This is a genomic window from Embleya sp. NPDC020886, assembly GCF_044333915.1.
In the GTDB taxonomy this organism is placed as follows: domain Bacteria; phylum Actinomycetota; class Actinomycetes; order Streptomycetales; family Streptomycetaceae; genus Embleya.
In genome coordinates this window covers 111,554-169,224 of sequence record NZ_JBIRRX010000012.1, presented here as the reverse complement: position 1 = coordinate 169,224, position 57,671 = coordinate 111,554, and the positions used below count along the sequence as shown (strand labels likewise).

Below are 57,671 nucleotides of genomic sequence, written 5' to 3'. Positions count from 1 at the left end.
TGGTCGCGGGCGGCGTGACCGGCCTGATCCCGCTGACCGGCATGACGATGCCCTTCCTCGCGCAGGGTGGTTCGTCCGTGATCACCAACTGGGCCCTGGTCGCGATCCTGATCCGGATCAGCGACACGGCCCGGCGACCCGCGCCGCCGGCGGGCGCGTTCGACCCGAGCGAAGGCGTCGCGCCGCGGCGCGGCTCGCACGCCTCGGGCCGGAGCAACACCCCCGCCGCCGGCTCCACCCCACCGCCGCCGAGCTCGACGCCGGCCGAGGGCTCCGCCTCTCCCGAGGCGCTGACCGTGGCGGGCGGAGTGCCCGCCGCACCGGGTGGGCCGGCGCCCTCGGGCGGGTCCCCGACACCACCCAGACCATTCGTTCCCCCGCCGAACCCCGGCGGCGGAACGCCATACGGCCCACCGGGCCAGAGCGGCCCCGGCGGGCAGCAATCATGACGGCCGCCGCAACGCACGCCCAGGGGAGGGACATACCGTGAACAAGCCTTTGAGGCGGGTCTCCGTCTTCTGCCTGATCCTGGTCGCGGCGCTGATGCTGCGGGCCAACTGGGTCCAGGTCGTCAAGGCCGACGACTACTCGAACAACAAGCACAACAAGCGCGCCGCGTACGAGAAGTACTCCCATCCGCGCGGTGACTTCCTGGTCGAGGGCAAGCCGATCACCAGCTCGGTCAAGACCGACGACCGACAGTTCGAATACCTGCGCAAGTACGAATTCGGCCCGATGTACGCGCCGATCACCGGCTTCATCTCGCCCTTCGTCGGCAGCAACCTGCTGGAGAACCTCGAGGACGACATCCTCAGCGGCAAGGACAGCCGGCTGTTCGTGCGCAAGGTGCTCGACACCGTGACGAACAAGGGCACCCGGGGCGGCAACGTCGCACTGACCATCAACGCCAAGGCGCAGGAGGCCGCGTTCAACGGCCTCGACGGCAAGACCGGCGCCGCGGTCGCGATCGACCCCGACACCGGCAAGGTGCTCGCGATGGCCAGCACGCCGTCCTACGACCCCAACGCGCTGGCCTCGAACGACCGCAACGCGGCGTCGAAGGCGTACGACGAGTTGACTTACGACAAGAACAAGAAGGACGACAAGTTCGACCCGAAGAAGCCGATGGACAACCGGGCGATCCGGTACACCTACGCACCGGGCTCGACCTTCAAGTTGGTCACCGCCGCGGCGGCGCTGTCCTCGGGTCAGTTCAAGCCGGACACCGTGCCCAACGTCCCGCTCCAGGGCGGCAAGCTGTTCTACCCGAACTCGACCCAGTTCCTCCCGGACTCGCACCCGGAGGAATGCGCCGGCGCGACGATGCAGAAGGCTCTCGAGCTGTCCTGCAACACCGTGTTCGCCAGCGTCGGCCAGCAGTTGTCCCAGGAGAAGGTCAAGGCGCAGGCCGACGCGTTCGGCTTCAACAACTTCGGCAAGGGCACCACCCAGAACCCGCTCGACATCCCGAGCCGGGTCTCGCCCAGCGTATTCCCGGCCGGCCTGGACACAGGCCAGCTCATGCGCTCGTCGATCGGCCAGGACAGCGTTGCCTCGACCCCGATGCAGATGGCCATGGTCGTCGCCGGGATCGTGAACAACGGCAAGGTGATGAAGCCCTACCTCGTGGACGAGTTGCGCGCGCAGAACCTCTCGGTGCTGGAGAAGACCCAGCCGCAGGTGGCCAGTCAGGCGGTCACCCCCGAGGTCGCGCAGATGCTCCAGGACATGATGAAGGGCGTCGTCGAGAACGGCACCGGCAAGGCCGCCAAGATTCCCGGGGTCACCGTCGGTGGCAAGACCGGCACCGCGCAGCGCGGCGTCAAGAACAGCGAACCGCCCTACGCGTGGTTCGTCTCCTACGCCAAGGGCGCCGACGGCAAGAAGGTCGCCGTCGCGGTCGTGGTCGAGGACAGTGACGCCGAGCGCAACGAGGTCAGCGGCAGCAGCCTCGCCGCTCCGATCGCCAAGGCAATGATGGAAGCCGTGGTCAAGAAGTGAGCCATGGCCCGCGATCACACCGTTAGAGACTCCGACCACTACTGCAATCAGATACCGACGTGTCCTCGTGACTCGGGTGTGGCGACCCCCCGGGCCGTCACACCGGTACCGTGTCGGAGAACGTGCCGGACCGGTCGGGCAACCGCCCCGGTCTCGGCCGGCCGAAGACCGAAGGCCGTGGACCGGTAAGGGAAGGGCTGGAAGTTATGGAAGAGCCGCGTCGCCTCGGCGACCGGTACGAGATCGGCGCGGTCCTCGGCCGTGGTGGCATGGCCGAGGTATACATGGGCCGTGACATTCGTCTGGGACGCAGTGTGGCGGTCAAGACACTGCGCGCCGATCTCGCCCGTGACCCTACGTTCCAGGCCCGGTTCCGACGCGAGGCGCAATCCGCGGCCTCGCTGAACCATCCGGCGATCGTCGCGGTCTACGACACCGGTGAGGACTACATCGACGGGATCTCGATCCCGTACATCGTGATGGAGTACGTGGACGGCTCGACGCTGCGCGAGCTGTTGCACTCCGGCCGCCGTTTGTTGCCGGAACGGGCGCTGGAGATGACGGCCGGCGTGCTCCAGGCCCTGGAGTACAGCCACCGCAACGGCATCATCCACCGCGACATCAAGCCCGCCAACGTCATGCTGACGCGGCAGGGCACGGTCAAGGTGATGGACTTCGGCATCGCCCGGTCCATGGCCGACAACGGCATGACGATGACCCAGACCGCGGCCGTGATCGGCACCGCCCAGTACCTCTCCCCGGAGCAGGCCCGCGGCGAGACCGTGGACGCCCGCACCGACCTGTACTCCACCGGCTGCCTGCTCTACGAACTGCTCACCGAGCGCCCGCCGTTCATCGGCGACTCGCCGGTCGCGGTGGCCTATCAGCACGTCCGCGAGGACCCGCTGCCGCCGAGCACGTTCGATCCGGAGGTCTCGCCGACGATCGACTCGATCGTGCTCAAGTCGCTGGCGAAGAACCCGGACAACCGGTACCAGAGCGCCGACGAGATGCGGGCCGACATCGAGCGGGCCCTGCACGGGCTCCCGGTGGGCGCGCCGAGCGTGATGGCCGCGCCGATGGGGGCCGACCCGGCGACGCAGTACCTGCCGCCGACCGCGGGCGGGGCGACCCAGGTCATCCCGGCGCACGGTCGCGGACCGAACACCGGTCAGTACGAACTCGACGACAACGATCGCCGCCGGGACGAGCCCAGGAAGTCCCGGGGCGGCGCCTGGATCCTGCTCGCCCTGGCCTGTGTCGCCGTCCTGATCGCCGCGTTCTTCGTGGGCAAGACCCTGATGGGCGACGGCGAGGACAAGTCGGCGAGCGCGCCGAGCCTGATCGGCAAGAACCTCGAGGAAGCTCGCACGGCGGCCCAGAACGCCGACTTCAAGGTCAACATGAACGACGACCCGAGCAAGTGCCCGACCGGCGCCACCGGGACGAAGGGGAACATCTGCAAGCAGACCCCCGAGGCCGGGGCGAGTGCCAAGAAGGGCGACACGATCCAGGTCTGGGCCTTCGGCGGCCCGAAGAAGGCCACCGTGCCCACCGGTCTCAAGGGCTTGTCCGAGGAAGAGGCCACGGCCAAGCTCAAGGCCGCGAACCTGGTGGGTGTACCGCAGCGCAGCCAGACGCTGACCAACTGCCAGCGCGACACGGTGTGTTCGACCAGCCCCGATGCCGGCCAGGAGCTGAACGAGGGCGACCAGGTCACCCTGAACATCTTCAGCGGCAAGCCCCAGCACGACATGCCGAACGTGGTCGGCGCCTCGTACGAGGACGCGAAGGTCCAGCTCGAGAACCTGCAGCTCAAGGTCACCAAGTCCGACCAGTACAGCGCGGACAAGCCGGTGGGCACCGTGATCAAGCAGAGCCAGACCGCAGGCTCGAAGATCACCGAGGGCAACGGGGTCAACCTGACCGTCTCCAAGGGCCCGCAGCCGGTCAACACCTCGCCACCGCCGACCAACTCGACGGGCTCCCCCGGCGGCAACCCCGGCACCACCCCGCCCCCGTCCGGCGACAACCGCGGTGGCGGCAACCCGATCATGGGCGGCGACCTCCGCGGCGGCCACGGCGGCCTGCCCGACTGACCCGCAGCGCCGAGTCACCCACGCCGACGCCCGAGGCCCCGGAAGCAACCGCTCCCGGGGCCTTCGGCGTTGCCGACCCCATCCGTCGCACCGATCGCCGCGCGTGCCGTCGATCGGGGCCTGACCGGGGGTTTCGGTATTGGTCGGTGCCTCGGTGCACCTGTTATTGTCGAGCCCAACCCGACCGCGGCGCCCCAGGCGTGCGGACAGGTGCACGAACGTCACTCGCAGGACGGAGAGGCCACGCTGATGAAGAAGCTGATCCTGGTGGCTTTGGCTGCTGTAGGTGGCCTGTTGGTCTACCGCCAGATCCAGGCGGATCGGGCCGAGCAGGATCTGTGGACCGAGGCGACGGACGCGGTTCCGGCGGGCACTGCCACTCGCTGAGCAGATCCTGTGGGAGATCCCGCAGAGGCTTGAACCCGCCCGGGGAAACGCGCGTTTCACGTGAAACGTCCGTTTCCTCGGGTGAGGTGTCGTCCACGCCGAACCGGATTACCGGTAATCTGGTGCGGACACCGAGGGGCCTTAGCTCAGCTGGTAGAGCGCTGCCTTTGCAAGGCAGATGTCAGGGGTTCGACTCCCCTAGGCTCCACAACCGTTGGACCGCGACACGACGAAGGGCCCGGCGCACCATCCGGTGCGCCGGGCCCTTCGTCGTGCGGTGCGCCGGTCAGTCGGTCTTCGGCGCCGTCGAACGGAACTCGTCCTCGGCCGGCTTGACCTCGTTGTGCGTCGAACCGGCCGGCCGCCGGATGGTCGCCGTCTCCGGCGGCATGGTCTCCGGCTCGTCGGTCAGCCACTCCGGCTGCGCGTTGTGCCGACGCCACCACGTCAGGGCCACGAAGCCGCCGCCCACGACCACGGTGATCAGCAGCAGGCGCCGGCCGCGGCCGCGGCGTCGCTTCTTTCGGGCGACCTTCTCGATCTCCGCCGCGGTCACCTCGCCCTTGATCACCGAAAGCGCCGCGCCGGCCCGGGACCAGGCCTCGTCGCGGACCGGCTCGGCGGCGACCCGGGCCTGATCGACCGCCTGATACACGCGCGGCACCACGTCGTGGCGGACCCGGTGCCGGGCCACCTCCACGGCGTGCTCGACGCGTGGAGCGGCGTTGTCCTTGGCGTGGACCAGGGCGGGAACCACACGTTCGCGCGTGGTCTCGACCGCCCGATCACGTGCCGCGCCCGCGTAGTGGGCCGCCGCGTCCTTCGCGTTGGCGGCGTGTGGGGCGAGCCGCTCCCTGGTCCTACCGGTCGCCTCACGTACCGGATCCATGCGGGTCACGACATCCTCCTACTCGCCGGGTTCATCCGCTATCTGTTCCCGACGATCCCTGGATCATGCACCGCGCGACGGGCGGGGATCCGTACGGTGGAACGGTGCCCGGGGCCCTGTCGTGGCAGGAGCCGGCCGCGGCATGCGAGGATTTCGAGGATTCAAGAACACCGTCCGTGTAACCGTAGGGAAGGCGCAACAGTGGCCGAGGATCTTTTCGCCACCATCAAGACCAACCACGGGGACATCCGTATCCGCTTGTTCCCGAATCACGCGCCGAAGACGGTCGCGAACTTCGTGGAGCTCTCCCAGGGCCGGCGCGAGTGGGTGCACCCCGGCAAGGGTCAGAAGACCACCGATCGCTTGTACGACGGCACCGTCTTCCACCGCGTCATCTCCGGCTTCATGATCCAGGGCGGTGACCCGCTGGGCACCGGCACCGGCGGCCCGGGCTACCGCTTCGCCGACGAGTTCCACCCGGATCTGCAGTTCTCCAAGCCGTACCTCCTGGCGATGGCGAACGCGGGACCGGGCACCAACGGCTCCCAGTTCTTCGTCACCGTGGGTGCCACGCCGCACCTGAACCGCAAGCACACCATCTTCGGCGAGGTCGCCGACGCGGAGAGCCGCAAGGTCGTCGACGCGATCGCCGGTACCGAGACCGACATGCGCGACCGCCCGACCTCCGATGTCCTGATCAACACCGTCGAGGTCGAGACCGTCACGTCCTGAACCCCGAGCACGCGGGCCGGGGCCTTCGGGTCCCGGCCCGCGTCACGTGTTTGAAGGTGAGCATGAGCCCCGACGAACAACCACCGGCCGCGACCGGACCGGCCGGTCCGCCCGTGTGTTACCGGCATCCCGACCGTGAGTCGAACATTCGCTGCACCCGCTGCGAGCGGCCGGTGTGCGGCGATTGCATGGTGAGCGCGTCGGTCGGTTTCCAGTGCCCGGATTGTGTCCGCCAGGGCACCGGTCGAGTCCGTGAGGCGCGCACCGTGGCCGGCGGCCGGATCTCGTCCACGACCGCGAACGCGGTGGTGACCAAGACCCTGATCGGGCTCAACCTCGCGGTCTTCCTGCTGGTCCTGGTGATCGGCGACAAGTTCGTCGACAAGATGATCCTGGTCGGCCGGTTCTTCGACGGGGGCGAGTGGCAGGGGGTCGCCGAGGGCCAGTGGTACCGCCTGCTCACCGCGGCGTTCCTGCATCAGCAGGTGTGGCACATCGGGTTGAACATGGTCGGCCTGTGGATGCTGGGCCCTCCGCTGGAGGCCGCGCTCGGCCGGACCCGGTTCATCGCCCTCTACCTGGTCTCCGCGCTCGGCGGCACCGCGCTGTCGTATCTGATCGCCGACCCGCGGCAGGGCTCGCTGGGGGCCTCCGGGGCCCTGTTCGGGCTGTTCGGCGCGATGATCGTGCTCGGTCGCCGACTTCGGTACGACCTGCGGCCGCTGACCATCCTGCTCGTGCTCAACCTGATGATCACGTTTCTCAACATGGGCACGATCGACTGGCGTGCGCACATCGGCGGCCTGGTCGCCGGCACCCTGGCCGCGATCGGCCTGGTCTACGCACCGCAGCGAAATCGCACGGCGATCCAGGTGGGCAGCCTGCTCGCGGTGTCCGCAGTGATCGTGGCGATCGTGGCGATCCGGACCGCGCAGATCCTCTGATCGAGCGCCCGGCACGGTCGCGGGGTGGTCACGCGGCGATCACGCAGTGAATCATCCTAATGACCCATGGTGATGAATCCGGGATGCGAGCCGTTACCCGCATCCCGGTCACTCGTTGGACCGTGAAGGGTTATCCACAGGATCTGCCTGGTTATCCCCACTGTGGATAACTCTGTGGAGTCTTCCCCGGAAAGCTCGCTGAGCTGCGTCGATGCGCTATTTCCACTGGGTGGACACGCCGAAGCCGGCGGCGATGAAGCCGAAGCCGACCACGATGTTCCAGTTCTTCAGGGACTCGACCGGGAAGCGCATGTCGGTCACGTAGAAGACCACGATCCACAGCAGGCCGATCGCGAAGAGAGCCAGCATGAACGGCGCCACCCAGCGGCGCGAGTCCAGCTTTATGGTCGTCTTCTTGGGCGGCGGCGGGGTGAAGTCGTCCTTCTTACGGATCCGGGACTTCGGCACGAGAGTCTCTCCTGTCGATGTAGCCGGACGAGTGGGTGCGCAGCACACGCGACACGATCCGGTGATGTGTCGGTTAGCGTAGTCGCTGTCAGGTCCGGAAGGAGGGTACGGCGACGTGCGTATCTTCGCCATGCGGCCAACCGGAACGTCTTGGCGAGCGATCGTACCCCGGTTGTCCGCTCTTGTGGTGTTCGCCCTGGCCGGACTGCTGTTCTGGATCAGCGCGGACACCTCGCACGGCACCAATCTGCGCAGCGACGCGCAAATGCTTCGGCTGTCCGATGTGATCCGGGACCAGGGTCGGCGCAACGAGAGTGCCCAGCAGGATCTGTCCGAGTTGCAAAAGGACGTGGACTCGCTCGTCCAGGAACAGGCCAACGACCCGCAGGCCCGCGGTCGCATCGACGCGGTCGCGGATCCGGCCGGGGTCACCCCGGTGTCCGGGGAGGGGCTCACGGTGACCCTGACCGACGCCCCGCCGGACGCGAAGTCGCGGGTGCCCGGGGTGCGCGAGCCCACCGCGGACGACCTGGTGGTGCACCAGCAGGACATCCAGGGCGTGGTGAACGCGCTGTGGAGCGGCGGCGCCCGGGCGATCCAGATCATGGACCAGCGAATCGTGGCCACCTCCGCCGTGCGGTGTGTCGGCAACACGCTGATCCTGCACGGCCGGGTCTACTCGCCGCCGTACGTGATTTCGGCGGTGGGCGACACCAATGTCCTGCGACGCGCGTTGGACCAGAGCAAGAGCGTGTCCAACTACACCGACTACGTCGAGGCGTTCGGACTCGGCTGGAAGGTCGAGGACAAGAAGCGCCTGGATGCGCCGGGGTATACGGGGCCCCTTGGCCTGGAGTATGCGAAAGTCTCCGGGACGTGATCGGCAGCGGTGAACCGAGGGGAGTCTGACGACAGTGTTGCGGACCACGATGCGGGGCCTCGGGGAGGTCTTCATCACGCTGGGCGTCGTCATCCTGTTGTTCGTCGTCTATCAGCTCTACTGGACCGGCGTGCTGGCCGATCGGGCGCGGGCCGACGAGATGCACAAGCTGGACGAGGCGCGCAAGCGGATCGTGGCGACCAAGCCCAAGGACGTACCGGTCGCGCAGATGCCGGCGCAGGCTCCGTACCACGACGACGAGCCGTTCGGCACGATGTACGTGCCGCGCTTCGGGAGCAACTGGTACAAGACGATCCGTCCCGGGGTCACGCCCAAGGAGCTGCAGAAGGGCCTGGGCTGGTACAAGGGCAGCGCGCAGGCGGGCGAGGACGGCAACTTCGCGATCGCCGGGCACCGCAAGACCTACGGCGACCCGTTCCTGAACGTGCCCAAGTTGCAGGTGGGCGACAAGATCGTGATCGAGGGCATCTCCGAGTGGTTCGTCTACACGATCGACAAGCCGGTCAGCCTCAGCGGTGACAAGGCGGTCCTGAAGACCATCCCCGAGGACGTGCACGTGCTCGACGCGGTCCCGGAGAAGGCCTACAAGACTCCCGGGAAATACATCACCCTGACCACCTGCGAACCTGAGTTCGGCAGCACGCACCGGTTGATCGTCTGGGGTCACCTGGAGTCGCGTACACCGTTGGCGGCGGGCAAGCCGGCGGCGTTGCAGGGATGAGCGAGTCGAGCCGCGCGGGCGGCGAGCGAGAGAGGGCCTGGGCCTGATGTACGGCTGGATCTGGCGCACTCTGCCGGGTAACGCGTGGGTGAAGCTGTTGATCTCCCTGCTCCTGGTGTTGGCGACCGTGTACGCGCTGTTCACGTGGGTCTTCCCGTGGGCGGAACCCCTGCTCCCGTTCAGCGATGTGACGGTCGATCAGGAGAACGTCACGAGCACCACCGGCCCCGGCGGCGCACCGCGCCCCACCGGTGCGGGCGGGGCGACTTCCCCCGCGGCGTTGCCGGGAGGGCTGCCCGGATGAGCGCGCGCATTCTCGTCGTGGACAACTACGACAGCTTCGTCTTCAACCTCGTGCAGTACCTGTACCAGCTCGGCGCGACCTGCGAGGTGCGCCGCAACGACGCGGTGACCGTCGAAGAGGCCGAGGAGTTCGACGGCGTACTGCTCTCGCCCGGCCCGGGGACACCCGAGGATGCCGGGATCTGCATGGAGATGGTGCGCCGCGAGGGCGGCCGGGTGCCGGTCTTCGGCGTGTGCCTGGGGATGCAGTCCATCGCGGCGGCGCACGGCGCTACCGTTGGCCGGGCACCCGAGCTCCTGCACGGCAAGACCAGCCCTGTGGTGCATGAGGGGGCGGGCGTCTTCGCCGGCCTGCCGTCGCCGTTCACCGCGACGCGCTATCACTCACTCGCGGTGGATCCGGACACGATTCCGGCCGAACTGGAGGTGACCGCATGGACCGGGACCGGCGTGATCATGGGCCTGCGGCACCGCGCCCGACCGGTCGAAGGCGTGCAGTTCCACCCGGAGTCGGTGCTGACGGAGTACGGCCACCTGATGCTGGCGAACTGGCTGGTGAGGTGCGGGGACCCGACGGCGCCGGCCCGGTCGGCGGGTCTGGCTCCCGTCGTCGGGCGCACGCCGCTCCCGGCCTGACCGAGACGCCGATACCCGAGGTCGAGTACGGATCGGCCGAGATCGCCCCGTACGCGCCCGGAGCGTACTCGGGCGAGTTGGTCCAGCCCGGCTTCGCGGAACCGCCCGCAGCGGCCCTTCCCGCCGTTTCCGAGCCGAGTCCCGGTGGTCGCGCGGCGCGCCGGCGGGCCGCGCAGCTCCGGGCGGCCGAGGCCGAGGCGCAGACTCCGGCCCGGGAGCCGTTCACGGGGACACCACCGCTCGGGACGACGCAGCGGTTCTCGCTGCCGCCGGGAACGGTGGCGGGGCCGCCCGCCGTTCGACCGCCGGCGTCCGAGTCCGCGACCGGGCCGGACGCGTGGTTTCGCACCGACACGGAGACGCCGGTCGACGCACCGGGCGAGCGGGCGTTCGATCCGTCGCTCGCCCCGGCCGTGCGGTCGGGTACGACGACCGGGAGCGCCGGCCCGACCGCGCCCGCGGCCGGTGGGCGGGCGGCCCGGCGCAAGGCGCAGCGCGGGAAGCCCGGGCGCGGCGGCCGACCACCCGCGAGCCCGGCGGTGGCCGAGGGCGCCGGTCGGGCCGCCCGACGTCGGGCGGCCAAGCCGTCCACGGGTGCGCGGATCCTGACCGCGAGCGCCCGCCTGGTCGGCGAACTCGCCATGACGGTGGGCGTGCTGCTGGTCCTGTACGTGGTCTACCTGACCTGGTGGACGAACGTGGTGGCGGCGGAGAAGGCCCGCGACGAGGCGCACGACATACAACAGAGCTGGAACGACCCGACCGGGGTGGACCCGCGCAATCCCGGTCAGTTCGTGGCTCCGAACAAGGGGTTCGCGCTGTTGTACATCCCCAGGATCGGGATGGAGAAGCAGGCGATAGCGGAGGGCACCGATCGGGCCAAGGTGCTCAACAACGGCCTGGTGGGCCACTACACGGACCCGCAGACGGCGATGCCGTGGGATGCCCAGGGCAACTTCGCGGTGGCCGCACACCGCAACGGGCACGGTGAGCCGTTCCGTTACATCAACAAGCTCAAGCCCGGCGACAAGGTGGTCGTGGAGACCGCCACGACGTACTTCACGTACACCATCGACGCCGACCTGCCGCAGACCTCGCCGCAGCACATCGAGGTGATCGACCCGATCCCGGACCGCGGCCCGTACAAGAAGGCCGGCCGCTACATCACCCTCACCACGTGCACCCCCGACGGCGCGTCCACATACCGGCTGATCGTCTGGGGACATCTGGAGGAGGAACGACCCCGGACGCAGGGGAAGCCGGACGCGCTGCTCGCCGCCGCCAAGTGACGGCTCATCACATTCCGGTCTCCGGGGCCTGACCAAACTGCTTGTCTGTGCCAAGCTGTCGACCCATGGGCGTTGTACGCAAGACGATTCGCGTCGGAGCGGAACTCCTCCTGACGCTCGGCCTGATCGGTCTGCTGTTGTGTGTCCACCAGCTCTACTGGACCAACTTCGAGGCCCAGGCCGAGGCCCGGAGCGAAGTGGAGCAACTGCGCAAGGACTGGGCCAAGGCACCGGTGGCGGACGCCGAGCCGCCTGCGGCGCTACCGCCCAGCGACGTCCAGGACGGCCCCACCGACGTGAGCGTCGACGGCGGCCGGGACGGCCAGCGGGTGCCGGGTTCGTACAGCATCCGCGGCGAGACGCTGGCCATCCTGTGGATCCCCAGACTCGGCTCGGACTGGGCGCAACCGATCATCGAGGGATCCAGCCTGGCGTCCCTGTCCAAGGGCGTCGGCCACTACACCTACCCGCCCTACATCGGCCCCGGCGGCCCCGGCAACTTCGGGCTCGCGGGGCACCGCAACGGCCACGGCGAGCCGTTTCGCCACCTGAACCGGCTCAAGGCGGGCGACAAGGTGGTCGTCGAGACCAAGACCCAGTGGTTCACCTACACGATCGTCAAGGGCCCGTTCATCACCAAGCCCTCCAACGGCTCGGTGCTCACCGCGCAACCGCCGGACCTGGGCGGCCCGGCCGGCCGCCGCCTGATCACCCTGACCACCTGCGATCCGGAGTTCACCTCCCGGAACCGAATGATCTACTGGGGCGAACTCACCACCACCGACCCCAAACAGGGCAACACCAAGCCGGCCGCCCTCCGCAACTGACGGGCGGCTCGGCCCGCATCCCCCACGCCACTCCCGTCCGACCCCGGAAACGCTCAAGGGCCCTTCCCCGAACCACGGGGAAGGGCCCTTGAGCCATGTGCGCGAAGTGGGCCTAACAGGACTTGAACCTGTGGCCTCTTCCTTATCAGGGAAGCGCTCTAACCGTCTGAGCTATAGGCCCGCGTGCGTGCTCAGAGAGCGTACCGCACCGCTTGCCCGCCTCCAAAATCCTTAGTCCTCCTCGGCCAGCGTGACCTCGATGCCGCCCGTGAACGACGCGGTGAGGTTGTAGAGGAACGCTCCGAGTGTGGCCAACGCGGTCACCAGGATCACGTCGACGATGGCCACGACGCCGCTGAAGAAGAGGGTGTTCTTCAGCGACAGGAGGTGTTGGAGGTCGAAGCCGTTGTTGTTTTCCGACTGGGTCGCTTCCTTGACCGTGTCCCCGACCGAGGCGAACACGCCCAGGCCGTCCAGGACCAGCCACAGCACGGTCACCGCGACCAGCAGCACCACGCCCAGTGCCAGGGACAGCAGGAAACCGACCTTCATCACCGACCACGGGTCCACCCGCGCCGCCCGCAACCGGGCCCGGCGGGTGCGCGCGATCGGTCGGGGCTGTGGCTCCGGACCGGTCCGCCCCTGCTGCGCCATGGACTGCCCCACTCGGTGAGCGGTCGACGGGACGCCGCCGGCCGGGGTGCCCCGGGTCGGGCGCGGTGAGGTCATCGTGCCGCCGCCCGCCGGGCGGGCGGCCTTGCTGCCGTTGACCGCGGCCGGCGGCCGCTCCGTACCCTCGCCCGCCGCTGCCGCGGGCGGGAAGGGGGACGTGAACGGAGTGGGCGCGGGACGCGGCGGGCGAGCCGCCGCGTCCCCGGTGGGCCCGGCTCCGTGCACGGGGGGTGGGGCTGCCGGCTTCGGCGGCACCGGCCCCGTGGGGGGCGGTGTCGCAGCGCTGCGGCTCGTGCTGTCAGCGCGCCCGCCGGCCCGACCCCGGTCGGCGCGCTCGCCTCTCCCGCCGGCCGACTTCCGGTCTGTGCTCACGCGTCACCCTTCCTGCCCGCCGGGCGCGACCTCCCCTTCGACGGTGGAGGTCGGCTCGTGCGTGCCATCGGCCGCACCGGCTTCGGCCCCGTCGACCTCTGGGTCGATCTCGGCCTCGGGCTCAGGTTCGGCGTTACGTGCGATGCCGACAACGGCGTCGCCCTTACCCAGGTTGATCAGCTGCACACCCATCGTGTCACGTCCGGTGTGCCGGACACCCGCGGCGCGGGTGCGGATCACTCCACCGCCGAGCGTGATGGCGAGGATTTCATCCGTGTCGTCCACGACGAGTGCCCCGACGAGTGAACCTCGGTCCTCGACGATCTTGGCGGCCTTGATACCGAGGCCCCCACGTCCCTGGACGCGATACTCGTCCACACTGGTTCGCTTTGCGAAGCCCCCATCGGTGGCGGTGAACACGAACGTGCCCGCACGCACCACGTTCATCGACAACAGTTCGTCGCCTTCGCGGAAGCTCATCCCCTTCACCCCGGATGTCGCCCGACCCATCGGCCGCAACGTCTCGTCCGTGGCGGTGAACCGGATCGACTGCGCCTTGCGGCTCACGAGCAGCAGGTCGTCGTCCGCGGAGACCAGTTCGGCGCCGATCACCTCGTCGTCGTCACCGGCCTCGTCCGAGCGCAGGTTGATCGCGATCACGCCGGCCGCGCGGTTGGTGTCGTACTCCTTGAGCGCGGTCTTCTTCACCAGACCGGCCTTGGTCGCCAACACCAGGTACGGCGCGACCTCGTAGTCGCGCAGGTCGAGCACCTGGGCGATCTTCTCGTCCGGCTGGAACGCGAGCAGGTTCGCCACGTGTTGACCACGCGCGTCGCGACCGGTGTCCGGCAGCTCGTACGCCTTGGCCCGATAGACCCGGCCCTTGTTCGTGAAGAACAGGATCCAGTGGTGCGTGGTGGTCACGAAGAAGTGGTCGACGATGTCGTCCTGCTTCAGTTGCGCGCCGCGCACCCCCTTGCCGCCGCGCTTCTGCGAGCGGTACAGGTCGGTCCGGGTGCGCTTGACGTAGCCGCCGCGCGTGATGGTGATGACGATGTCCTCTTCGGCGATCAGGTCCTCGATGGACATGTCACCGTCGAAGGGCACCAGCGCGCTGCGCCGGTCGTCGCCGAACTTGTCGACGATCGCCGCCAGTTCCTCACTGATGATCTGCCGCTGCCGGTCCGGCGAGGCCAGGATCGCCTGGTAGTCGGTGATCTTCGCCATCAGCTCGTCGTGCTCGGCGGTGATCTTCCGGTGCTCCAGGGCGGCCAGCCGGCGAAGCTGCATCTCCAGGATCGCGTTGGCCTGGATCTCGTCGATCTCCAGGAGCCCGATCAGGCCGGTGCGCGCCTCGTCGACCGTGTTCGAGGCCCGGATCAGCGCGATGACCTCCTCGATCGCGTCCAGGGCCTTGAGCAGACCACGCAGGATGTGGGCGCGCTCCTCGGCCTTGCGCAGCCGGAAGCGGGTCCGCCGGACGATCACCTCGATCTGGTGCTCCACCCAGTTGCGGATGAAGAGGTCGATCGAGAGCGTGCGCGGGACGCCGTCCACCAGCGCGAGCATGTTCGCGCCGAAGGTGTCCTGCAGCTGGGTGTGCTTGTACAGGTTGTTCAGCACGACCTTGGCCACCGCGTCGCGCTTGAGCACGATCACCAGGCGCTGGCCGGTACGCGAGGAGGTCTCGTCGCGGACGTCGGCGATGCCGCCGATCTTGCCGTCCTTGACCAGGTCGGCGATCTTCTGCGCGAGGTTGTCCGGGTTGACCTGGTAGGGCAGTTCGGTGACCACCAGGCACTGCCGGTTCTGGATCTCCTCGACCTCGACCACCGCACGCATGGTGATCGAGCCGCGGCCGGTGCGGTACGCGTCCTCGATCCCGCGTCGGCCGACGACGAGCGCACCGCTGGGGAAGTCCGGGCCCTTGATCCGCTCGATCAGGGCGTCCTGGAGTTCCTCCGCCGACACGTCGGGGTTCTGCAGGAACCACTGCGCGCCGGAGGCGACCTCGCGCAGGTTGTGCGGCGGGATGTTGGTCGCCATGCCGACCGCGATGCCCGCGGACCCGTTGACGAGCAGGTTCGGGAAACGGGCCGGCAGGACCGTCGGCTCCTGGTTGCGGCCGTCGTAGTTGTCCTGGAGATCGACGGTGTCCTCGTCGATGTCCCGGAGCATCTCCATGGACAGCCACTTGAGCTTGCACTCGGTGTACCGCATGGCCGCGGCCGGGTCGTTGCCCGGCGAGCCGAAGTTGCCGTTGCTGTCCACCAGCGGCATCCGCATCGACCACGGCTGGGCCAACCGGACCAGCGCGTCGTAGATCGAGGTGTCGCCGTGCGGGTGATAGGTGCCCATCACGTCGCCGACGACGCGGGCGCACTTGTAGAAGCCCTTCTCGGGCCGGTAGCCGCCGTCGTACATCGCGTAGAGCACGCGGCGGTGCACCGGCTTGAGACCGTCGCGCACGTCGGGCAGGGCGCGCGAGACGATCACGCTCATCGCGTAGTCGAGGTAACTGCGCTGCATCTCGGTTTCGAGCCCGACGGGCTCGATCCGCAGACCGCCGGTGCTGTTCACCGCGTCCGCCGGGTCGCCTTCGGGCGCCGGGGTGTTCTCTTCGGCCATTGCTGGTCAAAGTCCTTTCGAGGTGTGGCGTGGGGCCGACTCGGATGTGGACATCCGCGCTGCGGCGGATCCCCCCGGCGGGTCAGATGTCCAGGAACCTGACGTCCTTGGCGTTTCGCTGGATGAAGGAACGGCGAGCCTCGACGTCCTCACCCATGAGCACCGAGAACAACTCGTCGGCCTGGGCCGCGTCGTCGAGCGTGACCTGGCCCAGGACCCGGTGGTCGATGTCCATGGTGGTCACCCGAAGCTCCTCGGCGTTCATCTCGCCGAGGCCCTTGAAGCGCTGGATCGAGTCGTCCTTCGCGCGCTTGCCGGCCTGCCGGCCGAGTTCGAGCAGCGCGTCGCGCTCGCGGTCGGAGTAGGCGTACTCGAAGTCGTCCCGGCTCCACTTGATCTTGTAGAGCGGCGGACGGGAGAGATACACGTGCCCGGCCTCGACCAGCGGCCGCATGAAGCGGAACAGGAAGGTCAGCAACAGCGTGTTGATGTGCTGGCCGTCGACGTCGGCGTCCGCCATCAGGATGATCTTGTGATAGCGGAGCTTCTCGATGTCGAAGTCCTCGTGCACACCGGTGCCGAACGCCGAGATGAGCGCCTGGACCTCGGTGTTCTGCAGGATCTTGTCGATCCTGGCCTTCTCGACGTTCAGGATCTTGCCGCGAATCGGCAGGATCGCCTGGTACATCGGGTCCCGGCCGGACTTGGCCGAGCCACCGGCCGAGTCGCCCTCGACGATGAAGATCTCGCACTTGGACGGGTCGTTGCTCTGGCAGTCGCTCAGCTTGCCCGGCAGCGACGCGGTCTCCAGCAGGCCCTTGCGTCGGGTCAGGTCGCGCGCCTTGCGGGCGGCCATCCGCGCGGTGGCGGCCTGGATCGACTTGCGGATGATGTCCGCGGCCTCGCTCGGGTTGCGGTCGAGCCAGTCGGTGAGGTGCTCGTGCACGACCCGCTGCACGAAGGTCTTGGCCTCGGTGTTGCCCAGCTTGTCCTTGGTCTGGCCCTCGAACTGCGGGTCGCCGAGCTTGACCGAGATGATCGCGGTCAGACCCTCGCGGATGTCCTCGCCGGCGAGGTTCTCGTCCTTCTCCTTCAGCAGCTTCTTCTCCCGCGCGTAGCGGTTGATCAGCGCGGTCAGCGCGGATCGGAAGCCCTCTTCGTGGGTGCCGCCGCCGTGCGTGTGGATGGTGTTCGCGAAGCTGTGCACACCCTCGGTGTACTGCGAGTTCCACTGCATCGCGACTTCCACCGAGATGGTCCGGGACTTGTCCTCGGCCTCGATGTCGATCACCGACGGGTGCACCAGCTCGCCCTTGCGCGAGTTGAGGTAGCGCACGAAGTCGGCAATGCCGCCCTCGTAGTGGTACGTGACCGAGAGCTGCTCGCCCTTGTCGTTCACGTGGTCCGGACGCTCGTCGGTGAGCGAGATGGTCAGGCCCTTGTTGAGGAAGGCCATCTCCTGGAAGCGCCGGGAGAGCGTCTCGAACGAGTAGACCGTGGTCTCGAAGATGTCCGCGTCGGCCCAGAAGGTGACCTGGGTGCCCGTCTCGGCGGTCGCCTCGTGCCGCTCCAGCGGCGCGGTCGGCGTGCCCAGCTTGTAGTCCTGCGTCCAGCGGTAGCCGTCGCGGCGGATGTCCACCGCCAGGCGCGAGGACAGCGCGTTGACCACCGAGACGCCGACGCCGTGCAGACCGCCGGAGACCGAGTAGCCGCCGCCGCCGAACTTGCCGCCCGCGTGCAGGATGGTCAGCACGACCTCGACCGCGGGCTTCTTCTCCACCGGGTGCATGTCGACCGGGATGCCACGCCCGTTGTCGACCACCCGCACGCCGCCGTCGGCGAGAATGGTCGCCTCGATGTGCGTCGCGTGCCCTGCGAGCGCCTCGTCGACCGAGTTGTCCACGACCTCGTAGACAAGGTGGTGCAGGCCGCGCTCACCGGTGGAACCGATGTACATGCCCGGGCGCTTCCGGACCGCGTCGAGGCCCTCCAGGACCTGGATGTCACTCGCGCCGTACGACGGCGAGTCGAGCGCGGCAGAGGTTTCCGGCGAGCCGGCCACGTCATTCTCCTTGGGGTTGCCGGAATCGGCCACGAAGCGCCCTTTCTGGCACAGCACGGCTCCCTGCCCGGGAGCAGGATCGGCAGGGTGTGTCGAACGGCAGGCAGCCGGCCCGACACGCCCCCGGGCACGGAGCCGCGGAAGTCGAAACAGGATCCGCATGAGCGGTATTGCTGCTTCAGTCTACCGGTCGGGGCGACACAAAGATGGGTTCCCAAGGGGCCTGGGTTCGCGTGTGGCGCCCTGATGTGCCCTGTCGCATGTCCCCCTACTTGCCCCGGGGTCCCGAATCGCTCTCATGCCTGTCCACGCGGTGCGACCGACCCGGACGGTAACAGCGTGTCAGACCGGTATGACACCGGACACATCGCCCCCGCCGGCGCGACCGAGCGGGCGCGTGGGCGTGCGCGGGCGCATTCGGGGGCGCATTCGAGCGGTACCGGTCGTGGCCGAAAATCGCCTACGGCTGTGCGCGCCACTGGCCCCGGCGACGCTCCTGCGCGGGGCCGAGCACCCGGATGAAGGTGACCGTGCCGTCGCCCAGCTCCTGATTGAGACGGGCGAGCAGTTTCGGCGCGAGCCAGCGCACGTGGGTCGCGTAGTTGTCGGACTCGGCGCGAACCACCAGTTCGCCGTCCTCGAAGCGCTCCGGGCGACAGTTGGCCGCCATCGCCGGGCCGACGATTTCCGGCCAGCGCTGGAGCACGCCGTGCACCGCCGCGGGAGTCTGCCATCCGCGCTCGGTGACCAGGCGTCCCATGATCTGCCGCAACGGCTGCGGGTCGCGGTCGTCGGGCCCCGAACCACTACGTTTCAAGCCACGGCGGGCCTGACCCTGGTCCTGCCGAAGATCGTGCCGGGTCCGGGCCTGGGCACGGGCCTGGGTCAGCGCCGCGCGGGCCAGATCGATCCCGCGCGTCGGCTCGGCGGGAGGCTGCTCGGCCCGCCCGGGCCCGCCGGCGGGCCCGATGTGGGACTCGTCACTCATCCTCGACCCTTCGCACCTCGCCCGCGGCGACGTCGTAGCGCGCACCCGCGAGCGCGGGCGGCACATCCTCGGCCACCGCGGCGGTGACCAGCACCTGCTCGCCGTGCGCGACCATCTCGGCCAGCCGCGCGCGACGCGTGACGTCGAGTTCGGCGAACACGTCGTCGAGCACCAGGACCGGCTCGCCGCCGTCCGCGCGCAGCAGTTCGTAGGAGCCCAGCCGCAGCGCCAGTGAGTACGACCAGGACTCGCCGTGGCTGGCGTAGCCCTTGGCGGGCAACGGGCCCAGCCGCAACACGAGATCGTCGCGATGCGGGCCGACCAGCGTCTGACCGCGCTCGACCTCGGCCGCCCGGCCGGCGGCGATCGCCGCCGTGAGCACCGCGTGGATGCCGGCCCGGTCGGTGGGCAGCGGATCCTCCGACATCGAACTGCGGTAGTCCAGCACGATCGGTCCACCGCCTGTGGACAACGCGTCGTAGGACTTGTCCACCAGCGGTTGCAGCGCGGCCACCAGATCGAGCCGGGCGAAGGTGAGTTCGGCCCCCGCCGCGGCCAGGTGCTCGTCCCATACGTCCAACGTGCTCAACGCACCGCTGCGCCCACCGCCCGCCCGCCGGGCCAGGGCCGCGGTGCGCAGCAGCGTGTTGCGCTGCTTGAGCACCCGGTCGTAGTCCTGGCGCACGCCGAGCAGGCGCGGGGTGCGCGCGGTCAACAACTCGTCCAGAAACCTGCGGCGTTCGCCCGGATCGCCCTTGACCAGGGCCAGGTCCTCCGGCGCGAACAGCACGGTGCGCAGCAGGCCGAGCAGGTCGCGCGGCCGGGTCGCGGGCGAGCGGTTGATCCGGGCCCGGTTGGCCTTGCCGGGGTTGATCTCCAACTCGGCCAGCGCGCTGCGGCCGTCCTCACGCACGATGCTGGCCCGTACGTACGCCCGTTCGGCGCCGAGTCGGACCAGGGGCGCGTCCGAGGCGACCCGGTGGCTGCCGAGCGTGGCCAGATAGCCGATCGCCTCGACGAGGTTGGTCTTGCCCTGGCCGTTGGGTCCCACGAATGCGGTCACGCCCGGTTCGAGGGGTACCTCGACCCGGGCGTACGACCGATAGTCGACGAGAGACAGATGCGCTACATGCATGGGCGGGCGGGCCGATTGCTCAGCCCGCGTCGGCCTCCTTCGGCGGCGAGACGTCGGCGCCCGGGGCGTCGGCGCCCTTGTGCGTCGACGCGGCGGTGACCGCGTGCCCACCGAACTGATTGCGCAGCGCGGCGACCATCTTCATCTGCGGCGAGTCGTCCTGACGGGAGGCGAATCGGGCGAACAGCGACGCGGTGATCGCGGGCAGCGGAACGGCGTGGTCGATCGCCGCCTCCACGGTCCAGCGGCCCTCGCCGGAGTCCTCCGCGTAGCCGCGCAGGCCCTCCAGGTGCTCGTCCTCGTCCATCGCGCGCACGGCCAGGTCCAGCAGCCACGAGCGGATGACGGTGCCCTCCTGCCAACTGCGGAACACCTCGCGGACGTCGGTGACCACGTCGGCGGCCTCCAGCAGTTCCCAGCCCTCGGCGTACGCCTGCATGAGCGCGTACTCGATGCCGTTGTGCACCATCTTCGCGAAGTGCCCGGCGCCGACCTTGCCCGCGTGCACGAAACCGGCCGGGCCCTCGGGCTTGAGCGCGTCGAAGATCGGCTGGACCTTCTCGATGTTCGCGGCGTCGCCGCCGCACATCAGCGCATAGCCGTTGTCCCGACCCCAAACGCCGCCGGAGACACCGCAGTCGACGAAGCCGATGTTCTTCGCGGCCAGGGCCTCGGCGTGCTTGATGTCGTCCGTCCAGCGCGAGTTGCCGCCGTCGACGACCACGTCACCGGGGGACAACAGTTCGCCGAGCTCGTCGACCGTGGCCTGGGTCGGTGCACCCGCGGGCACCATCACCCACACCACGCGCGGTGTCGGGAGGGCGTCCACAAGTTCCTTGAGGCTGTGCACATCCGCGATCTCCGCGTTGCGGTCGTAGCCCACCACCGTGTGGCCCGCGCGGCGCAGACGCTCGCGCATGTTGCCACCCATCTTGCCGAGGCCGACGAGTCCGAGCTGCATCCTGAAATCCTTCGTTCGCTGCTGCGATGCCGGGTGGGGCACCGCCGAGGCCGCTGTCCACACCCCTTGTGGGGGCTTTTCACCGCGTCGACGGTACGCGGGTAGCGGTTGCCCGTGCTGCTGCGGGGTCATGCACGGTGGATGAGCCCGAACCCGGGTGCCCATTCGGCCGGATCGACCGCGGCCCGATCGGCTGCGGGTGCGAGCCGATTCGGCCGCGGCCCGGATCAACCGGAGAGGCGCACCGGCATGATCAGGTAGCGGTACTCGTCGGTGGCCTCGGCCTCGACGTCCGGCTTGCCGGTCATCACGGCCGGCTTCGTGGACGTGGTGAAGGAGATCTGGGCGACCGGGGAGCCGATCGCGCTGAGCCCTTCGAGCAGGAACGTCGGGTTGAAGGCGATCGAGATCTCCTCGCCCTCCAGCGTCGCGTCGATCGCCTCGGAGGCCTGCGCCTCGTCGCCGGAACCGGCTTCGAGCACCAGTCGGCCGTCGGAGAAGGACAGCCGCACCGGGGTGTTGCGCTCGGCGACCAGGGATACGCGCTTGACCGCGTCCACGAACGGCGCGGTCTCCACCGTCGCGACGGTCTCCGACTGCTCCGGGAACAGCGCGCGGTACTTGGGGAATTCGCCTTCGAGCAGGCGGGTGGTGGTACGCCGACCGGCACCCTCGAAGCCGATCATGCCCTCGCCGATCTTGTCCCCGGACAGCGCGATCTGCACGCTGTCGCCCTGGGTCAGCGACTTGGCGGTGTCGTTGAGAGTCTTGGCGGGCACCAGTGCCACCGCCGAGGAGAGGCCGTCGGCCTCGGGCTTCCAGTGGAACTGGCGGACCGCGAGCCGGTATCGGTCGGTGGCGGCGAGGGTGACGAGGTCGCCCTCGATCTCGACCCGGACGCCGGTCAGCATCGGCAGCGTGTCGTCGCGGCCGGCCGCGATGGCCACCTGGGCCACGGCGGCGGCGAACACGTCGCCCTCGACGGACCCTGCGGCGGTGGGCATGTCCGGCAGCGCCGGGTAGTCCTCCACCGGGAGGGTGGGCAGGGTGAACCGAGCGCTGCCACAGACCACGGTCACCTTGGCGCCGTCGGTGGACACCTCGACGGGGCGGTTCGGCAGGCTCTTGGAGATGTCGGCGAGCAGTCGCCCGGACACCAGCACCCGGCCCGGCTCGTCGATCTCGGCCTCGACGCCGCCGCGGGCGGAGACCTCGTAGTCGAAGCTGGACAGCGTCAGTCGCTGGTTCGCCGCTTCCAGGAGCAGTCCGGCGAGGACGGGAACCGCCGGCCGCGCCGGGAGACTGCGTGCGGTCCACGCCACCGCATCAGCGAGAACGTCACGCTCGACCCGGAACTTCACCGGTTCACCGCCTCCTGCCGTTACCGGCCGTCTGTCTGTCGTGTGTCTGCCGTTCGTTCGTTCGGCATCGGTGACGGGCCGTCGGGGCCTACCACCGGGACACAGTCTGACGCACCGCGCCGACAGCCCGCGCAGCCCCCGGCAAACCGGCAGTCCACAGATTCGGCCCGACCCGACCGTTTTCCGTGGATCTCTCTTGAACTACGTGTGGTCGTAATAGTAGGGGGTGTGGATACCGTGGATAACCGGTATACGCGCAGGTCAGGGCCGGTTTTTTGTCCACTTCGAGGTGTGGGTGAACCCGTGGATAAACCCCCTGTGTCTGTGGATGCCCGAATTGGCTCCACAGACCGTCCCCAGGCGTACCCGTACTTGTCCCCAGACAATCCCCAGGTCGGGGACCACTTGTCCCCACCCCTGGCGGACGCCACTCGGCTCGGGATTCACCGTAAGGGGTGAAACCGGCCCGACTGTGGACAGATCCGTGGACAACCTGGGGACAAGCCCCGAATTTCGGTGGACGGGACGTGGACAACCAGACAACACGGCGGTGGACGGTGTGCGGCCGAAAAGTTATCCACAGTCTGTGGAGGAATCCATTCCACATCACCACAGGAACCTGACCTGCCGGCTCGCCGGCTTTTTCCCCAGGTTCCCGAAGCCATTGTGGGGAACTTGGGGGCCGATGCGTCATCCCCACGGTGTGGATGTCCCGGACGGCGCCGATCGGTGGATAACTCGGCCCCGATTCGGGCGTTGTGACCAAGCTCACACTGCACATGTGAAGGCCGGCGGCCCCAAAGGGGAACGCCGGCCGGTTCTCAGCGGTGTGCGGGTGCCGATTCAGCTCTTGATGCGGTTCGTCAACTCCGTCACCTGGTTGTAGATCGAGCGCCGTTCGGCCATCAACGAACGAATCTTGCGGTCCGCGTGCATCACCGTCGTGTGGTCGCGCCCGCCGAACTGGGCGCCGATCTTGGGCAGCGACAGGTCGGTCAGCTCGCGGCACAGATACATCGCGATCTGGCGGGCGGTGACCAGCACCCGGCTGCGCGAGGTGCCGCACAGGTCCTCGACGGACAGACCGAAGTAGGCGGCGGTGTGCGCCATGATCGTGGTCGCGGTGATCTCGGGTCCCGCGCTGTCCGGGATCAGGTCCTTGAGCACGATCTCGGTGAGCTGCAGATCCACCGGCTGCCGGTTCAGGCTGGCGAACGCGGTCACCCGGATCAGCGCGCCCTCCAGCTCGCGGATGTTCCGGGAGATCTTGCTGGCGATGTACTCCAGGACGTCCGGCGGCGCGTTGAGCCCCTCCTGGATCGCCTTCTTGCGCAAGATCGCGATCCGGGTCTCCAACTCGGGCGGCTGGACGTCGGTCAACAGCCCCCACTCGAACCGGTTCCGCAGCCGGTCCTCCAGCGTGACGAGCTGCTTGGGCGGCCGGTCGGAGGAGATGACGATCTGCTTGTTCGCGTTGTGCAGCGTATTGAAGGTGTGGAAGAACTCCTCCTGGGTCTGCTCCTTGGTCTCCAGGAACTGGATGTCGTCCACGAGCAGCACATCGACATCTCGATAACGTCGGCGAAAGCCGTCGGCCTTGCCGTCACGGATCGAGTTGATGAATTCGTTGGTGAACTCCTCCGAGCTCACGTAACGCACCCGGGTGCCCGGATACAGGCTCTTCGCGTAATGCCCGATCGCGTGCAACAGGTGGGTCTTGCCCAGCCCCGACTCGCCGTAGATGAACAGCGGGTTGTACGCCTTCGCCGGCGCCTCGGCGACCGCCACCGCGGCCGCGTGCGCGAAGCGGTTGCTGGAGCCGATGACGAACGTCTCGAACAGGTACTTGGGGTTCAGCCGGGCGGCCGGCTCGTGTTCCACCACACCGTGCTCGCGCCCGGTGCCCGGCCGGGCCAGCCGCAGCGGTCGCCCGCCGGGCACGTCGACCGGCGGCACGGGCGGGGACTGGTGCGGCGGCGGGACCTGCTGTGGAGCCTGCGGGGCACCCGAAGACTGGTCCCTGTCGCCGGATTGATGTGTCGAATTATCCACAAAGCTGTGGACGGACGGTGTGGAAAAGCCGGGCGGCCCGAACAGATCCTCGCGATCGGCGAAGAGGGTCCCGTCGGAAGGCGGGATTCCAGGGTGATCGGATACGCCGTTCGCATTTCCCCCGTAGCCATATTGGTCACGAGCGTCCCGCGGATCGCGCGGATCACGAGCGTCCCGGGACTCGCGCGGTTCCCGGGGATCACGCAGATCGCGCTGCTCACGGGCATCACGCGCGTCCCGCGGATCACGGGGGTCCCTGGCGTCGCGCGGGTCGCGCGGGTCGCGCTGATCCCGATACGGTCCGGGCGCGTAGCGGTCGTGCGGGTAATCCTGCTGATACTGCGGCTCGGCGTACGGATCGCGGTCCTGGCGGTACGGCTGCTGGCCGTACGGCTCCTGCGGATAGCCGTCGCGGCCGTACCGGTCGCCGCCATAGGAGGAGCGACCGTAGGGGCCGGGGTTGTACTCGTCGTGCCGGGGTGCACGCTCGTGCCGTTCGGGTTCCGGCTCGCCCGCACCGGGCTCGACACTGACCGCGAACCGGATCGGCCGCCCGAAACCGTGGCTCAGGGCGTCCGTCACCACCTGGCGAAGCCGAGTCTCCAGGACTTCCTTGGCAAACTCGTTCGGCACCGCGAGCAGTGCGGTGTCGGAGAAGAGGGTCAGCGGCTGGGTGCGCTGGAGCCATCCCTTGTCCTTGGCCGTGACCGAGTCGTCGGTGGCCAGTCGTTCCAGGAACCGTGCCCAGACTGCGGCGAGGTCGCTGGTGATGTCAGCCACAGTGCACGCTCTTTCATTGCATCGACGCAGGTCTCGGGAGGGCTCCCAGTGTCCCGGACCCCGGGCGCGAGCGCTCCGGTCCGACCCACCTGTTCACGGTAGTGGCGCCCACCGGCCTGCTCAACCCGTTGTCCACAGGCTGTGTACAGCCTGCCCGAGACTGCGTTTTCGCAGGTGGGCGACGTGCCCCGGATCCCCCATTTGACCCCGTCGCCTGTTGGTACGTACCGTGGGCCGGTCTAGTTGTCTGACGACCGCTGCCGCATGTCCGAGATCATGTCGATGCGGACGTACGGTGGTGGCCGGCGGTCTTTTCTGCCGGCCCACGATTCAAATCCTGGAGCCCCCGAGTGAGCAAGCGCACCTTCCAGCCGAACAACCGTCGCCGGGCGAAGACCCACGGGTTCCGGCTGCGCATGCGCACCCGTGCCGGTCGCGCCATCCTTGCTGCCCGCCGCCGCAAGGGCCGCGCGGAGCTTTCCGCCTGAGTTCGCGGATCTCTCCGTGCTGCCTGCCGATAACCGGCTGAGGCGGCGCGAGGACTTCGCGATCGCGGTTCGCCGCGGGCGTCGAGCCGGCCGTCCGAATCTGGTCGTCCACCTGCATCGACAGGAGACGAGTGGGTCCGTGACGTCCGAACGCGCCCCGGCGACCGCGCAGCCGTCCGAGCCGGACACCCTGCGCCAATCCGTGGCAGAGGACCCGCACGCGGTGGTGGAGCACGCTCCACCACCGCGTGCGGGTTTCGTCGTGAGCAAGGCTGTCGGCCCCGCAGTTGTCCGTAACGTCGTCAAGCGTCGGCTTCGCCACCTCATACACGATCGGATGGCCCTGCTTCCGGCAGGTAGCCTGGTCGTGGTACGGGCATTGCCACCCGCGGCCAAGGCGGAGCACTCCGACCTGGCCCGGGATCTGGACGCAGCGTTCGACCGGCTTCTGGGCCGGGCCGGGCGCCCTGTCGCGGTCCGTCCGGAACGGCCCGCGGCCAAGCCGGGAGCGACGGCGTGAAGTACCTGTTCATGGGGTTCATTCGGGTCTATCAGTGGACGATCAGCCCGATGCTGGGGCCGGTGTGTCGCTTCTACCCGTCGTGCTCGCATTATGGGTATGAGGCGATGTCCGTTCATGGCGCGTTCAAGGGCACCTACCTCACCGTGTGGCGCATCCTGCGCTGCAACCCCTGGAACTCTGGCGGTGTCGATCCTGTGCCGCCGCGCACACGCCGACCGTGGCGACTCCCCGAGCGGAAGTCGCGCTCGGAGTCGGAGCCGCACGAGCGGCAGCAGACGTCCAGCACCGGCCGTACCGAGCCCGCGCCCGGTGCGAACACCACCGCCCGAGGAGCTTGACCGTGGGGATTCTTGACCCCCTATACACCGCTGTCTCCTGGATCATCGTTCAGTTCCACTCGTTGTTCAGCCCGATCTTCGGCAAGGACAGCGGTTGGTCCTGGGGCTTGTCCATCGTCTGCCTCGTGGTCGTCATCCGGATCTGCCTGATCCCGCTCTTCGTGAAGCAGATCAAGGCGACCCGTGGACTGCAAGCACTGCAGCCGCGGATCAAGGAGGTCCAGAAGCGGTACAAGGACGACCGTGAGCGTCAGTCCCAGGAAATGATGAAGCTCTACAAGGAGACGGGTACCAACCCGCTCTCGAGCTGTCTTCCGATCCTGGTCCAGTCGCCGTTCTTCTTCGCCCTGTTCCACGTGCTGCAGCGGGTCTCGCAGAACCGCACGGTCGGTGTGATCGACCGCGACCTGGTGAACAGCGCCCAGCAGGCGCACATCTTCGGCGCCCCCATCGCCGCCAAGTTCACCGACTCGGCGGCGAAGATCGCCAGCCTCGGCGCCGACCTGACCACCGTGCGGATCGTCACCATCGTGATGATCGTGCTGATGTCCGGGTCGCAGTTCTTCACGCAGCGCCAGTTGATGACGAAGAACACCGACCCTGCTTCGCTCGTGGGCAACCCGTTCGCGAAGCAGCAGAAGCTGATGATGTACGCGTTCCCGATCATGTTCGCGGTCTTCGGCATCAACTTCCCGGTCGGCGTCCTGGTCTACTGGCTCACCACCAACGTGTGGACGATGGGTCAGCAGCTCTTCGTGATCAACCGCAACCCCACCCCCGGCAGCCCGGCGTACAAGGTGCGGCAGGAGAAGTTGTCGGAGAAGGCACGTAAGCAGGGCAAGGTGCTGCTTCCCGACGGGAAGCTGATGGACCAGGCCGAGTACGACGCCCAGCAGGCCGAGATCAAGGCCCAGGCCGCCCGGCGCCAGCAGCCGACCAGGCTCACCAAGTCGCAGCGCAAGGCCCGGGCCCGAGAGGACGCGGACACCGCCGTCGGCGAGGACGCGGAGACCGCGGAGAGCGGTACGGCGGCGAGCAACGGCACCTCCGGCACCGCGCGCTCGAACGGCTCGGTGAAGGGCTCGACCGCGCGGACGCCGCACTCCGGTGCGCGTAACGCCGGCCCGCGCAAGCAGACCCAGAGCCGGAAGCACCCGAGGAAGAAGTGACCGCCCTCGACGGGCCGGCCGCCCCCTCCATCGACTCGCTCACTCGTCCACAAAGGAGTTCCCCTGTGACGGAAGGCACGACCCCCGCCGTCGACTCACCCGCCGCCTCGCGTCGGATCACGCTCACCGCGGAGGAGATCAGCCGGCTGGAGCAGGAGGGTGAGATCGCCGCGGACTACCTGGAGGCCCTGCTCGACATCGCCGACCTCGACGGCGACATCGACATGGACGTCGAAGGCGGGCGCGCGTCGGTCTCGGTGATCGCCGGCGACGAGAGCGCGTCCTCCGGCGCCGACCTCAAGCGGCTCGTCGGTCGCGACGGCGAGGTCCTGGAAGCCCTCCAGGAGCTGACCCGGCTGGCCGTGCACCGCGAGACCGGTGAGCGCAGCCGGCTGATGCTCGACGTGGACGGCTTCCGTGCCGCCAAGCGGGCGAACCTGGCGGAGATCGCGACCGAGGCGGTGGAAGAGGTCAAGGCGGCGGGTACGTCCCTCAAGCTGAAGCCGATGACCCCGTTCGAGCGCAAGGTCGTGCACGACACCGTCGCGGAGGCCGGACTGCGCAGCGAGTCGGAGGGCGAGGAGCCCAATCGCTGCGTCGTCGTCCTGCCCGCCTGATCGGATCCCCGGATCCGTTTCCGCAAACCGTCGCGCCGGCCCCACCCGTCACGGGTGGGGCCGGCGCCGTTCCTGGGATGATGTTCCACGTGAAACGTCAGGACGACACGACCCCCGACCCGCCGGTGGACGAGCGCGCGCCCGAGGCGCCGGAGGCGGCAGGTCGCCTCTTCGGTGCCAACCTGGACCGCGCGATCCGCTATGCCGATCTGCTGGCCGGGCCCGGTGTACGCCGGGGCATGGTCGGCCCACGCGAAGTCGGCCGGCTCTGGGAGCGGCACCTGCTCAACTGCGGGGTGGTCGCCGAATTGATCGCGGAGAACGCGATCGTGCACGACGTCGGTTCGGGCGGTGGCCTGCCGGGCATTCCGCTCGCGCTGGTGCGGCCGGATCTGCGGATCACCCTCGTCGAGCCGCTGCTGCGGCGCACCACGTTCCTCGACGAGGTGGTCGAGGAACTCGGCCTCGACAACGTCGAGGTGTTGCGCGGGCGCGCCGAGGAACTGCGCGGCCGTACCTCCGCCGACGTGGTCACCGCACGAGCGGTGGCGCCGCTGGCCAAGCTGGCCGGGTGGGGTCTGCCGCTGCTCGGCTCCGGCGGCGAGATGCTCGCGCTCAAGGGCGACTCGGCCGCCGAGGAACTCCTGGAGTCCGAGGCGGACTTGCGCAAGCTCGGCGCGGTGTCCTGGACGGTCGCGCACGCGGGTGCCGGGATCGTGGACCCGTTGACCACCGTCGTCCGGGTCCGGATCGGCACCGTGGTGGCCAAGGAGTCCAAGGCGGCCAAGGCGCGACGGGCCGCGAAGGCGACCAGGCGGCGTCCCGGAAAGTAGTGCGTCGCCGGGTTGGGCCGGACGGCTGAAACGCCGTTCCTGCCCGCTCGGGGTGTGTCGTGCGCGTCGCGCCATCGCCGCACCCGGGATCGTGTTTCACGTGAAACGCCTTCCGTGGAAACGCTTCTACTCACCTGAGGCGCGCCGGAACGTGACACCCTCTGAGGGTGCCGCCGCAGTGCGTGGTCATTCCGTCGGCCCGAGTTCCCATGTCGCCGCGGCAGGAGAGGAGAGTGGACCGTTGCCGTCCGAGTATCCGACAGCCTCGATGCCGGCGCCCCGAGTGGGTGCCGTCGTCGACGTTTCACGTGAAACAGAGGCACCCGGTATCGAAGACACGCCCATCGCCCGAGCGGCCCGACAGGCCGTCGAGACGATGGGTCGTGCTTCGGAGGGGCTGCCGCGCCCGGAGCGCACCCGGGTCATGGTGGTCGCGAACCAGAAGGGTGGCGTCGGCAAGACCACGTCGACCGTGAACCTCGCGGCGGCGTTGGCGATGCACGGCGCCCGGGTGTTGGTGATAGACCTCGACCCGCAGGGCAACGCCTCCACGGCACTCGGGGTGGACCATCACGCGGGCACACCGTCGATCTACGAGGTGCTGGTCGAGGGCCGCGACCTGGCCGAGGTCGTCCAGCCGGTACGCGACGTCGAGGGCCTGTTCTGTGCTCCGGCGACGATCGACCTGGCCGGTGCCGAGATCGAACTCGTCTCGCTGGTCGCCCGGGAGAGCCGGCTCCAGCGCGCCATCGCGTCCTACGAACAGCCGTTGGACTACATCCTGATCGATTGCCCGCCCTCGCTCGGCCTGTTGACGGTCAACGCGCTCGTGGCGGGCGCCGAGGTGGTCATCCCGATCCAGTGCGAGTATTACGCGCTGGAGGGGCTCGGGCAGCTGTTGCGCAACGTGGAACTGGTCCGCGCGCACCTGAATCCGAACCTGGCCGTGTCGACCATCCTGCTCACCATGTACGACGCGCGCACCCGGCTGGCCTCCCAGGTGGCCCAGGAGGTGCGTGACCACTTCCCGGACGAGGTGCTGCCCACCGCGATCCCGCGCTCGGTACGCATCTCCGAGGCGCCCAGCTACGGGCAGACGGTGATGACCTACGATCCGGGCTCCACCGGGGCGTTGTCGTATCTTGAAGCGGCTCGGGAGATGGCGCTGCGCGGTGTGGCGAAGGCGAAGGAGGAAGTATGAGCGGACAACGCAGAGGACTGGGCAAGGGCCTCGAATCGCTCATCCCGGCCCGACCGTTGAAGCCGTCCTCCTCCGCGGCGGCGACCCTGCGCAAGATGGCGGAGATAGCGACGGACGAGTCGGCCCTGTCGCCGACCTCGGTCCCGGTGCAGGATGCGCCGAAGGCCGAACCGACCGCACCGGCCGCGCTCTACGCCGAACTCCTGGTCGACCTGATCGTGCCGAACCCGCGCCAGCCGCGCGAGGTGTTCGACGAGGAGGCGCTGGCCGAGCTGGTCCAGTCGATTCGGGAAGTCGGGGTGCTCCAGCCGGTCGTGGTCCGCTCGACCAACGAGGGCACCTACGAACTGGTGATGGGCGAGCGGCGGTTGCGGGCTTCCCGGCTGGCCGGGCTGACCCACATCCCGGCGATCGTCCGGGTGACCAATGACGACAAGCTGCTGCTCGACGCGCTCCTGGAGAACCTGCACCGCTCCGAACTCAATCCGTTGGAAGAGGCTCTGGCCTACCAGCAGTTGCTGGAGGAGTTCGACTGCAAGCAGGAGGAGCTCGCCGATCGCATCGGTCGCTCGCGGCCGCATCTGACCAACACGATGCGGCTGTTGAAGTTGCCGATGGAGGTGCGCTCGAGGGTCGCGGCGGGCACGTTGCTGGCCGGACACGCACGGGCCTTGCTGGCGCTGGAAGAACGGCCCGACGAGTTGATCAAGCTGGCCAAGCGGATCATCGCCGAGGGCATGACGGTGCGGACCGTCGAGGAGATCGCCCGCTCGATCAACAACGAGGGACCGGCCAAGTCCAAGGCGCACAAGCCGCGCGCGGGCCGGATCGTCGCGCCCGCGCTGAACCAGCTCGCGGACCGACTCAAGAACCGCTTCGAGACCGAGGTGAAGGTCGTCCTCGGACAGAAGAAGGGCAAGATCGTCGTCGAGTTCGCGTCGATCGAGGACCTGGAACGCATCCTGGCGTCGATGGCGCCCGGTGAGGGCGACCACTTCGCCAAGCGGTTGTCCGAGCCCGAGGTGCCCGGCCAGGCCGGGCCGGTGCGCGAGGGCGCGGAGGCGGCGGACGAGGCGTCCGTGGATGGCGCGGAATCCTCGGTGTTGGTGCCGTAGTCGGCACGGGAAACACCCGGGAAGGGGCTCGCGGTCGTTGACCGCGAGCCCCTTCCTTGCTTGTGTTTCACGTGAAACGTGCCGCCGGCTCGGCTGCGGCCGGTTTCCGCGCGCACGTTTCACGTGAAACGTGGCACCCCTGGAGGGCCGATGAGGTCGATGCGTTGGATCGTCGCGGGTCTGGGCGTGGGTGCCGTCGGCGGATTCGTCGGCGGGTTGCTCGGCGAATCCCCGCGTTCCCGGGTGCCCGGCCGGGTGCCGTGGGCGCCGGGTGGGCCCGCGATTCCGGTCCATGCGCTGCCGCTGGGCTCACGCCGGCCGGTGGATCGGGTTGTGCTCGACGAGTCGGTGCTCGCTCGGGCGAGGGCCAGGGCCGGTCGGCTCAGGTGAAGACGGGCAGCCGCAACATGCCGGTGGGCACGTCCTCGTCCGGCGGCAGATAGAGCCGCTGGAGGGCCACCACGATCGACTCGGCGGCGTGGTCGCGGAATTCCGAGTCGGCCAGTCGGGCCGCGTCGTCCGTGTTGGTGAGGTAGCCCAGTTCGATGCGCACGGCGGGCATCCGGGTGCGCCGGAGCAGTGTCCACGCCTTGCCGTGCGTCCGGCCGTCGACCAGGCCGGTGCGGGCCACGAGTTCGCGTTGTACCAGGCTCGCGAAGTGCTCTCCGGTCGGCGAGCGTCGCCCGTACCGGTCGCTGCCGCTGCCGTAGTAGTAACTGGAGACGCCACTGGCCCGCGGGCTCGCATTGCGGTCCGCGTGCAGGGATATCACCAGGTCCGCGTCGGTGGCGTTGGCGAAGGCCGCGCGGTCCTCCTCGCCGACGCCGTCGGAGTCCAGGCCGCGGGTGAGGTACGCCTGGACGCCCAGGGCGGACAGTCGGCCCTCCAGTCGCCGGGCGAGGTCCCACACCACCTCGGCCTCGCTCAACCCGTGCGCCACCACGCCCTGATCCGCGCCGCCGTGCCCCGGGTCGATCACCACGGTCTTGCCGGCCAGCGAGGGGCCGGAGCGGTGCAGCAGTTCGGACTCGCGCATCGCGTGCGGTTGCCCGCCGACGACCGTGCGCGCGAGCCGGTCGAGGGCTCGGAACGTGGCCGGTCCACACGTGCCGTCCGCGCCGAGTCCGTAGTTGCGCTGGAATTCGCGCAGCGCGCGTTCGGTGGCCTGGCCCAGGATGCCGTCCACCCGGCCGCAGTCGAAGCCCATGTCGAGCAGCCGCTGCTGGAGGGTGGCCACGTCGTCCCCGACCGTCGGGTGACCGATCGAGTAGGACAGCATGCGGTCGCCGAGGCGCCATCGTGCCTCGTCGAGGTGACGGTAGGTCTCCGGGCCGACGATGCCGTCCACGGTCATCGCGCGCTGCTGCTGGAAATGCCGGACGGCGAGGTCCACGGAGTCGTCGAACACCGCGTCCGCGTAGCCGCCTTGGCCGCTCGCGTCGCCGCTGCCGACGACGGCATGGGCACCGGCGGGCAGGAGGCCGAGCAGCACCAGTTTGGACCTGATCTCGGCCACTGCGGGGCCGGTGTCACCGCGTCGGTACCGCCGCTGCATGGTCATGGAAAGAAGTCCTCCCGAGTTTTGACGCAACACTCGATCGTACGCGCGCATACGGTGCTTCCCGTACCGGAGTGGGGCTCTCGGGGCCCGGATTCCGGCCCGAGCGGACGATCTGCCGCCGTGGGTCGCCCGCCGGCCGTCGATACGCCCTGACACGCGCGAAGGGCGCTCCCCGGTTCCGGGAAGCGCCCTTCGTATGCCCGTGGGCCGCCGCGTCGAACGGGTCGACTCAGACGTACTCGGCGAGCTCGCGCAGCAGTGCCGCCTTCGGCTTCGCACCGACGATCGTCTTGACGATCTCGCCGCCCTTGAAGACGTGCAGGGTCGGGATCGACAGCACGCCGTAGCGGGTGGTGATCTCCGGGTTCTGGTCGATGTTCAGCTTCGCGACGGTGAGCTTTTCACCGTTCTCGTCCGCGATCTGCTCGAGCGCCGGGGCGATCTGGCGGCACGGGCCGCACCACTCCGCCCAGAAGTCGACGAGCACTGCCTTGTCGCTCATCAGGACGTCGGTGTCGAAGGTCTTGTCGGTGACGGTGACGGTGGCCCCGGCCATGGTTGCTCCTCGGTGTGCTCGGGTGGAAGGACGTTACGGACGAGTGGGTGGGTCAGGCGCCGGTGCCGTCGGCGAGCGAGGCGAGGTAGCGCTCGGCGTCGAGGGCGGCGGCGCACCCGGTGCCGGCGGCGGTGATCGCCTGCCGGTAGGTGTGGTCGACGACGTCGCCCGCCGCGAAGACGCCGGTGAGGTTGGTGTGCGTGGTCGGCGCGTCGACCTTGATGTAGCCCTCGTCGTCCAGCTCGATCTGACCCTGCAGCAACTCGGTGCGCGGGTCGTGGCCGACCGCGATGAACAGGCCGGTCACCGCCAGGTCGCGCAGTTCGCCGGTGGCGGTGTCGCGCAGCTTGACGCCGGCGAGCTTGCCGTCGCCCACGATCTCGGCGACCTCGCTGTTCCACGCGAACGAGATCTTCTCGTCGGCGAACGCCCGATGTTGCATCGCCTTGCTCGCGCGCAGCTCGTCCCGACGGTGGATGACGGTCACCGAGCGGGCGAAGCGGGACAGGAACGTGGCTTCCTCGATCGCCGAGTCGCCACCGCCGACCACCGCGATGTCCTGGTCCCGGAAGAAGAAGCCGTCGCAGGTGGCGCACCAGGAGACGCCCCGGCCGGACAGCGCGTCCTCGTTGGGGAGGTTGAGCTTGCGGTACGCCGAACCGGTCGCCAGGATCACCGCGTGCGCCTGGTGCACGGTGCCCGCGCCGTCCGTGACGGTCTTGACGTCGCCGGTGAGGTCGACCGCCACGACGTCGTCCGGAATCAGCTCGGCGCCGAAGCGCTCGGCCTGCTTGCGCATGTTGTCCATCAGATCCGGACCCATGATGCCGTCCGGCCAGCCGGGGAAGTTCTCGACCTCGGTGGTGTTCATCAGTGCGCCGCCCGCAGTGACGGCGCCTTCGAAGACCAGCGGCTTCAGGTCCGCGCGTGCTGCGTAGACGGCGGCCGTGTACCCGGTCGGACCCGATCCGATGATGATCACGTTGCGGACGTCGCTCACGCTGAGCCTTTCCTGGTTCCTTGTCGAGCCTCGTGCCGTGGCCGGCGTCGGCTGTGCGGGTCTGCGAGCCCCGCGCCCCGATGAGATGCGGTGTCTCGTTCGACAACGGATCCTAGGTGCGCACCATTCCCGGGTCCCAATGCCGCGAGCAAGGCGTGCCGGGGATCACCCCCGGGGGACCACCGTGGCGAGCAATACGGAGCCGGTGAGCGGGCCGGACGGGCCGGTCGAGAGTTGCGTCGAGCAGGACGCGTCCACGATGTACACCCGGACCCGGTCGGCACTCGGGTCGTTCAGGACCACCACCCAGGCCGGCTTGCCGGCGTAGCTGCCGTTGTCGACGGCCAGCGCCCGGGCGGCGTCCGGTCCGACCGCGGCGGCGACGCACCCGGGCAGGTCGCCCAGGGATGTCGCGGTGGTGCGGCGCAACAACTGCGAGACCTGGTCGGGCAGTCCGGCGGCCGTGTACTCCCGGGGGGCCGCGATGGACGGCTTCAGCGGCGGTTGTGCTTCCGAGTTCGCGGCGCCCGGTCGCTCGTCCGCCTTGCCGGACGACGCGGACTTGCCGGGCTCCGGTGCGGACGCGGCGGACCGGTCCCGGGCGGCGGCCGGCTTTCCGGCGGACTTGTCGTCGCCGCCGGTGCCCACCAGGACGGTGACGCCCAGGGCCACCGCCGCCACCGCGGCCGCCGCGAGCAGCAGCGGGCCGCGACGCCGCCGTCGGCGGGCGGCGTCGAGGGGGACGACGTTGTGATCGAGCGGGTGCGGCGCGGCGGGCGGCGCCTGCGCGGGGGGACCGCCGAAGGGCATCCCCACGGACGGCGCCTCGGCGGGTCGCGGGGGCGGGAGCGCGGCCAGCGCGAGCGCGTCGTCGATGCGCGCGATCACGTCGGCCGGCATCGGCTCGACCGGCTGCCCGCCGAGCAACTCGCGGACCTCGGCCAGCGCGTCCCGAGTGTCGCGACACTCGGCGCACTCGGCCAGGTGCGCGTCCAGGGCGCTCGCCTGCTCCGGGGTGAGCAGTCCTTCGACGAGGTCGGACAGCACCTCGACGTCGATGTGCCCGCTCATCGTGTGCCACCTCCCTCCATGCTCGTGCCGCCCGCGTCGGGGGCCGGATCGCCGGTTCCCGGTCGGTCGTCCGTCGATGGGACGGATTGTCCGGCTCCGGGGTTCCCGGCCGGTCGGGGCGGTCCCGCCTCGCGCAGGTGCCGCACCAAGGGCAGCAGCTTGGCGCGACCGCGGGCACAGCGGCTCTTGATGGTGCCCGAGGCGACCCGGAGGATCCGGGCCGCCTCGTCGACGGGGTAGCCCTCCATGTCCACCAGCACCAGCGCGGCCCGCTGCTCGGCCGGCAGCGTGGCCAGTGCGGCGAGTACCGCCGCCCGGGTCTCGCCGCGGATCGCCGGGTCCTCCTGGACGGGCGCGGGCAGCCGCTGGTCGAGGTCCTCGGGCAGCGGTACGGCCGGCCGGGCGGCGCGACGCCGGGCCCGGTCCAGGCAGGCGTTCACCACGATCCGGTGCAGCCACGTCGTGACGGCCGCGCGGCCCTCGAACCGACCTGCGGCACGGTAGGCGGACACCAGGGCGTCCTGGAGGGCGTCAGCGGCTTCCTCGCGGTCCCCCAGCGTGCGCAGCGCCACCGCCCACAGCCGATCGCGGTGCCGACGCACGACTTCGCCGAACGCGTCGGGGTCGCCGGCGGAGTGTCGGGTGAGCAGATCGGCGTCGGTGACATCCGCATACGCCGATCCGGTCTGCTCGGTGCTCACCGCCTGCCTACCTCCCCCTGGGCCCGGGGTCATCCTGGCACGGGCCGCCGGCCGGTCGCAGAGGGGTTCGCCTCGATCGCCCGGAGGGGGTCAATCGTTGACGGTGAAGGTGACTTCGCGCCAGGCGTTCTGATGGCCGGGGGTGTAGATGTGGTAGCCGTCGACGTCTTGCAGGACCTTGGGCATCGCGGTCATCAGCACCAGCACGTAGCGGGTCTTGGTGGGGTTGTCGCCGGTCATGTTCAACTGGGTGCCGTCGGTCGACTTGCTGCCGATGGTGACCTTGTAGGCGTCCTGGTTCGTCGGCATCGTCGATCCGGCGCCGGGTGCGGCTTTGAGGGTGATGGTGGTGGTCGGCCCACCGGCACCGAGCGCGATGTTCACGCCTCGTACGTCCATCGGCTCACCGAGGTCGTAGACGATCCCGTATCCCGTGCGCCCGTTGTAGTCGACTTTCGGGCCGTCCTTCATCATGTTCGTCTGCCAGTAGGTCTCGCGCTTGCCGTCGTGGGTCTTCACCACGTTTTCGGCGTCGGTCGGTGCGCCGCCGATCGAGATCTCCGTGCCGGTCTTCGGCGGGACTTCCTTCGTGGTCGGCGGCGTCGGCGGTTTCTCGGTCGGCGAGTTCGACGCGCCACTCTGCCGCTTCAACGGCCCTTCCTTCTCTTCCCCGTCGCCCGCATGGCTGGCCACCTGCCACGTCACCAGCACGATGGCGAGCACCACCAGGACCGCGACCGCGCCCTTGACCGCCGCGCCGAACCGGCCGCCCAGCGGGGGCGGCGGTGCGACCGGGGGACGGATCGTGCCGTTCGAACCACCGTTGTAGCCGCCCGACGTGTAGACCGTCCGGGTCGGCGTCGGCGTGTAGACGGGGTACTCGTCCTGTTCGGGGCCGCCGACGATCTCGCCCTGCTCGGGCGGATGGATCTCCGGGATCGCGCCGATCGCCGCGGACAGTTCGCCCGGTGTCCCGAACGCCGGTTCGTGCTTGACCTCGTGGCCCAGCGCGCGCATCGTCAGCGCGGCCAGCGTGTCGTCCACACCGGCCCGGATCTGGCCGGGCGCGCACAGCCTGCCGCCGGTGAACGGGGCGGCCTGGAGGCCGTATTCGGTGCCCTCGACCCAACGCCGGGTCAGCGCCGCGTACATCAGCCTGCCGACCGCGTGCGTGTCGTCGCGGGCCGCGTCGGTGGTGTCGTGCCCGTACAGGGCCGCCTCGACCGCCAGGCCGACGATCTTGTACTGGCCGGTGTGCATGCGCAGCACGTTCTCCGGCGTGAGCCGCAGGTGCGACAGGCCGGCCCGGTGCGCCACCGACATCGCCTGGGCGATCGCGCGGGAGAGTTCGTAGACCTCGTGCGGCGGCAGCGGCGCGCTCTCGAAGACCTTGGTGAGGTTGTCCGCGTCGGGCAGCCACTCCTTCACCACATAGATCAGGCCGTCCTGTTCGGCGCAGTCGAGCACCTGGACGAAGCGCGGGTCGCCCATCAGCGCGGCGGCGCGGGCCGCGGCGATCACCGCCCGGCCGTGCTCCCCGCCGGCGGGCACGATGTGCACGCCCACCGCGCGCCGGAGCTTCTCGTCGACGGCGCGCCAGGTCTCGCTGCGGCCGTTCTGCGACAGGCGGTGTTCGAGCCGGTAGCGGTCGGCCAGTCGGGTGCCGCGACTGACCCGCGGCGGGGCGGGTGCCGCGGCGGGCGCCGGCTCGGCCGACTCGGACCCGGTGGTCTTTTGCGCGGCCGGCTCGGGTTCGCTCGGCGTGCCGGCCCGGGGGGTGGTCGCGGCGGGCTTGGTGCGCTTCGCCCGTTGGTGCGTTGCCGGTTCGTCCTCGGCCGCGTCGTTCGCGGCTGCGGCCGGCACGTCCCCGGACGGGGCTTCGGCGGCATCGTCCGCGACGGGCGTGGCGTCCGCGGCTCCGACCTCGGTCTCGGCCGAATCGCCGTTCGCAGAACCGCCGTTCACGGATCCACCGGTCGCCGCGCCGGCCTCGGCGGAGGCGGCGATCCCGGATCCGACTTCTTCGGTCGCATCGGGTTCGGGCTCGACGCCGACGGGCACAACCGTGGTGGTGTGTGCGGAGATCTTGCCGTCCGAACCGACCAGTTCACCCGACTCGGTGTCAGAAACCTTTGTCGGTACGGGATTTGCCTCGTCCGTCGCTAGGTCGACGGATCCTGCGGTTCGGTCCGTCACCTCGGCCTCATCCTCCTTGTCGGCGTACTCATCGTAGAGGTGAGGCATCTCGGGCCGTTGGTCAGGGACAACCTCTACACACCATGAGACTCTCGAACCCCGGTTCGGGTTGCCTCATGGCAAGATCCGTAAGGAAACCGAGACCGGCGTAAGGGGAGCTTTACCCCCGTTTCGGTGTCCGGCACACCCTCACTCGCCCATGGTGGTACATCCCACAGCGATCCGCCCGCCGAATTCCCGGGGCGGGAACGCGGCGGGCGGGGGTCCGTCCGGGGCCGAGCCGGCGGTCAGCGGCCGAGCCGGCCCTTGATCATCCCGGTCATCGCGGTCATCTCCTCGACCCGCATCCGGTTGGCCGCGACGAAGAACACGGCGAACATCGTCACGATGCCCGCGCCCACCGCGATCGCCGAGCCGCCCATGCCCGAGCCGAAGTGGCCCGTGCACACCCGGGCCACGAAGAACGCCGCGACGCCACCGAACGCGGCGGCGATCAGCAGCCGGGTGTAGGTCCGGGTCACCCGTCGGCCGTCCAGGTCGCCGAGCCGCTTCTTGAGCCGCTGTGCGGCCAGCACCACGCCCACCAGGTAGGCGAGGCTGTAGCCGCCCGCGATGCCGACACCGGCCCACTTGGTGGGCAGCGCGACGAACGCCAGGCCCGCGAACGCCGCCTGGGCGCCCGCGATCCACACCGTGTTCAGGAAGGGCGTACGGGTGTCCTCGTACACATAGAACCCGCGCAACAGCACGTACTGCGCCGAGTACGGGATCAGGCCCAGCCCCAGCGCCATCAGCATGTAGCCGATCCAGTGCGCGCTCTGTTCGCCGGTCGGGGCGAAGATGAACCCGCCGATGTCCCGGCCCAGCGCCACGAAGATCGCCGCACACGGGATCATCGCCACCGCCGACAGGCGCAACCCGGAGGAGATGTCGCCGCGCACGCTGGCCAGGTCGCCGTCGGCGGCGGCCCGACTCATCCGCGGCAACATCGCCGTCATCACCGACACGGTGATCACCGCCTGGGGCAACTGCCAGATCAGCAGCGCGCTGCTGTACGCGGTGAAGCCGACACCGAAGTGGATGTTCTCGTTGCGCGCGTTGGTGTCGATCGCGGTCGCGAGCTGGGTCACCACGAGGTAGCCGGCCTGGTTCGCGAGCACGAACAGGAACGTCCACTTCGCCAGCCCCAGCGCCTTGCCCATCCCGGAGCCGCGGAAGTCGAAGCGCGGTCGGAACCGGAACCGGGCCGCCTTGAGATACGGGATCATCGCCATCGACTGCACGACCATGCCCAGCAGCGTGCCCAGGCCGAGCAGGCGGATCTCGTCCGGGGTGATGGTGTCCGAGTTCTGCCCGGTGTTCTTCTGGGTGCCGGCCACCCAGATGTAGAGGCCGAACGTGGCGATGATGACGATGTTGTTCAGGACCGGGGTCCACATCATCGGGCCGTAGCGTTCGCGCGCGTTGAGGATCTGGCCGAACAACACGTGCAGGCCCATGAAGAAGATGATCGGCAGGCAATAGCGCGCGAAGGTGATCGCGAGCTCGTAGTCCTGGTGGTACTTGGCCAGCGAGTTCGCGAACGCCCTGATCAACAACGGCGCGCCGAACCAGGCCAGCACGACCAGGGCGAGCAGGGCGCTCATCACCAGGGTCAGCAGGCGGTTCGCGTACGCCTCGCCACCGTCGTCGTCCTGGCGCATCGCGCGCACGAGTTGCGGGACGAAGACCGCGTTCAGCGCGCCGCCGCCGACCAGGATGTACAGCAGCGTCGGCATCGTGTTCGCGACGTTGTACGTGTTGGCCAGCACCGCGGTGCCCAGCGCCGCCGCGGCGACCAGGTTGCGGGCGAAGCCCGTCATCCGGGACACGATCGTGCCCGCCGCCATCACGGCGGAGGACCGCATTATCCCGCCGAGCTTGCTGCCCTTCTTGCCCTCGCCGCCGACCGGGATGCCGGCCATGCGCTCCTCGGCGCCCGAACCGGGCATCCGGTAGACGGGCGACGTGGACGGGTTCAGCGGGACCGGCGGGGCGTCCAGGACCGCGCTCGCGGACATCGACGCGGCCGCCGCCTCGGCCCGGTGCTGGGTCTCGTAGCGCTGATACGCCTCGGTGTACGAGGGCATGCCCGCGATGTCGCCGGCGAGGCCGAGGTTGATGCCGGTCAGCGTCTGGTCCATCAGCCAGCCGCCGGGCCGGTCGTAGTCGCCCCAGCCGCCCTGCCCCTGCTGCGGGCTCGGCTGCTGCGGCACGTACGCCTGCTGGTGCACCTGCTGCTGGTGTTGCTGTTGTGGCTGCTGGTAGTTCTGCGCCGGCGGGGCCTGGTGCTGCTGCTGGTACGGGTCGCCCGAGCCGTATCCGCCGCCGCCGTACTGCTGTGACTGGGCGGACGGGTCGTACGGCGAGGACGGGTCGTGCTGCCCGCCCGAGTATTGGCCGCCCGAGTACTGGTCACCCGCGTACTGCTCGCCCGAGTACTGGCCGCCCGAGTCGTACCGGGCCGGGGCCTCGGGGGTGAAGAGCTCGTCCACGCCCACGTACGGGTCGTTCGCCGGCGGATCGCTCAGCTCGTCCCGGAACCACGCGCCGCCGCCCTGGTCGGGCTGCTGCTGCGGAGGCGGCTGCTGCTGCGCGTACGGGTCGTAGCCGCCCGCGTTGGATCCGGAGCCGTACGGATCCCCGTAGCCCGCCTCGGGCCCGGAGCCGTAGCCGCCCTGCCCGGAGTAACCCTGCTGCGGGTATGCCGCGGGCTCACCGTAGCCCGGCTGCGGGGCGTTCGGGTCGACGTATCCCGGCTCACCCGGCCGTGCGTACGGATCCGGCGGCTGCGCGGCATAGGGATCGGCCGGCTGTCCGTACGGATCGACGTACTGCTGCAGGTACGGGTCGGCGGGCGGCCGACCCCGGTAGGGATCGTCGTGCGCGCCGTCGTCCGGCTCGGCGGAGCCGCCGGTGTACGGCTGACGTTCGTCGCTCCGGTCGCTCATGCGGGCGGGCCCTCGTCTTCTCGGTCAGGTTGAGTGTCCGGTGCCCACTTTCTCATTCGGGGCGGTCGGTCGTGGATCCCGATGGTGTGTGTCCGTGCGGGTCGGCCGGATCCGGGGGTCCGTTCCCGCCGGCGTAGGGGGCCGCGAAGTGGGCCGGCGGCCACCCGGATGCCGGTCGGATCGGGTCCGGATCGGTGTCCGGCGAGGAGCCGGCGTCGAACGGTGTGTCGTGGCCGTCCTCACCATCCTCGTCGTTCGTATCACCGGCAAGGGCCGCCTCCCGACGCTTGCGCAGGAAGGCCCGCAGCGAGAACACCGCGAGCAGGAAGGCGAGGCCGCCGATGATCCACCGGGTCAGCGCGTCGATCGTGGTGGTGTTGACGAAGAACGACTCGGGCGTTTTGACCGAGCGTCCGTCCGTGGTGAGCAGTTGCACGTCGACCATGACCTTGCCGTTCGCGGCCGACTTCGCCGTGATCGGCACCTCCCGGCGGCGCCCGTCGGGCACGGTCACGGTGATCGGATCGCCGAGCTTGAGCCGGTTGGGCTGATGCGAGGCCGCCGCGATCGTCACCGTGATCGGCTGCTGGAGGTTGTTCACCACGGTGACCGGGATGTTGCCCTCCTCGCCGGACAGCGTCACCCCGGTTCTGCGGATGATGTAGACCAGCGATTGCAGTTCGCGCAGGCCGCGGGTGACGCCGAGCCGATAGCGGTCCATCCCCTGCGGGTCGCCGCGCCACTCGGTGGACAGCAGGCGCAGCAGCGCGGGGTTGAACGGGCCGGTCACCCGCTCGGGACGGGTCAGGATCGAGGCGAAGGTCTGCATCGACCGGACCAGGTTGTCGGTCTCGGTGAGGTACTGCATGGACGGCTCGCTCTCGCGGACCGCCTTGGGATAGCCGGCGAGCTTGCGCGCGGGGAGCGGGGCGGGCTCGGTGGCGAGCTCGGCCAGGGTCGCGCTGCGGGTCCAGTCGGCCGAGGCGTTGAGCACGTCCTTGAGCACGCCGGCCAGCGAGGCGTCCATGGTGCGCGGCGGGGCGATCAACAGGCTGCGGGCGGGCTTGACCGAGGGCTCCTGGAGCACGATCGTCAGCAGCTCGGCCAACAACTGCTGGGTGGCCAGCACGCCCTGCCCCGGCGCCTTGGTGTCCTGGGCCAGGATCTTGTCGATGTCCGGATCGGTGACCAGCGCGGTGCCCTTGTCGGTCCCCGGCAGGGCGGCCGTGGCCAGCGGGGTGACCTTGAGCTCCCTGGTCGGCGGCAGGGACGCGCCGGAGGCGATCACGGTGCTTGCCCCGGTGCCGTTCGCGAGCTGGACGATCGAGGAGTCCAGCGCGCCGCCGGCGGGCCAGGCGACGTCGGTGCGCACCGAGCGGCCCAGGGTGCGCTGCATGACGGTGGCGGATTCGGCCAGGGCCTCGCTGAGCTGCGGGCGCAGGTCGGCCTTGTTCGCCTCCAGGGCGTGCGCCACCGCGGCCAGATCGGTGTCGGCGTACGGCAGGCCGATCACCGGCTGGGTGCCGAAGCCGGCCTTGAGCCGCTCCAGCCAGCCGGCGGCGACCTGGCCACCGCCGCCGGCGAGCGTGTTCGTGAGCTCGTTCGGCGTCGCCTTGGTGGTGTCCTCGTCGCTGGGGGTCTTGCCGTTGCGGGACTTCTTCGGCTTGTCGGGATCCAGGCTGCCGGGCGGCGCGACCCGATAGCCGCCGGCCATCTCGGCGGCGGAGTCCACCAGTTCGGGGTCGACGGCCCAGTCCACCTTCATCCCGGTACCGATGCTCACCAGGTCGTACAGGCGCCCGCCCGGGGCGAACTGCGCGGCGAGGTCGTCGTCGCGGAACACCGGTGTCTGGTTCTCGTCGCCGAGCGTGGTGCCGTCCCGGTGCGGTCGGTCGACCAGCGGCCAGACCGTGGCGATGCGCAGGTCCTGGACGTCCTTGAGGCCGTTCTTGGGAATCCACGGCAGGAAGGTGCGGGCCGCGCCGGCCGTCCGGCCGCCGATCCTGGCCTCGACCCCGAGCGGATACGCGCCGGCCGGGCCCAGCCGCAGCGTGTCGGCGCCGACGGTGAAGGTCCACGGCTGGGTCGCGCCCGGGGCCAGGTTGTGCAGCACGACCGGCTTGGGATCGCGCAGCAGGGTGCCGGTCGACTGGGCGTCCTCGGGCGAGCTGATGCCGCTGCGGAAGAGCGGCTCGGAGGCGCGCACGCGCACCGCGACCTCCATCGAGTCGATCGGCTTGGTGCCGGTGTTCAGCACCCGACCCTCGATGGTGACGGTTCCGCCGGCCTTGGCCACCGGGGTCATCTTGGTGAGCAGGACCTGGATCCCGTCGCCTTCGGCGGCGCGCGCGGCGGTCGGCGGGAGCATCCCGAGCAGCCCGGCGGCGAGCACCAGGGCCAGTATCAGCACGGCGAGCATCCGGCCGCGCAGCAGGAGAACCCCGGTTCCGGGCCGGGATCGGCGATCGCTCACGCGCTGTCCGCCAACAACTCCGGGGCGAGCGTCACCAGGCGCCGCTCGTCGGGGTAGGCGAGGCGCGCCGTGAGCGCGCCGAGCGGAACCCAAGCCACCGCTTCGACCTCGATGTCGTCGTCCGACAGATCCCCGCCCGCCGCCTCCATGAGGTAGTGGTGGACGGTCTTGTGCACCCGCCGATCCGGCGCGGTGAACCAATAGTCGATCACCCCGAGCGGGGCCAGCACCCGACCTACGATGCCGGTCTCCTCCTCGACCTCGCGCAGCGCGGCGTCGACCACGCTCTCGCCGTTTTCGATGTGTCCCTTGGGCAGCGACCACAACAGCCGGCCGCGACGATCCCGACGCGCGATCAACGCCGCGCGCAGGGTGAGTCGATCGACCACCAGACCACCTGCCGAGGTCTCCTCGACCACCTGCAGCCGACGGCGCGGCGGCGTGGTCTCGGAAGGCATCCGCCAAGCTTAGTGCGACATGCGCCACGCCATCACGCCATGATCACCCCATCGCCCGGCCCGTTCGCGGATGCGGCCTCGGCATAATGCGCGCGAGACCCGCGGCCTCGACCCGTAACCTTGTCTCCCGTGCCGAACGCCAAGAACACACCCCACCCGGACGACCCGCCGGCCGGCGGCGAACTGAGCGCCGTACAGCGCCGCGCCGTCACCGAACTGTTGCGCGTCGCCCCCGTCGCCGACGACCTCGCCCGCCGCTTCGAGGCGGCCGGGCACACGCTCGCGCTGGTCGGCGGCTCGGTGCGGGACGCGCTGCTCGGTCGGCTGGGCAACGACCTCGACTTCACCACCGACGCCCGCCCCGAACAGGTGCTGGCGATCGTGCGCCCGTGGGCGGACGCGGTGTGGGACGTGGGGATCGCGTTCGGAACGGTGGGATGTCGCAAGAAGCTCGCGGACTCGCCGGACTACCAGATCGAGATCACCACCTACCGCTCCGAGGCGTACGACCGCACCTCGCGCAAGCCCGAGGTCTCCTACGGCGACTCGATCGACGACGACCTGGTCCGTCGCGACTTCACGGTCAACGCGATGGCGGTCGCGCTGCCCGGGATCACCTTCGTCGACCCGCACGGCGGGCTGACGGACCTGGCCGCGCGGGTGCTGCGCACACCGGGCAGGCCCGAGGACTCCTTCGGGGACGACCCGCTGCGGATGATGCGCGCCGCGCGCTTCGCCGCGCAGCTCGACTTCGAGGTCGCGCCCGAGGTGGTCGCGGCGATGACGGACATGGCCGAACGCATCGACATCGTCTCCGCCGAGCGGGTCCGGGACGAGCTGAACAAGCTGATCTGCTCCGACCACCCGCGCAAGGGTCTGGAGTTGCTGGTCTCCACCGGGCTGGCCGCACGGGTGCTGCCCGAGTTGCCGACGCTGCGCCTGGAGGTGGACGAGCACCACCGGCACAAGGACGTCTACGAGCACACGCTCACCGTGCTGGAACAGGCGATGGCGCTGGAGACGCCGGGCGAGCCGGACCTGATCCTGCGCCTGGCCGCGCTGCTGCACGACATCGGGAAGCCGCGCACGCGCCGCTTCGAGCCGGACGGGCGGGTCTCGTTCCACCATCACGAGATGGTCGGCGCGCACATGACGCGCAAGCGGCTGAAGGCGCTGAAGTACCCGAAGGACGTCACCGACGACATCACGCGCCTGGTCGAGTTGCACCTGCGCTTCCACGGCTACGGCACGGGCGAGTGGACCGACTCGGCGGTGCGCCGGTACGTACGGGACGCGGGGCCGTTGTTGGATCGGCTGCACAAGCTGACCCGGTCGGACTGCACGACGCGCAACAAGCGCAAGGCCGTCACGCTCGCGCGCGCCTACGACTCGCTGGAGGAGCGGATCGCGCAGCTCGCCGAGCAGGAGGAGCTGGATTCGATCCGGCCGGACCTGGACGGCAACGAGATCATGAAACTGCTGGAGGTGCCGCCGGGCCCGCTGGTGGGCAAGGCGTACCGGCACATGCTGGAGATGCGGCTCGAACACGGCCCGATGGACCACGACCGGGCGGTCGCGGCGCTGCGCGAGTGGTGGGCGGCGAACGGAGCCTGACGGCAACGGGAAGGGCCGGTCGATGGGGGTTGATGACCATCGGCCGGCCCTTCGTCGTCACGGCCTACGGCGTCGGGGGGACGTCGATGCCCTTTTCCTTGGTCAGGGCCTCGAAGTCGGACTGCTTGAGCATGATGGTCCCGGTCGGGTCGAACGCCTTGGCGTCCGCCAGGGTGGTGTTCGCGGTGAAGCCGAGGCAGAGCGTGCCCTTGCCCTTGCCGGTCCACTCGTAGCTCGCCACGTAGCCCTTGATCGCCTCGCACTTGTCGCTTGCCGAGGAATCGCCGAACTTGTGCAGCGTCTTCCACTTGGCGCTGGGCGAAGTGCAGTCGACGATCTTGGGCGACTCCTTGGAGCTGATCGGGCCGCCCTTCATCGTGCCGAAGCAACTGCCCGGCTTGGCGCCGGTGACGTCGTCCTTGCTGAGCGCGTTCCTGGCCACGGTGCCGGCAATGACCAGGCCCGCCAGGACCACGATCGGGATGACGATCCGCTTGATCTTGCTCTTGCGCGGCGGGGGCGGCGGCGGGCCGCCGTAGAAGCCCGGCTGACCGCCCTGCGGGAAGCCGCCCGGCGGGAAACCGCCCTGCGGCTGGCCCGGCTGCTGACCCCAACCCTGCTGGGGCTGCTGGGGCTGGCCCGGCTGCTGGTTCCAGCCCTGGTTCGGCTGCTGAGGACCGTTGGGCCCGGGCGGGAAGGGATTGGACATGGGGACGATCTCCGTTGCAGGGGACTGGTGAGACAGTCCGGAACACTAGGGGTCCGGCCGGACACCCGCTGCGGGGATTCCCCTTGCACCGATCGAATGTGAGCGGAATAACGGACATAAAGCCGCTGTCCGGGCGCGCGAAGGGCTATTTTCGCGCGGCGAGACACAATACGAAGCTCTCCACGGTGGGATCCGAGGCCAACGCGATGGGATCGCCCGGCACCGAATCGCACACCCCGATGAACGTGGTCCCCTGAACCCGTTCGACCACGATGAACCGCGCCGCCGGGTCCTCGCACTTCACCGGGTCCTGGTCGATGGTCGCCTTGTCCCGCAGACAGTCGCCCTCGTGGATCCGCGGTCCGCCGTCCTCCTTGTTCACGTACCACCAGCCCCCCGCCGCCGTGCCGCCGACCAGCAGCACGGCCACCACCGCGATCAGCACCCCGCGCCCACGCCGGGCCCGCCCGCTCGGCGGGGCCGCGGCCCGGCGCGCCGCACGCCCGTCGGCCTGCGCCCGGCGCACCGCGGGCACGTGCGGCATCGACGCCTCCCGCGACGGAAGCGAGTGCCCGTGCGGCGGGGTGTTCTCGGTCCATGCCGGTATGTACGGCAGAGGATCGTTTTCACCCGAACCGGCGTTATTGGACATGGAGTATCTCCAGAGGTGCCGAAAATCGCTGGATGTGCAGGTTAGAACTTCGTCCTCGCCATTGCACTACCCGCAGGTAATTTCCTGGACATGTAGCCGAGGAAAATAAGCCGTGATCGGCAACAAAAGGGATATCAGGGCCGGCGGTCGTCCACCGGAAGGGCCGTATCGATCACCGGAGGGTGGCGGCGCGCTGCCAGTGTGTACAGGACGCCGGTCGCCACATAGACCCCGGCCACCCCGAGCAACACCGCCGGCGAGCGGCCGTCGTCGGGCAGACCGAGCGCCGCGACGGCGGCGGCACCCACGAACGCGACGTTGAACAGCACGTCGTAGACGGAGAACACCCGACCCCGGTACGCGTCGTCGACGGTGGTCTGCACGATCGTGTCCACGCCGATCTTGGCGCCCTGCGAGGTCAACCCGAGCAGGAACGCGCCCACCACCAGCGGCGCGAACGCGAACGGCAGACCCAGCGCGGCCTGACACACCGCCCCCACGAACGCGCACGTGCCGATCCAGGCCGCGACACCGATCCGGGTGGTGATCGAAGGCGTGGCCACGGCCGCGACGAAGAAGCCGAGCGCGGACACGCTGACCGTGATCCCGAAGGTGGCCAGTCCCCCGTCGGTGTCGCTCGGATCGTTGAACGTATTGCGGCAGAGCAACACGGTCATCACGGTGAGCACGCCGTAGCAGAACCGCATCGCGGTGATCGCCGCCAACGCGTGCGCGGGGGCCCGACGTCGCCACACGTGCGTCGCCCCCTCGCGCAGCCCGCGAGCCACCGAACGCAGCGCGTCGCCCACCCCGGGCAACACCCGGTCCGGATCCGGCCCGAGCAGATCGGCCGGCATCGTCGCCGCGACCGCCGCCGAGCCCAGGTACAACAGCCCGGACACCAGGATCACCAGCGCGGTCGCGCCCGAACCCTCGGCCAGGAACGCGTGCACGAGCACCGCCGTGCCGCCGCCGATCGCCGCCGCGACGGTCCCGGCCGTGGGCGACACCGAGTTCGCGGTCACCAGCCGCTCGGCCGGCACCACGCGCGGCAGCGACGCGGACAACCCGGCGAGCACGAACCGGTTCACCGAGAGCACCACGAGCGCCGCCGTGTAGAAGACCGCGTCCGGCACCCCGAGCAGCACCAGACCCGCGGTCGCCGCGACCAGCACCGCCCGCAGCAGGTTGCACGAGACCAACACCTGCCGTCGCCGCCACCGGTCGAGCAACACCCCGGTGAACGGTCCGACCAGCGAATAGGGCAGCAACAACACCGCGAACGCGGTGGCGATGTCCGCCGCCGAGGTCTGCTTCTCCGGCGAGAAGAACGCCTGACCCGCGATCGCGACCTGGAAGGCCCCGTCGGAGAGCTGCGAGGTCAGCCGGGTGGCGAAGAGCCGACGGAAGTCGCGCAACTTCAGCAATGAGCGCAGATCACGGATGAGGGCCACAGCGCCCACCGTAGCCGGCCCGCCGCCGAGGCCCGGATACCGCACACTCGCCCCCGGGGCGGGTACGCCGAAGGCCCGGCTCCTGGAGGGGAGCCGGGCCTTCGATCACTCGGGTGCGCCGGCGCGGCGCGCGTCGAGCGGAGCGGGTCAGCGCTCGATGTCGCCCTTGATGAAGGCCTCGACGGCGTTGCGGGCCTCGTCGTCGAAGTACTGCACCGGCGGCGACTTCATGAAGTACGAGGACGCCGACAGGATCGGGCCACCGACGCCGCGGTCCTTGGCGATCTTCGCGGCGCGCACGGCGTCGATGATGACACCGGCCGAGTTCGGCGAGTCCCAGACCTCGAGCTTGTACTCCAGGTTCAGCGGGACGTCACCGAAGGCACGACCCTCCAGGCGCACGTACGCCCACTTGCGGTCGTCGAGCCACGCGACGTAGTCCGACGGGCCGATGTGCACGTTGTCGGCGCCGAGGTCACGGTCGACCTGCGAGGTGACGGACTGCGTCTTGGAGATCTTCTTCGACTCCAGACGGTCCCGCTCCAACATGTTCTTGAAGTCCATGTTGCCGCCGACGTTGAGCTGCATGGTGCGCTCCAGCAGGACACCGCGGTCCTCGAAGAGCTTCGCCATCACGCGGTGCGTGATCGTGGCGCCCACCTGCGACTTGATGTCGTCGCCGACGATCGGCACGCCCGCCTCGGTGAACTTGTCCGCCCACTCCTTGGTCCCGGCGATGAAGACCGGGAGAGCGTTGACGAACGCGACCTTGGCGTCGATGGCGCACTGGGCGTAGAACTTCGCCGCGTCCTCGGAGCCGACCGGGAGGTAGCAGACGAGCACGTCGACGGCCTGGTCCTTGAGGACCTTGACCACGTCGACGGGAGCCTCGGGCGACTCCTCGATGGTCTCGCGGTAGTACTTGCCGAGACCGTCCAGGGTGTGACCACGCTGCACGGTGACGCCCGAAGGCGGCACGTCGCAGATCTTGATCGTGTTGTTCTCGCTGGCACCGATGGCGTCCGTGAGGTCGAAGCCGACCTTCTTGGCGTCCACATCGAAAGCAGCCACGAACTCGACGTCACGCACGTGATACTCGCCGAACTGCACGTGCATCAGGCCGGGGACGCGGCTGTTCGGGTCGGCGTCCTTGTAGTACTCGACGCCCTGCACCAGCGAAGCGGCGCAGTTGCCCACGCCGACGATGGCTACGCGAACCGAACCCATTCCGGTTGCTCCCTGTGATCTCGACGAAGTCGCCATGAACCGGCGACCTCAGTTGTTGGATGCGGACGGGTCCGAGGCCACGTCCTGGGTGGGGGTCCGAGGTCGGTCGGCGTCCTGCGACGCGTCGACCGGTGCCTCGGGGCCGGTGGCGTCCGGAGTGGCTCCGGCATGCCGCTCGGCGGTGATGAGCTCGTTCAGCCAGCGCACTTCGCGCTCGACCGACTCCAAGCCGTGTCGCTGCAACTCGAGGGTGTAGCCGTCGAGCTTCTCCCGTGTCCGGGTCAGCGACCCGCGCACCCGGTCGAGGCGTTCCTCGAGCCGGCTGCGCCGACCCTCGAGGATACGCATGCGCACCTCGTGGTCGGTTCGACCGAAGAAGGCGAAGTGCACGCCGAAGTTCTCGTCCTCCCAGGCCGAGGGCCCGGACTCGGACAGCAGTTCTTGGAAGTGCTCCTTGCCCTGTGCCGTGAGCTGGTAGACGATCCGGGATCGTTTGCTGCCGGCGAGTGCCGTCACCTCCGGAACCTCTTCCGCGAGCCAGCCCCGTTCGAGCAGGGACTTCAGACACGGGTAGAGGGTGCCGTAGGCGATGGCACGGAACGAGCCGAGCACGGTGTTGAGCCGCTTGCGCAGTTCGTAACCGTGCATGGGGGAGTCGTGCAGCAGGCCGAGGATCGCGAATTCGAGGACGCCACCGCGCCTGCTCATCGCTTTCCTCCATCCACTGCGACCGGACCGGACGTGGATCCGTTGCAACCGTGGGATACGGTCGCAGCCGACCTTCGTCCGGCCGGGGCTCCTGTGCCCCCGGCTCGATGTACCGGCCCGATGTATCGAACCGATACATCGAGACGATAGGTCTCCTTGCCGTGTGGTGGCAAGGCGGCCGCCGGTGACTCGGGTCACAGGCAGGTCACAGTGAGGTCGCGAAAGCGGTTCCGCGTAGTCTGTTCCGCCGTGTGGTACCTCAAGCCCCGCTTTCTGCGGAACCGCCCCTCGCGCGTGTGCGTCCTGGGGAGCGGAGAGCCACGACCCGTGCGTCCGACCTCCGCGTCGTACGGCCGAGGAGTAGCGAACGCATGAGTGAACATCGCCGTAGATCACAGCAACCGCGTCCCGAGGGGCGCGGTGACTCGTATTCGGGGGGCACGGGTGGTGCCGGGGGCGGGACGCCACCCGGTGGCTCGTCGACGCCCGCCGCGCCCGGAGGAGGCGACGAAGAGCGTCCGCTGTCGCGGATGGAGGCCCGAGCCGCCGCCCGTTCGGGTGGTCGGCGGGCCGCCAACGGCGCCGCGTCCGGCAGCCGTTCGCGCGCGGAGGCCGGCCCGCCCCGGAAGAAGCGGTTCATCGACTATCCGAGGTTCGGCAAGACCGGCGTGCGTCGCTGGTTGCCGTCCTTCAAGCAGATCCTGGCGATGATCCTGTTCTTCCTCGCGTCGATCATGGGCGTGGCGGCCCTGGCGTACGCGATGGTCAAGGTGCCGGACCCGAACGCGAACACGACCTACCAGTCGAACATCTATTACTACGCCGACGGGAAGACCGAGATCGGTCGGACCGGGCAGGTCAACCGCCAGAACGTGACGGTCGACCAGATCCCCAAGCACGTACAACGCGCCGTGATCGCGGCGGAGAACCGGTCGTTCTACAGCGACTCGGGCGTCTCGCCGAAGGGCTTGCTGCGGGCCGGGGTCACCATGGTCAAGGGTGGCGACACGCAGGGTGGTTCGACCATCACCCAGCAGTACGTCAAGAACACCTACCTGACCCAGGAACGCACCTTCAAGCGCAAGTTCAGCGAGATCTTCATCGCGCTCAAGGTCGACCGGCAGATGCGCAAGGACGACATCCTGGTCGGCTACCTGAACACCGCCTTCTACGGTCGTAACGCCTACGGCATCCAGGCCGCCGCGCAGGCGTACTACGGCAAGAACGTCGGCGACCTGAACGTGGCCGAGGGCGCCTATCTGGCGACCCTGCTCAACGCGCCGGGCATCTACGACGTGATCGAGTTCCCCGGCCAGCTCGAGAACGTCAAGGGGCGCTGGAACTACGCGCTCAACGGCATGGTCAAGGAGGGCTGGCTGCCCAAGGCGGAACGGGACGCGCTGCAGTTCCCGATGCCGATCAAGCCGAAGCCCGCCGCGAACAAGGCCGGTCAGGCCGGATACCTGATGAAGGTGACCGACCAGTACCTCAAGGCCAACAACGTGATCCCGGAGGCCGAGCTCGCCCGCGGCGGCTTCAAGATCGTCACCACGTTCGACAAGTCCCGCCAGGACGCCGCGGTGGCGGCGGTCAAGGACCAGTTGACGTCCGAACTCAAGCCGGACAAGAACGAGGCGGACCGCTATATCCGCACCGGCCTGGCCTCGGTGGTTCCCGGCGACGGGGCGGTGGTCGCGCTGTACGGCGGCCCGGACTTCATCCAGCAGGAGTACAACGACGCGGTCAGACAAGACATCCAGGCCGGTTCGACGTTCAAGCTGTTCGTGCTCGCGGCGGCCCTGCGCAACGGCGGCGCGGACGGCAAGCCGATCGGGCCGGAGAGTTTGTACAACGGCGACAGCAAGATTCCGATCAAGCTGCGCAACGGTCAGGTCTTCAAGGACAACAAGACCAACAAGGAGTACCTGGCGCCGAACGAGGGGGATGTGGACTACGGTCCGATCCCGATCACCAGAGCCATGGAGAAGTCGGTGAACACCGTCTTCCTGCAACTCGCCGCCGACGTGGGCCCGGAGAACGTCAAGAAGGCCGCGATCGACGCCGGTCTGCCGCCGAACCTCAGCTCGTTCGAGGCGACGCCGACGATGGCGTTGGGTGTGGCACCGCCGAGTGCGCTGGACATGGCGGAGGCGTACGCCACCTTCGCGGCGCGCGGCATGCACGCGGATCCGTACTTCGTCAAGGAAGTCACCTACAGCGGCTCGAAGCGGGACGTGCCCAAGCACGAGCCCAAGCAGCTGTTCGACAAGAACGTCGCCGACACCGTCAACAAGGTGATGATGCGGGTCGTGGACAACCCGCCGCTCGGCGACGGCACCGGTCGGGCCGCGAAGGCGTTGAACCGGCCGGTGGCCGGCAAGACCGGTACCACCGACGGCAACAACTCCGCGTGGTTCGTGGGCTATACGCCCAACCTGGCCACGTCGGTGGCGCTGTTCCGGGAGGACCCGAACACGCACGCCCGGCTGTCGCTCAAGGGCCTCGGTGGTCGCGACTCCGTCCACGGTGGTGACATCCCCACGTTGGTGTGGACCGCGTACATGAAGAACGCGGTCCAGGGTCTGCCCTCGGTGGACTTCTCCGAGCCCGGCGAGAAATTCGAGGGCAAGGACAAGGTGACGCTCCCGCCGTCGAACACGCCGCCGCCGACGCGTACGACGCCACCGCCGCCGCCCACCTCCAGCGCGCCGCAGACCACTCCGGCCGCGCCGACGACCAGCGCGGCCGGTGGTGGCCCGCAGGGCGGTACGGGTGACCCCGGTGGTGGACACACCACCAAGCCGTCCACGACGAAGCCGTCGAACACGGATCCGCCCGGCGGACCGCAGGGCACCACCCGCGGTGGTGGCAACAGCGGCTTCATCATCGGCGGACGAGGCGGCTGACCGGTGGCCACACCGGACAGGGCCTAGCCTTACGCGTGCCCCATCGCCTCGGCGGTGGGGCACGCGTTGTCGTATCCGGCCGGCGAGGGCAGCCTCCTCGGGGAACGCGAGAGGATGAGCGCCATGACGCCGACATCGACCGAACCCGTCCTGCCCACCCGGGACGACCCCGTGGTCCGGGCGGGCAGCGAGCTCGTCGGCGGACCCGCCGGACGCCGGATCCGGTTCGTGCCGAATCGGTGGTGGACCCCGGTCCGGGTGCTCGTGCTGCTCGCGGTGGTCTGCTTCGCGCTCGGGATCATGCAGAAGAAGCCCTGCTACGACGGCGGTTGGTTCTCCGGCACCACGCAGTACTCGCACGCCTGCTACAGCGACATGCCGCACCTGTACGTCAATCGTGGTCTCGCGGACGGGAAGATCCCGTACTTCCAGGAGACCGGCGACAAGGACATGAGGTTCCTGGAGTATCCGGTCATCACCGGTGGGGTGATGGCCTTCGCCGGGACCCTGGCGCGGGCGGCGGGCGACCTCACCGGAGGCGACCTCAAGGACGAGCAGCTCTGGTTCGTGATGATCAACGCGTTGATCATGATGGCCTGTGCGGTGGTGACCGTGATCGCGGTCAAGGGCACCTCCGGGCGTCGGCCCTGGGACGCCGCGATGGTGGCCTGTGCGCCCGCGTTGGCGCTGAACGGGCTGATCAACTGGGACCTGGTCGCGGTCGCGCTGACGGCGGTGGCGATGTGGTCGTGGGCGCGGCGCAACGTGGTGGTCGCCGGTGTGCTGATCGGTCTGGCGACCGCGGCGAAGCTGTATCCGGTGTTGTTGCTGGCGCCGCTGTTCCTGTTGTGTCTGCGCTCGGGCCGGATGCTCGCGTTCGCCCGGACCGCCGCGGCGGCGGCGGTGTCCTGGCTGGTGGTGAACCTGCCGGTGATGCTGGACTTCGAGGGCGGATTGCACATCCGCGAGGGCTGGAAACTCTTCTATACGTTCAGCCAGGACCGCCCCGCCGACTACGGCTCGGTGTGGTTGATCATCCAGCAGCGCGACGGGCGACCACTGGAGCATCTGAACACCTACGTCACGCTGAGCCTGGTGTTGTGCTGCCTGGCGATCGCCGCGTTGACCATGTGCGCGCCGCGTCGGCCCAGGTTCGCCCAATTGGTGTTCCTGATCGTGGCGGCCTTCATCCTGACCAACAAGGTCTATTCACCGCAGTACGTGTTGTGGCTGATCCCGCTGGCGGTGTTGGCCCGGCCGCGCTGGCGGGACTTCCTGATCTGGCAGGCGTGCGAGGTCACGTACTTCATCGGCGTGTGGATGTACATCGCCTCGTTCTCCGGCAAGGGCCTGTCGCAGAACGCCTACCACGTGGTGATCCTGCTGCACCTGCTCGGCACCGCCTACCTGTGCCTGGTCGTGGTGCGCGACATCCTGCGTCCGGATCGGGACCCGGTGCGCGCGGACGGCAGCGACGACCCCTCGGGCGGGGTGCTCGACCGGGCCCCGGACGTCTTCGTGCCGACCTCGGTCCTGGCCCGCGCGGGCGGCTGAGCAGGACACGGGCCCGACGCCGGGCGGCAGGAACGAAGGGCCTCGGCCGGGACGCGCGAACCGTCCCGGCCGAGGCCCTTCGCGTGGTCGGGTCAGCGCAGGGCGATCCGGTCGAAGTGCGTCGTGGTGTGCCGCAGCGCGGCCTCCAACTCGTCGCCCGGCTTGGGCGGGGCCACGTCGTTGGCCAGGAACAGCAGGCTGACCTGCATGTGCGGCGGCTCGGCGAACCAGCGCTGCTTGCCCGCCCAGGTGAACGGGGACAACGCGCGGTTGACGGTCGCCAGGCCGGCCCGGGCGACGCCCTTGGCCCTGGGCATCACTCCGCGCACGGTCTTGGGCGCCTCCAGGCCCACCCCCTGGGCGGTGCCGCCGCTGACCACGACCAGGTGCCCGTCGCTGGGCGCCTTGCGCTGGCGGTAGCCGAAGCGTTCGCCGCGCGCGATCCGCACCACGTCCAACACGGTGCCCCGGCTGGCCAGCGCGTCGTGGTCGCCCAGCCACAGGTCGGTGCCGATCCGCGGCCGGAACTCGGTGTCCGGGTGCCGCTCGCGCAGCACCGCGAGCTCGGCCGCGGTCAGGTGGCTGACGTACATCGTGCGTACCGGCAGCCGGGCCGCGCGCAGCCGCTCGACCCAGCCCACCACCTCGGCCACCGGGTCGTAGCCGTCCGGGTGGTCCAGCGGCAGGTGCAGCGAGAAGCCCTCCAGGCGCACGTCGTCCATCCCGGTGCGGAGCTTGACCAGCTCCTCCTCGGTGACCCCGTCCCGCTTCATCGTGGTCATGCACGCGACCACCACCCGGCAGCCCACCAGATCCCGGGCGGCCTGCACCGAGGAGACCGTGCGGATGGTGCGATCCGGCAGCGGGACCGCCTCCTCGCCGCGCAGGTACGGCGTGAGCACCAGGACCTTGCCGTCGAAGTGGTCCTTGACCACCGCGGCCTCGTAGGTGGTCCCCACGGCCACGGTGTCCACGCACATCCGGGCGGCCTCCTCGGCCAGCCTGGGATTGGTGAACCCGTACCCGTTGCCCTTCATCACCGGTACGAGACCGGGGAACGTGTCGCGTACCTCGTCCTGGTGCTTGCGCCAGCGGGCGGCATCGACGTAGAGCGTGAGCGACATGGGCGCTTCGGGGCCTTCCGTGTACGGGGCTTGCCCTTGGAGAACGCAGGGCGGAGGCGGGGAACACACGACGCCGGCCGCGTCGCGACGATCACGTATCGAGCCGACGACACAGGTGCCGCCGGTAGTGCGTCAGCGGCGTGACATGTACATGTCCAGCGCCTTGTGCAGCATCTTGTTGAGCGGGAAGTCCCACTCGCCGAGATACTCGACGGCCTGGCCGCCGGTGCCGAGCTTGAACTGGATGAGTCCGAAGAGGTGGTCGTTCTCGTCCAGGGTGTCGCTGATGCCGCGCAGGTCGTAGGCGGAGGCGCCGAGGGCGTACGCGTCCCGCAACATCCGCCACTGGATCGCGTTCGAGGGGCGCACCTCACGCTTGTGGTTGGCCGACGCGCCGTACGAGTACCAGACGTGGTCGCCCACGGTGACCATCGTGGTGGAGGCGAGCACCTCGCCCTCGTGCTTGGCCAGATACAGCCGCATGCGCTCGGGGTCCTCGGCGTTGAGCGCCTTCCACATGCCCTGGAAATAGGCCAACGGCCGCGGGGTGAAGTGGTCGCGGACCGCGGTGACCTTGTAGACCTCGTGGAAGACCGGCAGGTCGTCGTAGCCGCCCTGGACCACGTCCACGCCGGCCTTCGTGGCCTTCTTGATGTTGCGTCGCCACAGTTGGTTGAAGCCCGCGTGCACGTCCTCCAGGCTGCGCCGGACCAGCGGTACCTGGAACACGTAGCGCGGCTGCACGTCGCCGAAACCGGCCCCGCCCGACGCGTCCTGCTGCCAACCCAGGCCGCGCAGTTGGCGCTCCAACTCGGCGCCGCGGTCGTCGGTCCAGTCCGGGGCCAGATCCCGCAGCCGGTTCGCCGACTTGGCCGCGATCGCCTTCTTGATCGTGTCCGCCTCCCAGCGGGCGATCACCACCGGCGGGCCCATCTTGACCGAGAACGAGCCGCGGCTCTTGAGGTGCGCGAGCATCGGGTCGAGCCACTTGCGCAGGTCGCCGTCGAACCAGTCGATGACCGGGCCCTCCGGCATGTACGCGAGATAGCGCTTTATCTTCGGCAGTTGCCGGTACAGCACGAGTGCCGCGCCCACGACGGCGCCCGACTCGTCGATCCAACCGATGCTCTCGGATCGCCACTCACTCTTCACCGCACCCCAGGAGGGGCACTGAAGAAAGCTCACGGAGGGCCTGCCCTTGATAAAGGCGAGATGCTCCTCGGCG

The 57,671-nt window shown here is 69.4% G+C and carries 50 protein-coding genes and 2 tRNA genes (2 of these 52 running past the window's edge); 25 read left to right on the top strand and 27 right to left on the bottom strand.

Annotation, left to right across the window (positions count from 1 at the left end):
- The 5 genes from ACH4U8_RS33815 to ACH4U8_RS33795 all read left to right on the top strand — a co-directional run.
- Positions 1–449: the 3' end of an FtsW/RodA/SpoVE family cell cycle protein gene (locus tag ACH4U8_RS33815; RefSeq protein WP_360311295.1), read on the top strand. The gene continues 1,213 nt to the left of window position 1, outside the view; 449 of the gene's 1,662 nt are visible here — the last part of the coding sequence; the start codon falls outside the window, past its left edge; the stop codon is at positions 447–449.
- A gap of 37 nt (positions 450–486) precedes the next feature.
- Positions 487–2,001: a penicillin-binding transpeptidase domain-containing protein gene (locus ACH4U8_RS33810; RefSeq protein ID WP_360311297.1), complete on the top strand. Its 1,515-nt coding sequence runs from the start codon at positions 487–489 to the stop codon at positions 1,999–2,001.
- 206 nt (positions 2,002–2,207) lie between these two features.
- Complete coding sequence (gene pknB / locus ACH4U8_RS33805) at positions 2,208–4,100, top strand: Stk1 family PASTA domain-containing Ser/Thr kinase (RefSeq protein ID WP_360311299.1); 1,893 nt, start codon at positions 2,208–2,210, stop codon at positions 4,098–4,100.
- 249 nt (positions 4,101–4,349) lie between these two features.
- Complete coding sequence (locus ACH4U8_RS33800; protein WP_020557117.1) at positions 4,350–4,487, top strand: DLW-39 family protein; 138 nt, start codon at positions 4,350–4,352, stop codon at positions 4,485–4,487.
- 135 nt (positions 4,488–4,622) lie between these two features.
- A tRNA-Ala gene (locus ACH4U8_RS33795) sits at positions 4,623–4,695 on the top strand.
- 78 nt (positions 4,696–4,773) lie between these two features.
- On the opposite strand, the gene ACH4U8_RS33790 is transcribed toward ACH4U8_RS33795, so the two are convergent.
- Complete coding sequence (locus tag ACH4U8_RS33790) at positions 4,774–5,376, bottom strand: DUF5324 family protein (RefSeq protein WP_360311349.1); 603 nt, start codon at positions 5,374–5,376, stop codon at positions 4,774–4,776.
- Between the two features lie 201 nt (positions 5,377–5,577).
- Here ACH4U8_RS33790 and ACH4U8_RS33785 point away from each other — a divergent pair, with 201 nt between their 5' ends.
- Both ACH4U8_RS33785 and ACH4U8_RS33780 read left to right on the top strand, forming a co-directional pair.
- Positions 5,578–6,108, top strand: a complete 531-nt coding sequence (locus tag ACH4U8_RS33785) for a peptidylprolyl isomerase (RefSeq protein WP_360311301.1) — start codon at positions 5,578–5,580, stop codon at positions 6,106–6,108.
- A gap of 62 nt (positions 6,109–6,170) precedes the next feature.
- On the top strand, positions 6,171–7,052 hold the full coding sequence (locus ACH4U8_RS33780) for a rhomboid family intramembrane serine protease (protein WP_360311303.1): 882 nt from the start codon (positions 6,171–6,173) through the stop codon (positions 7,050–7,052).
- A 216-nt stretch (positions 7,053–7,268) separates the two neighbouring features.
- Here ACH4U8_RS33780 and crgA read toward each other — a convergent pair whose 3' ends face one another.
- Complete coding sequence (gene crgA, locus ACH4U8_RS33775) at positions 7,269–7,520, bottom strand: cell division protein CrgA (protein WP_020557121.1); 252 nt, start codon at positions 7,518–7,520, stop codon at positions 7,269–7,271.
- A gap of 130 nt (positions 7,521–7,650) precedes the next feature.
- Here crgA and ACH4U8_RS33770 point away from each other — a divergent pair, with 130 nt between their 5' ends.
- The 6 genes from ACH4U8_RS33770 to ACH4U8_RS33745 all read left to right on the top strand — a co-directional run bounded on the left by ACH4U8_RS33770 (position 7,651) and on the right by ACH4U8_RS33745 (position 12,197).
- Entirely contained in the window at positions 7,651–8,400 is a 750-nt protein-coding gene (locus tag ACH4U8_RS33770; protein WP_395782272.1) for a DUF881 domain-containing protein, read from the top strand.
- Positions 8,401–8,449: 49 nt separating this feature from the next.
- Complete coding sequence (locus ACH4U8_RS33765) at positions 8,450–9,142, top strand: class E sortase (RefSeq protein WP_395782270.1); 693 nt, start codon at positions 8,450–8,452, stop codon at positions 9,140–9,142.
- A gap of 88 nt (positions 9,143–9,230) precedes the next feature.
- Positions 9,231–9,446 (top strand): hypothetical protein, encoded by a 216-nt coding sequence (locus tag ACH4U8_RS33760; protein ID WP_395782373.1) that lies wholly within the window; start codon positions 9,231–9,233, stop codon positions 9,444–9,446.
- Positions 9,443–10,081, top strand: a complete 639-nt coding sequence (locus ACH4U8_RS33755) for an aminodeoxychorismate/anthranilate synthase component II (RefSeq protein WP_360311310.1) — start codon at positions 9,443–9,445, stop codon at positions 10,079–10,081. Before ACH4U8_RS33760 ends, ACH4U8_RS33755 begins: the two co-directional genes overlap by 4 nt.
- Complete coding sequence (locus tag ACH4U8_RS33750; protein ID WP_395782268.1) at positions 10,006–11,370, top strand: class E sortase; 1,365 nt, start codon at positions 10,006–10,008, stop codon at positions 11,368–11,370. Before ACH4U8_RS33755 ends, ACH4U8_RS33750 begins: the two co-directional genes overlap by 76 nt.
- A gap of 65 nt (positions 11,371–11,435) precedes the next feature.
- On the top strand, positions 11,436–12,197 hold the full coding sequence (locus ACH4U8_RS33745; protein WP_360311314.1) for a class E sortase: 762 nt from the start codon (positions 11,436–11,438) through the stop codon (positions 12,195–12,197).
- A 107-nt stretch (positions 12,198–12,304) separates the two neighbouring features.
- Here ACH4U8_RS33745 and ACH4U8_RS33740 read toward each other — a convergent pair.
- The 9 genes from ACH4U8_RS33740 to dnaA form a co-directional block, all read right to left on the bottom strand.
- A tRNA-Ile gene (locus tag ACH4U8_RS33740) sits at positions 12,305–12,378 on the bottom strand.
- Between the two features lie 50 nt (positions 12,379–12,428).
- Positions 12,429–12,851, bottom strand: a complete 423-nt coding sequence (locus ACH4U8_RS33735; RefSeq protein WP_380017933.1) for a DUF3566 domain-containing protein — start codon at positions 12,849–12,851, stop codon at positions 12,429–12,431.
- Positions 12,852–13,244: 393 nt separating this feature from the next.
- On the bottom strand, positions 13,245–15,869 hold the full coding sequence (gene gyrA, locus ACH4U8_RS33730; protein ID WP_360311316.1) for a DNA gyrase subunit A: 2,625 nt from the start codon (positions 15,867–15,869) through the stop codon (positions 13,245–13,247).
- An 82-nt stretch (positions 15,870–15,951) separates the two neighbouring features.
- On the bottom strand, positions 15,952–17,988 hold the full coding sequence (gyrB, locus tag ACH4U8_RS33725) for a DNA topoisomerase (ATP-hydrolyzing) subunit B (protein ID WP_360311318.1): 2,037 nt from the start codon (positions 17,986–17,988) through the stop codon (positions 15,952–15,954).
- A gap of 403 nt (positions 17,989–18,391) precedes the next feature.
- Positions 18,392–18,919 (bottom strand): DciA family protein, encoded by a 528-nt coding sequence (locus ACH4U8_RS33720; protein ID WP_360311320.1) that lies wholly within the window; start codon positions 18,917–18,919, stop codon positions 18,392–18,394.
- The gene (recF, locus tag ACH4U8_RS33715) at positions 18,912–20,054 is read right to left on the bottom strand and encodes a DNA replication/repair protein RecF (protein WP_395782266.1); all 1,143 of its coding nucleotides are present in this window, start codon (positions 20,052–20,054) and stop codon (positions 18,912–18,914) included. The genes ACH4U8_RS33720 and recF overlap by 8 nt, the downstream gene beginning before the upstream one ends.
- A gap of 19 nt (positions 20,055–20,073) precedes the next feature.
- Positions 20,074–21,015 carry a phosphogluconate dehydrogenase (NAD(+)-dependent, decarboxylating) gene (gene gnd / locus ACH4U8_RS33710; protein ID WP_360311324.1) on the bottom strand — a complete coding sequence of 314 codons (942 nt, stop codon included), beginning with the start codon at positions 21,013–21,015 and terminating at the stop codon, positions 20,074–20,076.
- 227 nt (positions 21,016–21,242) lie between these two features.
- Positions 21,243–22,376 carry a DNA polymerase III subunit beta gene (dnaN, locus tag ACH4U8_RS33705; protein ID WP_395782264.1) on the bottom strand — a complete coding sequence of 378 codons (1,134 nt, stop codon included), beginning with the start codon at positions 22,374–22,376 and terminating at the stop codon, positions 21,243–21,245.
- Positions 22,377–23,219: 843 nt separating this feature from the next.
- Positions 23,220–25,208 carry a chromosomal replication initiator protein DnaA gene (gene dnaA, locus ACH4U8_RS33700; RefSeq protein WP_379991256.1) on the bottom strand — a complete coding sequence of 663 codons (1,989 nt, stop codon included), beginning with the start codon at positions 25,206–25,208 and terminating at the stop codon, positions 23,220–23,222.
- Positions 25,209–25,558: 350 nt separating this feature from the next.
- On the opposite strand from dnaA, the gene rpmH reads away from it, so the two are divergent.
- From rpmH to ACH4U8_RS33655, 9 genes are all read left to right on the top strand, one after another.
- Positions 25,559–25,696: a 50S ribosomal protein L34 gene (gene rpmH / locus ACH4U8_RS33695; RefSeq protein ID WP_010849920.1), complete on the top strand. Its 138-nt coding sequence runs from the start codon at positions 25,559–25,561 to the stop codon at positions 25,694–25,696.
- 16 nt (positions 25,697–25,712) lie between these two features.
- A complete protein-coding gene (rnpA, locus tag ACH4U8_RS33690) occupies positions 25,713–26,216 on the top strand; it encodes a ribonuclease P protein component (RefSeq protein WP_395782262.1) in 504 nt (167 codons plus the stop codon).
- On the top strand, positions 26,213–26,557 hold the full coding sequence (yidD, locus tag ACH4U8_RS33685; RefSeq protein ID WP_020557146.1) for a membrane protein insertion efficiency factor YidD: 345 nt from the start codon (positions 26,213–26,215) through the stop codon (positions 26,555–26,557). Before rnpA ends, yidD begins: the two co-directional genes overlap by 4 nt.
- A 2-nt stretch (positions 26,558–26,559) precedes the next feature.
- Positions 26,560–27,726: a membrane protein insertase YidC gene (gene yidC, locus ACH4U8_RS33680; RefSeq protein WP_360311333.1), complete on the top strand. Its 1,167-nt coding sequence runs from the start codon at positions 26,560–26,562 to the stop codon at positions 27,724–27,726.
- Between the two features lie 65 nt (positions 27,727–27,791).
- Positions 27,792–28,343 carry a protein jag gene (locus ACH4U8_RS33675; RefSeq protein ID WP_379991255.1) on the top strand — a complete coding sequence of 184 codons (552 nt, stop codon included), beginning with the start codon at positions 27,792–27,794 and terminating at the stop codon, positions 28,341–28,343.
- A gap of 80 nt (positions 28,344–28,423) precedes the next feature.
- On the top strand, positions 28,424–29,176 hold the full coding sequence (rsmG, locus tag ACH4U8_RS33670; RefSeq protein WP_360315837.1) for a 16S rRNA (guanine(527)-N(7))-methyltransferase RsmG: 753 nt from the start codon (positions 28,424–28,426) through the stop codon (positions 29,174–29,176).
- Between the two features lie 268 nt (positions 29,177–29,444).
- Positions 29,445–30,377, top strand: coding sequence for a ParA family protein (locus ACH4U8_RS33665; RefSeq protein ID WP_379992773.1), 933 nt, complete (start codon positions 29,445–29,447; stop codon positions 30,375–30,377).
- Positions 30,374–31,492: a ParB/RepB/Spo0J family partition protein gene (locus ACH4U8_RS33660; protein ID WP_360315819.1), complete on the top strand. Its 1,119-nt coding sequence runs from the start codon at positions 30,374–30,376 to the stop codon at positions 31,490–31,492. Before ACH4U8_RS33665 ends, ACH4U8_RS33660 begins: the two co-directional genes overlap by 4 nt.
- 150 nt (positions 31,493–31,642) lie before the next feature.
- A complete protein-coding gene (locus ACH4U8_RS33655) occupies positions 31,643–31,882 on the top strand; it encodes a hypothetical protein (RefSeq protein ID WP_395782260.1) in 240 nt (79 codons plus the stop codon).
- On the opposite strand, the gene ACH4U8_RS33650 is transcribed toward ACH4U8_RS33655, so the two are convergent.
- The 9 genes from ACH4U8_RS33650 to ACH4U8_RS33610 all read right to left on the bottom strand — a co-directional run bounded on the left by ACH4U8_RS33650 (position 31,875) and on the right by ACH4U8_RS33610 (position 44,498).
- Positions 31,875–33,053, bottom strand: a complete 1,179-nt coding sequence (locus tag ACH4U8_RS33650) for an N-acetylmuramoyl-L-alanine amidase (protein ID WP_395782258.1) — start codon at positions 33,051–33,053, stop codon at positions 31,875–31,877. The genes ACH4U8_RS33655 and ACH4U8_RS33650 overlap by 8 nt on opposite strands.
- Before the next feature lie 229 nt (positions 33,054–33,282).
- The gene (trxA, locus tag ACH4U8_RS33645) at positions 33,283–33,609 is read right to left on the bottom strand and encodes a thioredoxin (protein WP_395782256.1); all 327 of its coding nucleotides are present in this window, start codon (positions 33,607–33,609) and stop codon (positions 33,283–33,285) included.
- Positions 33,610–33,661: 52 nt separating this feature from the next.
- Positions 33,662–34,609 carry a thioredoxin-disulfide reductase gene (gene trxB, locus ACH4U8_RS33640; RefSeq protein WP_360315808.1) on the bottom strand — a complete coding sequence of 316 codons (948 nt, stop codon included), beginning with the start codon at positions 34,607–34,609 and terminating at the stop codon, positions 33,662–33,664.
- A 165-nt stretch (positions 34,610–34,774) separates the two neighbouring features.
- On the bottom strand, positions 34,775–35,680 hold the full coding sequence (locus tag ACH4U8_RS33635; RefSeq protein WP_395782254.1) for an anti-sigma factor family protein: 906 nt from the start codon (positions 35,678–35,680) through the stop codon (positions 34,775–34,777).
- Positions 35,677–36,414 (bottom strand): RNA polymerase sigma factor SigM, encoded by a 738-nt coding sequence (gene sigM / locus ACH4U8_RS33630; protein ID WP_360315804.1) that lies wholly within the window; start codon positions 36,412–36,414, stop codon positions 35,677–35,679. Before sigM ends, ACH4U8_RS33635 begins: the two co-directional genes overlap by 4 nt.
- Positions 36,415–36,471: 57 nt before the next feature.
- Positions 36,472–38,346 (bottom strand): protein kinase family protein, encoded by a 1,875-nt coding sequence (locus ACH4U8_RS33625; protein ID WP_395782252.1) that lies wholly within the window; start codon positions 38,344–38,346, stop codon positions 36,472–36,474.
- A 518-nt stretch (positions 38,347–38,864) separates the two neighbouring features.
- Complete coding sequence (murJ, locus tag ACH4U8_RS33620) at positions 38,865–41,567, bottom strand: murein biosynthesis integral membrane protein MurJ (protein WP_395782250.1); 2,703 nt, start codon at positions 41,565–41,567, stop codon at positions 38,865–38,867.
- A 52-nt stretch (positions 41,568–41,619) separates the two neighbouring features.
- Positions 41,620–44,040 carry a DUF6049 family protein gene (locus tag ACH4U8_RS33615; protein WP_395782248.1) on the bottom strand — a complete coding sequence of 807 codons (2,421 nt, stop codon included), beginning with the start codon at positions 44,038–44,040 and terminating at the stop codon, positions 41,620–41,622.
- Positions 44,037–44,498: an NUDIX hydrolase gene (locus ACH4U8_RS33610; protein WP_020557160.1), complete on the bottom strand. Its 462-nt coding sequence runs from the start codon at positions 44,496–44,498 to the stop codon at positions 44,037–44,039. The genes ACH4U8_RS33615 and ACH4U8_RS33610 overlap by 4 nt, the downstream gene beginning before the upstream one ends.
- Before the next feature lie 129 nt (positions 44,499–44,627).
- Here ACH4U8_RS33610 and ACH4U8_RS33605 point away from each other — a divergent pair, with 129 nt between their 5' ends.
- Positions 44,628–46,112 (top strand): CCA tRNA nucleotidyltransferase, encoded by a 1,485-nt coding sequence (locus tag ACH4U8_RS33605; protein WP_379991821.1) that lies wholly within the window; start codon positions 44,628–44,630, stop codon positions 46,110–46,112.
- 64 nt (positions 46,113–46,176) lie between these two features.
- Here ACH4U8_RS33605 and ACH4U8_RS33600 read toward each other — a convergent pair whose 3' ends face one another.
- The 5 genes from ACH4U8_RS33600 to ACH4U8_RS33580 form a co-directional block, all read right to left on the bottom strand.
- Positions 46,177–46,821 (bottom strand): hypothetical protein, encoded by a 645-nt coding sequence (locus tag ACH4U8_RS33600; protein WP_395782246.1) that lies wholly within the window; start codon positions 46,819–46,821, stop codon positions 46,177–46,179.
- Positions 46,822–46,966: 145 nt separating this feature from the next.
- Positions 46,967–47,365: a hypothetical protein gene (locus ACH4U8_RS33595; RefSeq protein ID WP_395782244.1), complete on the bottom strand. Its 399-nt coding sequence runs from the start codon at positions 47,363–47,365 to the stop codon at positions 46,967–46,969.
- A gap of 242 nt (positions 47,366–47,607) precedes the next feature.
- Positions 47,608–48,927, bottom strand: a complete 1,320-nt coding sequence (locus ACH4U8_RS33590) for an MFS transporter (protein WP_395782242.1) — start codon at positions 48,925–48,927, stop codon at positions 47,608–47,610.
- Positions 48,928–49,074: 147 nt separating this feature from the next.
- Positions 49,075–50,154: an inositol-3-phosphate synthase gene (locus tag ACH4U8_RS33585; RefSeq protein ID WP_360315787.1), complete on the bottom strand. Its 1,080-nt coding sequence runs from the start codon at positions 50,152–50,154 to the stop codon at positions 49,075–49,077.
- Positions 50,155–50,202: 48 nt separating this feature from the next.
- Positions 50,203–50,862: a PadR family transcriptional regulator gene (locus tag ACH4U8_RS33580; RefSeq protein WP_360315785.1), complete on the bottom strand. Its 660-nt coding sequence runs from the start codon at positions 50,860–50,862 to the stop codon at positions 50,203–50,205.
- 530 nt (positions 50,863–51,392) lie between these two features.
- Here ACH4U8_RS33580 and ACH4U8_RS33575 point away from each other — a divergent pair.
- Positions 51,393–53,768 (top strand): transglycosylase domain-containing protein, encoded by a 2,376-nt coding sequence (locus ACH4U8_RS33575; RefSeq protein WP_395782240.1) that lies wholly within the window; start codon positions 51,393–51,395, stop codon positions 53,766–53,768.
- Between the two features lie 114 nt (positions 53,769–53,882).
- On the top strand, positions 53,883–55,322 hold the full coding sequence (locus ACH4U8_RS33570) for a glycosyltransferase 87 family protein (protein WP_360315781.1): 1,440 nt from the start codon (positions 53,883–53,885) through the stop codon (positions 55,320–55,322).
- 92 nt (positions 55,323–55,414) lie between these two features.
- On the opposite strand, the gene ACH4U8_RS33565 is transcribed toward ACH4U8_RS33570, so the two are convergent.
- Both ACH4U8_RS33565 and ACH4U8_RS33560 read right to left on the bottom strand, forming a co-directional pair.
- Entirely contained in the window at positions 55,415–56,446 is a 1,032-nt protein-coding gene (locus tag ACH4U8_RS33565; protein ID WP_360315779.1) for an alanine racemase, read from the bottom strand.
- 132 nt (positions 56,447–56,578) lie between these two features.
- Positions 56,579–57,671, bottom strand: the 3' portion of a protein-coding gene (locus ACH4U8_RS33560) for a lipid II:glycine glycyltransferase FemX (RefSeq protein ID WP_395782239.1). Its footprint extends 26 nt past the window's final position; only the last 1,093 of its 1,119 coding nucleotides appear in the window; its start codon lies beyond the right edge, outside the window — the gene reads right to left on this strand; it ends in the stop codon at positions 56,579–56,581.

Bases quoted from the DNA above. Each gene is read 5' to 3' on its own strand.
- pknB (WP_360311299.1), top strand. From the start codon at position 2,208: ATGGAAGAGCCGCGTCGCCTCGGCGACCGGTACGAGATCGGCGCGGTC.
- ACH4U8_RS33800 (WP_020557117.1), top strand. From the start codon at position 4,350: ATGAAGAAGCTGATCCTGGTGGCTTTGGCTGCTGTAGGTGGCCTGTTG.
- ACH4U8_RS33790 (WP_360311349.1), bottom strand. From the start codon at position 5,376: ATGGATCCGGTACGTGAGGCGACCGGTAGGACCAGGGAGCGGCTCGCC.
- ACH4U8_RS33780 (WP_360311303.1), top strand. From the start codon at position 6,171: ATGAGCCCCGACGAACAACCACCGGCCGCGACCGGACCGGCCGGTCCG.
- ACH4U8_RS33770 (WP_395782272.1), top strand. From the start codon at position 7,651: ATGCGGCCAACCGGAACGTCTTGGCGAGCGATCGTACCCCGGTTGTCC.
- ACH4U8_RS33765 (WP_395782270.1), top strand. From the start codon at position 8,450: ATGCGGGGCCTCGGGGAGGTCTTCATCACGCTGGGCGTCGTCATCCTG.
- ACH4U8_RS33755 (WP_360311310.1), top strand. From the start codon at position 9,443: ATGAGCGCGCGCATTCTCGTCGTGGACAACTACGACAGCTTCGTCTTC.
- ACH4U8_RS33745 (WP_360311314.1), top strand. From the start codon at position 11,436: ATGGGCGTTGTACGCAAGACGATTCGCGTCGGAGCGGAACTCCTCCTG.
- ACH4U8_RS33735 (WP_380017933.1), bottom strand. From the start codon at position 12,851: ATGGCGCAGCAGGGGCGGACCGGTCCGGAGCCACAGCCCCGACCGATC.
- gyrA (WP_360311316.1), bottom strand. From the start codon at position 15,869: ATGGCCGAAGAGAACACCCCGGCGCCCGAAGGCGACCCGGCGGACGCG.
- ACH4U8_RS33720 (WP_360311320.1), bottom strand. From the start codon at position 18,919: ATGAGTGACGAGTCCCACATCGGGCCCGCCGGCGGGCCCGGGCGGGCC.
- recF (WP_395782266.1), bottom strand. From the start codon at position 20,054: ATGCATGTAGCGCATCTGTCTCTCGTCGACTATCGGTCGTACGCCCGG.
- gnd (WP_360311324.1), bottom strand. From the start codon at position 21,015: ATGCAGCTCGGACTCGTCGGCCTCGGCAAGATGGGTGGCAACATGCGC.
- rsmG (WP_360315837.1), top strand. From the start codon at position 28,424: ATGTTCCACGTGAAACGTCAGGACGACACGACCCCCGACCCGCCGGTG.
- ACH4U8_RS33665 (WP_379992773.1), top strand. From the start codon at position 29,445: ATGCCGGCGCCCCGAGTGGGTGCCGTCGTCGACGTTTCACGTGAAACA.
- ACH4U8_RS33660 (WP_360315819.1), top strand. From the start codon at position 30,374: ATGAGCGGACAACGCAGAGGACTGGGCAAGGGCCTCGAATCGCTCATC.
- ACH4U8_RS33655 (WP_395782260.1), top strand. From the start codon at position 31,643: ATGAGGTCGATGCGTTGGATCGTCGCGGGTCTGGGCGTGGGTGCCGTC.
- ACH4U8_RS33650 (WP_395782258.1), bottom strand. From the start codon at position 33,053: ATGACCATGCAGCGGCGGTACCGACGCGGTGACACCGGCCCCGCAGTG.
- trxA (WP_395782256.1), bottom strand. From the start codon at position 33,609: ATGGCCGGGGCCACCGTCACCGTCACCGACAAGACCTTCGACACCGAC.
- ACH4U8_RS33635 (WP_395782254.1), bottom strand. From the start codon at position 35,680: ATGAGCGGGCACATCGACGTCGAGGTGCTGTCCGACCTCGTCGAAGGA.
- sigM (WP_360315804.1), bottom strand. From the start codon at position 36,414: ATGACCCCGGGCCCAGGGGGAGGTAGGCAGGCGGTGAGCACCGAGCAG.
- murJ (WP_395782250.1), bottom strand. From the start codon at position 41,567: ATGAGCGACCGGAGCGACGAACGTCAGCCGTACACCGGCGGCTCCGCC.
- ACH4U8_RS33610 (WP_020557160.1), bottom strand. From the start codon at position 44,498: ATGCCTTCCGAGACCACGCCGCCGCGCCGTCGGCTGCAGGTGGTCGAG.
- ACH4U8_RS33600 (WP_395782246.1), bottom strand. From the start codon at position 46,821: ATGTCCAATCCCTTCCCGCCCGGGCCCAACGGTCCTCAGCAGCCGAAC.
- ACH4U8_RS33595 (WP_395782244.1), bottom strand. From the start codon at position 47,365: ATGCCGCACGTGCCCGCGGTGCGCCGGGCGCAGGCCGACGGGCGTGCG.
- ACH4U8_RS33585 (WP_360315787.1), bottom strand. From the start codon at position 50,154: ATGGGTTCGGTTCGCGTAGCCATCGTCGGCGTGGGCAACTGCGCCGCT.
- ACH4U8_RS33580 (WP_360315785.1), bottom strand. From the start codon at position 50,862: ATGAGCAGGCGCGGTGGCGTCCTCGAATTCGCGATCCTCGGCCTGCTG.
- ACH4U8_RS33575 (WP_395782240.1), top strand. From the start codon at position 51,393: ATGGAGGCCCGAGCCGCCGCCCGTTCGGGTGGTCGGCGGGCCGCCAAC.
- ACH4U8_RS33570 (WP_360315781.1), top strand. From the start codon at position 53,883: ATGAGCGCCATGACGCCGACATCGACCGAACCCGTCCTGCCCACCCGG.
- ACH4U8_RS33565 (WP_360315779.1), bottom strand. From the start codon at position 56,446: ATGTCGCTCACGCTCTACGTCGATGCCGCCCGCTGGCGCAAGCACCAG.